34 protein-coding genes and 3 pseudogenes (1 of these 37 only partly in view) are annotated in these 43,241 nt (G+C 69.1%); 22 read left to right on the top strand and 15 right to left on the bottom strand.

The features are described from left to right. The 4 genes and pseudogenes from IG78_RS0124640 to IG78_RS0124625 all read left to right on the top strand — a co-directional run. Positions 1-642: pseudogene (locus tag IG78_RS0124640) on the top strand (universal stress protein); the annotation flags it as partial. Further along, a pseudogene (locus tag IG78_RS0124635) lies at positions 642-1,067 on the top strand (winged helix-turn-helix domain-containing protein); the annotation flags it as partial. The pseudogenes IG78_RS0124640 and IG78_RS0124635, both read left to right, overlap by 1 nt. A gap of 121 nt (positions 1,068-1,188) precedes the next feature. Next, the gene (locus IG78_RS0124630; RefSeq protein WP_078965428.1) at positions 1,189-1,599 is read left to right on the top strand and encodes an OB-fold nucleic acid binding domain-containing protein; all 411 of its coding nucleotides are present in this window, start codon (positions 1,189-1,191) and stop codon (positions 1,597-1,599) included. Positions 1,600-1,602: 3 nt separating this feature from the next. Then, positions 1,603-2,433 carry a DUF3159 domain-containing protein gene (locus IG78_RS0124625; RefSeq protein WP_030566824.1) on the top strand — a complete coding sequence of 277 codons (831 nt, stop codon included), beginning with the start codon at positions 1,603-1,605 and terminating at the stop codon, positions 2,431-2,433. Positions 2,434-2,521: 88 nt separating this feature from the next. Here IG78_RS0124625 and IG78_RS0124620 read toward each other — a convergent pair whose 3' ends face one another. The 4 genes from IG78_RS0124620 to IG78_RS0124605 form a co-directional block, all read right to left on the bottom strand. Then, a complete protein-coding gene (locus IG78_RS0124620) occupies positions 2,522-3,184 on the bottom strand; it encodes a potassium channel family protein (protein WP_030566822.1) in 663 nt (220 codons plus the stop codon). Continuing rightward, positions 3,184-3,852, bottom strand: a complete 669-nt coding sequence (locus IG78_RS0124615) for a potassium channel family protein (protein WP_030566820.1) — start codon at positions 3,850-3,852, stop codon at positions 3,184-3,186. The genes IG78_RS0124620 and IG78_RS0124615 overlap by 1 nt, the downstream gene beginning before the upstream one ends. Positions 3,853-4,000: 148 nt before the next feature. Beyond that, on the bottom strand, positions 4,001-4,240 hold the full coding sequence (locus IG78_RS0124610; protein ID WP_030566818.1) for a hypothetical protein: 240 nt from the start codon (positions 4,238-4,240) through the stop codon (positions 4,001-4,003). 68 nt (positions 4,241-4,308) lie between these two features. Next, positions 4,309-4,635: an ArsR/SmtB family transcription factor gene (locus IG78_RS0124605; RefSeq protein ID WP_030566816.1), complete on the bottom strand. Its 327-nt coding sequence runs from the start codon at positions 4,633-4,635 to the stop codon at positions 4,309-4,311. A 233-nt stretch (positions 4,636-4,868) separates the two neighbouring features. Between IG78_RS0124605 and IG78_RS0124600 the strand changes: the two genes are divergently transcribed. The 3 genes from IG78_RS0124600 (at position 4,869) to IG78_RS0124590 (ending at position 10,965) form a co-directional block, all read left to right on the top strand. Further along, complete coding sequence (locus IG78_RS0124600; protein ID WP_051852943.1) at positions 4,869-7,154, top strand: MMPL family transporter; 2,286 nt, start codon at positions 4,869-4,871, stop codon at positions 7,152-7,154. Between the two features lie 211 nt (positions 7,155-7,365). After that, positions 7,366-9,420: an APC family permease gene (locus tag IG78_RS0124595; protein ID WP_030566813.1), complete on the top strand. Its 2,055-nt coding sequence runs from the start codon at positions 7,366-7,368 to the stop codon at positions 9,418-9,420. A gap of 213 nt (positions 9,421-9,633) precedes the next feature. Beyond that, entirely contained in the window at positions 9,634-10,965 is a 1,332-nt protein-coding gene (locus IG78_RS0124590) for a class I SAM-dependent RNA methyltransferase (protein ID WP_030566811.1), read from the top strand. A 215-nt stretch (positions 10,966-11,180) separates the two neighbouring features. Here the strand turns inward: IG78_RS0124590 and IG78_RS51595 are convergent, their stop codons facing one another. The 4 genes from IG78_RS51595 to IG78_RS0124565 all read right to left on the bottom strand — a co-directional run bounded on the left by IG78_RS51595 (position 11,181) and on the right by IG78_RS0124565 (position 14,626). Further along, positions 11,181-12,230, bottom strand: a complete 1,050-nt coding sequence (locus tag IG78_RS51595; RefSeq protein WP_225882190.1) for a hypothetical protein — start codon at positions 12,228-12,230, stop codon at positions 11,181-11,183. A gap of 209 nt (positions 12,231-12,439) precedes the next feature. Further along, the gene (locus IG78_RS49410) at positions 12,440-13,759 is read right to left on the bottom strand and encodes a type ISP restriction/modification enzyme (protein ID WP_157855873.1); all 1,320 of its coding nucleotides are present in this window, start codon (positions 13,757-13,759) and stop codon (positions 12,440-12,442) included. A 187-nt stretch (positions 13,760-13,946) separates the two neighbouring features. Then, complete coding sequence (locus tag IG78_RS0124570; protein ID WP_030566800.1) at positions 13,947-14,345, bottom strand: PIN domain-containing protein; 399 nt, start codon at positions 14,343-14,345, stop codon at positions 13,947-13,949. Beyond that, positions 14,342-14,626: a hypothetical protein gene (locus tag IG78_RS0124565; protein WP_030566798.1), complete on the bottom strand. Its 285-nt coding sequence runs from the start codon at positions 14,624-14,626 to the stop codon at positions 14,342-14,344. The genes IG78_RS0124570 and IG78_RS0124565 overlap by 4 nt, the downstream gene beginning before the upstream one ends. A gap of 649 nt (positions 14,627-15,275) precedes the next feature. Here IG78_RS0124565 and IG78_RS0124560 point away from each other — a divergent pair. Continuing rightward, positions 15,276-15,470 (top strand): ribbon-helix-helix protein, CopG family, encoded by a 195-nt coding sequence (locus IG78_RS0124560; RefSeq protein ID WP_030566796.1) that lies wholly within the window; start codon positions 15,276-15,278, stop codon positions 15,468-15,470. Then, on the top strand, positions 15,467-15,859 hold the full coding sequence (locus IG78_RS0124555; protein ID WP_030566794.1) for a type II toxin-antitoxin system death-on-curing family toxin: 393 nt from the start codon (positions 15,467-15,469) through the stop codon (positions 15,857-15,859). Before IG78_RS0124560 ends, IG78_RS0124555 begins: the two co-directional genes overlap by 4 nt. A 1,090-nt stretch (positions 15,860-16,949) precedes the next feature. Here IG78_RS0124555 and IG78_RS52215 read toward each other — a convergent pair. The 4 genes from IG78_RS52215 to IG78_RS49405 all read right to left on the bottom strand — a co-directional run bounded on the left by IG78_RS52215 (position 16,950) and on the right by IG78_RS49405 (position 18,711). Next, positions 16,950-17,078 carry a hypothetical protein gene (locus IG78_RS52215; protein ID WP_263972730.1) on the bottom strand — a complete coding sequence of 43 codons (129 nt, stop codon included), beginning with the start codon at positions 17,076-17,078 and terminating at the stop codon, positions 16,950-16,952. Between the two features lie 130 nt (positions 17,079-17,208). Then, positions 17,209-17,484 carry a helix-turn-helix domain-containing protein gene (locus tag IG78_RS0124545; protein ID WP_030566792.1) on the bottom strand — a complete coding sequence of 92 codons (276 nt, stop codon included), beginning with the start codon at positions 17,482-17,484 and terminating at the stop codon, positions 17,209-17,211. Further along, positions 17,481-18,248 carry a hypothetical protein gene (locus IG78_RS0124540; protein WP_030566790.1) on the bottom strand — a complete coding sequence of 256 codons (768 nt, stop codon included), beginning with the start codon at positions 18,246-18,248 and terminating at the stop codon, positions 17,481-17,483. Before IG78_RS0124540 ends, IG78_RS0124545 begins: the two co-directional genes overlap by 4 nt. Before the next feature lie 304 nt (positions 18,249-18,552). Beyond that, the gene (locus IG78_RS49405) at positions 18,553-18,711 is read right to left on the bottom strand and encodes a hypothetical protein (protein WP_157854403.1); all 159 of its coding nucleotides are present in this window, start codon (positions 18,709-18,711) and stop codon (positions 18,553-18,555) included. A 245-nt stretch (positions 18,712-18,956) separates the two neighbouring features. On the opposite strand from IG78_RS49405, the gene IG78_RS0124530 reads away from it, so the two are divergent. Continuing rightward, a complete protein-coding gene (locus tag IG78_RS0124530; RefSeq protein WP_030566788.1) occupies positions 18,957-21,716 on the top strand; it encodes an AfsR/SARP family transcriptional regulator in 2,760 nt (919 codons plus the stop codon). Positions 21,717-21,746: 30 nt separating this feature from the next. On the opposite strand, the gene IG78_RS0124525 is transcribed toward IG78_RS0124530, so the two are convergent. Further along, positions 21,747-22,649 carry a serine/threonine protein kinase gene (locus tag IG78_RS0124525; RefSeq protein WP_157855872.1) on the bottom strand — a complete coding sequence of 301 codons (903 nt, stop codon included), beginning with the start codon at positions 22,647-22,649 and terminating at the stop codon, positions 21,747-21,749. Between the two features lie 330 nt (positions 22,650-22,979). Here IG78_RS0124525 and IG78_RS0124520 point away from each other — a divergent pair, with 330 nt between their 5' ends. From IG78_RS0124520 to IG78_RS46235, 7 genes and pseudogenes are all read left to right on the top strand, one after another. Then, positions 22,980-24,251: a PD-(D/E)XK nuclease family protein gene (locus tag IG78_RS0124520; protein ID WP_225882189.1), complete on the top strand. Its 1,272-nt coding sequence runs from the start codon at positions 22,980-22,982 to the stop codon at positions 24,249-24,251. Then, positions 24,248-25,393: a pPIWI_RE_Y domain-containing protein gene (locus IG78_RS0124515; protein WP_030566782.1), complete on the top strand. Its 1,146-nt coding sequence runs from the start codon at positions 24,248-24,250 to the stop codon at positions 25,391-25,393. The genes IG78_RS0124520 and IG78_RS0124515 overlap by 4 nt, the downstream gene beginning before the upstream one ends. Beyond that, positions 25,386-26,552, top strand: a complete 1,167-nt coding sequence (locus IG78_RS50635; protein WP_051852939.1) for a pPIWI_RE_Z domain-containing protein — start codon at positions 25,386-25,388, stop codon at positions 26,550-26,552. The genes IG78_RS0124515 and IG78_RS50635 overlap by 8 nt, the downstream gene beginning before the upstream one ends. A 112-nt stretch (positions 26,553-26,664) precedes the next feature. Next, positions 26,665-28,896, top strand: a complete 2,232-nt coding sequence (locus IG78_RS50630) for a hypothetical protein (RefSeq protein WP_051852938.1) — start codon at positions 26,665-26,667, stop codon at positions 28,894-28,896. Positions 28,897-28,927: 31 nt separating this feature from the next. After that, positions 28,928-31,696: a pPIWI_RE module domain-containing protein gene (locus tag IG78_RS0124505; protein ID WP_157855871.1), complete on the top strand. Its 2,769-nt coding sequence runs from the start codon at positions 28,928-28,930 to the stop codon at positions 31,694-31,696. Positions 31,697-32,142: 446 nt separating this feature from the next. Continuing rightward, a pseudogene (locus IG78_RS48325) lies at positions 32,143-32,265 on the top strand (CGNR zinc finger domain-containing protein); the annotation flags it as partial. A gap of 143 nt (positions 32,266-32,408) precedes the next feature. Continuing rightward, positions 32,409-32,912 carry an MBL fold metallo-hydrolase gene (locus IG78_RS46235; RefSeq protein WP_225882188.1) on the top strand — a complete coding sequence of 168 codons (504 nt, stop codon included), beginning with the start codon at positions 32,409-32,411 and terminating at the stop codon, positions 32,910-32,912. Positions 32,913-33,040: 128 nt separating this feature from the next. Here the strand turns inward: IG78_RS46235 and IG78_RS0124495 are convergent, their stop codons facing one another. Next, positions 33,041-33,517 (bottom strand): hypothetical protein, encoded by a 477-nt coding sequence (locus tag IG78_RS0124495; protein WP_225882187.1) that lies wholly within the window; start codon positions 33,515-33,517, stop codon positions 33,041-33,043. A gap of 1,224 nt (positions 33,518-34,741) precedes the next feature. Between IG78_RS0124495 and IG78_RS0124490 the strand changes: the two genes are divergently transcribed. The 5 genes from IG78_RS0124490 to IG78_RS0124470 all read left to right on the top strand — a co-directional run bounded on the left by IG78_RS0124490 (position 34,742) and on the right by IG78_RS0124470 (position 42,708). Continuing rightward, positions 34,742-38,872, top strand: coding sequence for a NocE (locus IG78_RS0124490; RefSeq protein ID WP_030566775.1), 4,131 nt, complete (start codon positions 34,742-34,744; stop codon positions 38,870-38,872). Positions 38,873-39,000: 128 nt separating this feature from the next. After that, positions 39,001-39,522, top strand: coding sequence for a hypothetical protein (locus IG78_RS0124485; RefSeq protein ID WP_030566773.1), 522 nt, complete (start codon positions 39,001-39,003; stop codon positions 39,520-39,522). 54 nt (positions 39,523-39,576) lie between these two features. Continuing rightward, the gene (locus IG78_RS50625) at positions 39,577-40,869 is read left to right on the top strand and encodes a sensor histidine kinase (RefSeq protein WP_051852936.1); all 1,293 of its coding nucleotides are present in this window, start codon (positions 39,577-39,579) and stop codon (positions 40,867-40,869) included. A 76-nt stretch (positions 40,870-40,945) separates the two neighbouring features. Beyond that, a complete protein-coding gene (locus IG78_RS0124475; RefSeq protein WP_030566769.1) occupies positions 40,946-41,632 on the top strand; it encodes a response regulator transcription factor in 687 nt (228 codons plus the stop codon). A gap of 179 nt (positions 41,633-41,811) precedes the next feature. Continuing rightward, complete coding sequence (locus IG78_RS0124470) at positions 41,812-42,708, top strand: TIGR03621 family F420-dependent LLM class oxidoreductase (RefSeq protein WP_030566767.1); 897 nt, start codon at positions 41,812-41,814, stop codon at positions 42,706-42,708. Between the two features lie 82 nt (positions 42,709-42,790). Here IG78_RS0124470 and IG78_RS0124465 read toward each other — a convergent pair whose 3' ends face one another. Continuing rightward, on the bottom strand, positions 42,791-43,241 hold the 3' end of the coding sequence (locus IG78_RS0124465) for an FAD-dependent monooxygenase (RefSeq protein ID WP_030566765.1). It continues 1,115 nt past the right edge of the window; the window shows 451 of its 1,566 coding nt (coding positions 1,116-1,566); its start codon lies off the right edge, out of view; the stop codon is at positions 42,791-42,793.

Here is a 43,241-nt window from a genome sequence, read left to right as displayed (position 1 = left end):
GACGAGTACTTGCAGCAGTACCGGGGCGAGCACGACATCCGCTCCACCTGGCAGGCCCGCGAACGCATCGTCGTCGGCCTCACCGGCGGACCCGAGGGCCGCACCCTCATCCGCAGGGCCGCCCGGATGGCCGCCAAGGGCTCCGGCAGCGAGATCCTCGCCGTGTACATCGCCCGCAGCGACGGCCTCACCGCGGCATCGCCGAAAGAGCTCGCCGTCCAGCGCACCCTCGTCGAGGACCTGGGCGGAACGTTTCACCACGTCATAGGCGACGACATTCCGGCCGCCCTCCTCGAATTCGCCCGCGGTGTCAACGCCACCCAGATCGTCCTCGGCTCCTCACGGCGCAAGTCCTGGCAGTACATCTTCGGCCCCGGCGTCGGCGCCACCGTCGCCCGCGAATCGGGCCCCGACCTGGACGTCCACATCGTCACGCACGGCGAGGTCGCCAAGGGGCGCGGGCTGCCCGTGGCCCGCGGCGCACGGCTCGGCCGGTCCCGGATCATCTGGGGCTGGCTGGTCGGTGTCGTCGGCCCCGCCCTGCTCACCCTGCTGCTCACGCACGTCGACGCGGACCTCGGTCTCGCCAACGACATGCTGCTCTTCCTGACCCTCACCGTGGCGGCGGCGCTGCTCGGCGGAAGGTCGAGGCCCTGGACGCCGGTGCCGACGACTACGTGACCAAGCCCTTCGGCATGGACGAACTCCTGGCCCGGCTGCGTGCGGCCGTCCGCCGTGCGGAGCCCACCGGGGCCGGTGAGGACGACGTGACGGTGGACACCGACGACTTCACGGTCGACCTGGCCGCGAAGAAGGTGAACCGCAACGGCCGTGACGTACGCCTGACCCCCACGGAGTGGCACCTCCTGGAGGTCCTGGTGCGTAACGCGGGCCGTCTCGTCAGCCAGAAGCAGCTCCTCCAGGAGGTCTGGGGCCCCTCGTACGGCACCGAGACGAACTACCTGCGCGTCTACATGGCCCAGCTCCGCCGCAAGCTGGAGGCGGACCCCGCGCACCCGCGGCACTTCATCACGGAGCCGGGGATGGGCTACCGCTTCGAGCGGTAGCCCAGCTTCGCGCGGTGGCCGGTCTGTCGGGCAGCCGGGCTTCGCGCGGCGGTGAGCGGGTACACCCACAGGTGAGCTCACCCATTGCGGGGGTGTCGGCGGCCACCGGTACGCTTCGGGTATGAGTGCTGTTCCTGGTTCTGCCCCTGGATCCGGCAAGCCGACGGGCCGCTTCCGGCGCATGCTCGACCGCCTGTCGACCTCCCAGCAGGACTTGGAGTCCCAGGAACTGCGCGAGGACGCCGAGACGACCGGATGCACCCGCATCGGCGACTGCCAGGACCGTCAGATAGTGACGGTTACTGGTACGTTGCGCACGGTCACCCTGCGGCCCCGGGCCGGTGTCCCCGCCCTGGAGGCGGAGCTGTTCGACGGCTCGGCCGCGCTCGACGTGGTGTGGCTGGGCCGGCGTTCCATCGTCGGGATCGAGCCGGGGCGCCGCTTGATCGCCTCCGGCCGGATCTCCATAGACCGCGGCCGCAGAGTGCTCTTCAACCCGAAGTACGAACTCAGACCGCTCGGACGGGAGTAACCGGTGACGTCAGTCGACAAGCCGACCGACCAGACCGTGGGCGACCGCCCCCAGGACGCGCACGACGCGCAGCAAGCCACGCAAGCCACGCAGGCCAAGCACGCCAGGCCCGCCCACGACGACGGGGGCGGCGACCCCGACACCAGGGCGCTGACCCAGGCCGCGCTGTTCGACGCCTTCGGCGGCATCCGCGGCACGGTCGAGACGATGGTCCCCGGCCTGCTTTTCGTGCTGATCTACACGATCAACAAGGATCTGCACATGTCGGCGATCGCGGCCCTGGCCGTGGCGCTGGTCCTCGTCGCGGTCCGCCTGGCGCGCCGTGACACCGTCAAGCACGCGTTCAGCGGCGTCTTCGGCGTCGCGTTCGGTGTGGCCTTCGCCATGTTCACGGGCAACGCCAAGGACTTCTACCTGCCCGGCATGATCTACGGCACGGGCCTCGGCGCGGCCTTCTTCCTCTCCGCGCTCGTGGGCTACCCGCTGCTCGGGCTGCTCCTCGGCCCGGTCTTCCGCGAGAACCTCTCCTGGCGCACCCGCAACCCCGGCCGCAAGAAGGCGTACACCAAGGCGTCCCTGGCCTGGGGCCTGGTCTTCCTCGCCAAGTACGCCATCCTCTTCCCGCTGTACTGGTGGGCGGACACCGAGCAGCTCGGCTGGGTCCTGATCGCCCTGAAGCTGCCCCCGATGGTCCTCGCGGTGTACTTCACCTGGATCTTCCTGGCGAAGGCGCCGCCGCCGATCGACGTGTTCGCGGAGATGGAGGCGGCGGAGGCCGCCGAGAAGGCGGAAGAAGAACGCAAGACGGGTAGATCCAGCCCGTCCGGCGTGTGAGGACGGGGCCCGCAGGGCCGACAACGCTCACACACGTGGGGGGCGCCCGGAACTTTCCGGGCGCCCCCCACCTGCGTAAAGCCCCCGGCTAGTTACGCGCGGATAGCAGGTCCTCGAGCTGCTCCTCGCGCGCCTGCGCGGCCACGAAGAGGAGTTCGTCACCCGCTTCGAGGGAGTCGTCCGCGGTCGGCGCGAGGACGCGCGTACCGCGGATGATGGTGACCAGAGAGGTGTCCTCGGGCCACTGGACGTCGCCGACGCGGGTGCCCGCGAGGGTGGACTCCGGCGGCAGCGTCAGCTCGACGAGGTTGGCGTCGCCGTGGCTGAAGCGCAGCAGCCGGACCAGGTCGCCGACGCTGACGGCCTCCTCGACGAGCGCGGACATCAGCCGCGGCGTGGACACCGCGACGTCGACGCCCCAGGACTCGTTGAAGAGCCACTCGTTCTTCGGGTTGTTGACGCGGGCGACGACCCGCGGGACGCCGTACTCGGTCTTCGCGAGCAGCGAGACGACGAGGTTGACCTTGTCGTCGCCGGTCGCGGCGATGACGACGTTGCAGCGCTGTAGCGCCGCCTCGTCGAGGGAGGTGATCTCACAGGCGTCGGCGAGCAGCCACTCGGCCTGCGGGACGCGCTCGACGGAGATGGCCGTCGGCGCCTTGTCGACGAGAAGGACCTCGTGGCCGTTCTCCAAAAGCTCACCGGCGATGGAGCGGCCCACCGCGCCGGCTCCGGCAATGGCGACCCTCATCAGTGACCGCCCTCCTCGGGGCCTTCGGCGAAGGCCGCCTCGACCTTCTCCACCTCGTCGGTGCGCATCATCACATGCACCAGATCGCCTTCCTGGAGCACCGTCTGCGAGGTCGGCAGGACCGCCTCGCCGAGCCGGGTGAGGAACGCGACGCGCACGCCGGTCTCCTCCTGCAGGCGGCTGATCTTCTGGCCGATCCAGGACTCCGAGGCGTGCACCTCGGCGAGCTGCACGCCGCCGGTGGGGTCGCGCCACAGCGGCTCGGACCCGGAGGGCAGCAGTCGGCGCAGCATCTGGTCGGCGGTCCAGCGGACCGTCGCGACCGTGGGGATGCCGAGGCGCTGGTAGACCTCGGCGCGGCGCGGGTCGTAGATACGGGCCGCGACGTTCTCGATGCCGAACATCTCGCGGGCCACGCGGGCGGCGATGATGTTCGAGTTGTCGCCGCTGGAGACGGCGGCGAAGGCACCGGCGTCCTCGATGCCGGCCTCGCGCAGGGTGTCCTGGTCGAAGCCGACGCCGGTCACACGGCGGCCGCCGAAACCGGAGCCCAGACGGCGGAATGCGGTGGGGTCCTGGTCGACGACGGCGACCGTGTGCCCCTGCTGTTCCAGGGTCTGCGCGAGAGCGGAACCGACTCTCCCGCAGCCCATGATGACGATGTGCACGTCGTTACCCCGCGCTCCTCATGGCTCTCGTGACCTGCGTAAATACCCTGCTGATGACTCTCGCTCCGGCTGTTCCCCGGTGGTGCGCGAGTCTGCTCTGGTCCACGTTAACGGCTTTCGCGCGGTGGCCTGCGCCCGGTCGGTCCCCTCACTCCACGGCGCGCAGCATGCTTTCCACGGACTTGACCCGTACGTTCAGCTCGACGAGCTGGCCGCGCACCGCGTCGGTCTCGGACCGGGAGGCCTCCAGGGCCTGGCGGTAGGCCTCCATCGCGGCCGCGTACTCACGGTCGCGCTCGCGGCTGCGCTGTGTCTGGAAGTACGCCACGGCGACGATGGCACCGGCCAGGATCACAAAGAAGGCGATCGGGATGATCGCGTCGCTCATGGGGGCGTCTCCTCGGGTGGGTGCTGTCCGGTCTGTCCGACCTGTCCGGTCTATTCGGCCTGTCCGGTCTATTCGGCCTGTCCGGCCTGTCCGGTCTCGCTCGCCCCGTCCTGCCGGGCAGCAGCCAGAATCGTATCGACGTTCAATTGCACGTCAAAAGGCGCGAGTTCGAAGTACTTGAGGGCCTTGCCGTCGTCGGAGAGCTCCAGCCGTCCGACCACCAGGCCCGCCTTCTCAAGGCGCTCCAGATGCATGTAGAGCAGCGGCCGGGAGACGCCGAGGCGGCGCGCCAGTTCGCTGACGTACAGAGTGCCGGACGCGAGTTCCTTGATGATCCGGAGCCGCTGGGCGTGCCCGACTGCGGCGAGGAAGGCAAGCAGCTCTTCGCTGTTCATGGCCCGCCTCTGTGCCGCTCCGATACCTGTCAGCCAAGGCTTACGCACGTCATGAAGCGCTGTCAAACCCTCCGTGCGGCCGTACCCCCCTCTGGAATATGACAGTTGACGCATCGAGCCTTCACCTGTCAGTCTCCGCTTACACCCGCCTGTAAGTCTTCACTTACACATGAAGTGCGGGGTTGTGCATGAAGAGGGGGATGGACATGCGAAGGCGGCGTTCGGTCATGGGCATGAGAGGGCGGCGTTCAGTCACGGTGCGCGTGGCCCGGTGGAGCGCGCTGCATCCATGGCGGGCGGTCATCGGCTGGTTCGTCTTCGTGGCCCTCTGCCTGGGCGGCGGGATCGCCGCGGGCATGAACAGCGCTACGTCGCAGGACTTCCGCGTGGGCGAGGCGGGCCGGGCCGAAGCCCTGGCCACCGAGGGCGGCGTCCAACAGCGGTCCACCGAGCACGTGCTGATCCGGGCCGCGTCCGGCCGCCTCGACAAGGCCGCCGCCGACGCCGCCGTGCGGGACGTCACCGCCCGGATGAAGACGCTGCCCGAGGTCGCGTCGGTGGCATCCCCGGTGCGCTCCGCCGACGGCCGCGTGCTGCGGGTCCAGGTGGAGCTGAACGGCTCCGAGCAGGAGGACCAGGAGAACGTCCCCCCGCTCCAGGCCCAGACCGCGAAGGCGGCGAAGGCGCACCCGGAGCTGGTGATCGAGGAGACCGGCGACGCCTCCGTGAGCAAGGGCGTCGCCGACCAGCGCGACGAGGACCTGCGGTTCTCCGAGGCGATCACGCTGCCCGTCACGCTGCTCACGCTGGCCCTGGTGTTCGGCTCCGTGGTCATGGTGGGCGTGCCGCTGCTGCTCGCCGTCACCTCGATCATGGCGACCATGGGCCTGGCGATGCTGGCCTCGCACCTGCTGCCCGACACCGGCGTGGGGATGAGCATGATCCTGCTCATCGGCATGGCCGTGGGCGTCGACTACACGCTCTTCTATCTCAAGCGCGAACGCGAGGAGCGGGCCCGCGCGGGCGGCCGACTCACCTCGGCAGCCCTGGTCGAGGCCGCCGCCGCGACCGCGGGACGCGCGATCGTCGTCTCCGGGTTCGCCGTGATCGTCTCCACCACCGCGCTCTTCCTCGCCGGTGACGTCATCTTCGACTCGCTCGCGACCGGCACCATCCTGGTCGTCGCCGTGGCCGTGATCAGCTCGGTCACGGTGCTGCCCGCGCTGCTCGTGGGGCTCGGCCGCCGCACGGAGCGCCGCGCCGCCAAGCGCCTGGCCCGGGGCAAGCCCGTTCGGTCGTACGGAGAGAAGAAGCCGGGGCGCCTGTGGAGCGCCCTGCTCGCGCCCGCCCGCAAGCGTCCGCTCGGCACCCTGTGCGTCGCGGTCCTCGCCCTCGTGGCGCTCGCCCTGCCCGCACTGGACATGAACCTGAAGAACCCGGCTCGCGACAGCTTCTCCCGCGACATCCCCGCGATGAAGGCCTACGACAGGCTGCTCGACGCCTTCCCCGAGCTGCGCGTCCGGCACCTGGTCGTGGTGCGGGCCAAGGCCTCGCAGGCGACCGAGGTGCGGCGGGCCCTGCGCGACCTGGACCGCAGGGCGGGGGCCGACCCGCTCTTCGCGGATCCCGCGGGCGGGCCGATCGTCCGGGCCTCCGCCGACCGCAGGACCACCACCCTTGAGCTGAACGCCGTGCACCCCACGTACTCGGAGGAGGCGGAGGCCTCACTCGACCACCTCCGCGGCGGCCACCTGCCCGCGACGGTCGGCAGGCTCTCCGGCGTCGAGACGGCCGTCACCGGCGAGGTCCCGCGCGGCACCGACTATGTGGCGCACCAGAACGAGAAGTTGCCGCTCGTCCTCGGCTTCCTGCTCCTGATGACGTTCGCCATGACGGTGTACGCGTTCCGCTCCGTCGTCCTCGCGCTGCTCGGCGTCGTGCTCAACCTGCTCTCCGCCGCGTCCGCGCTCGGGCTGCTCGTGCTCGTCTTCCAGGGGGAGTGGGCGGAGGGCCTGCTGTCCTTCGTCTCCCTGCACGGCGTCTCCTCGCGCGTGCCGCTGTTCCTCTTCGTGATCCTCTTCGGGCTCTCGATGGACTACCAGGTGTTCGTGGTCAGCCGGATCCGTGAGGCCGCGCTGACCGGCGTACCCACGCGGCAGGCCGTGCTCGACGGGATCGCGTCGTCCGCCAAGGTCGTCACAAGTGCGGCGCTCGTCATGGTCACCGTCTTCGCGAGCTTCGTGATGCTGCACATCCTGGAGATGAAGCAGATGGGATTCGTGCTCGCGGTGGCCGTTCTGGTCGACGCCTTTGTGATCCGCGTCATGATCCTGCCGGCGGCGCTTTTGCTGCTCGGCGACGCGGCCTGGTGGCCCTCCAAGGCGGTGCGCCGGGCCGGGGAGCGGCTGGTTCACGGGTACGAGTACGGGGGCACCGCCGGATCCGGAAGCGGCGCCGGTGCCTCCGGTGAGCCCGGCGCGCTGCTCGGCGGTGGAGCCCCGAGCGTCGACGGCCGGTGACTCGGGGAGGGTGCTGAGGGCGGGGCGGGAGGCGCCCTGAGGGCGAGACGGAAGGGGCCTGCGGGCGGGGCGCGAGGGGCCCTGGAGGCGGGGCGGGGCCGGAGTCAGGGCTCCGGTCCCGCCCCCTCGCGCCCCGGCCGGTATTTCCATATTCCCAACACTCGGGGTGCTGGGTGGGCGGCGCCCCCGGCGAACGCTTACGATCCTCTGCGTGTCCAAACTGACCGACGTGCCCAAACGGATCCTCATCGGGCGCGCACTGCGCAGCGACCGGCTCGGAGAAACACTCCTGCCGAAGCGCATCGCTCTCCCGGTGTTCGCGTCCGACCCGCTGTCCTCCGTCGCGTACGCGCCCGGCGAGGTGCTGCTCGTCCTGTCCGTCGCGGGCGTGTCGGCCTACCACTTCAGCCCCTGGATCGCCGTCGCGGTCGTCGTGCTGATGTTCACCGTCGTGGCGTCGTACCGCCAGAACGTGCACGCGTACCCGAGCGGCGGCGGCGACTACGAGGTCGCGAACACCAACCTCGGCCCCAAGGCGGGCCTGACCGTCGCGAGCGCCCTGCTCGTCGACTACGTCCTGACCGTCGCCGTGTCGATCTCCTCGGGCATCGAGAACCTCGGCTCGGCCGTCCCCTTCGTCGTCGAGCACAAGGTCCTGTGCGCGATCGCCGTCATCGTGCTGCTGACGCTGATGAACCTGCGCGGCGTCAAGGAGTCCGGCAAGCTCTTCGCGATCCCGACGTACGTCTTCGTGGCGGGCGTCTTCATCATGATGGCGTGGGGCTCCTTCCGGGGCTTCGTCCTGGACGACACCATGAAGGCCCCGACCGCAGACTTCGAGATCAACGCCGAGCACGAGGGCCTCGCGGGCTTCGCCATGGTCTTCCTGCTCCTGCGCGCGTTCTCCTCCGGCTGTGCCGCGCTCACCGGTGTGGAGGCCATCAGCAACGGCGTCCCCGCCTTCCGCAAGCCGAAGTCCAAGAACGCCGCATCGACGCTCGCCCTGATGGGCGCCCTCGCCGTCACCATGTTCTGCGGCATCATCGCCCTCGCCATGGCGACCAACGTCCACATGGCCGAGAAGCCCGCCAAGGACCTCCTCGAGAACGGCGTCCCTGTCGGCGGCGACTACGTGCAGAACCCGGTGATCTCCCAGGTCGCCGAGGCCGTCTTCGGCAACGGCAGCTTCCTGTTCATCGTCCTGGCCGCCGCCACCGCGCTCGTCCTCTTCCTCGCCGCGAACACCGCGTACAACGGCTTCCCGCTGCTCGGCTCGATCCTCGCGCAGGACCGTTACCTGCCGCGCCAGTTGCACACCCGCGGCGACCGCCTCGCGTTCTCCAACGGCATCGTGCTCCTCGCGGGCGCGGCGGCGCTGCTCGTCTGGATCTACGGCGCGGACTCCACCCGCCTCATCCAGCTCTACATCGTCGGCGTCTTCGTCTCCTTCACGCTCAGCCAGATCGGCATGGTCCGGCACTGGAACCGCCACTTGGCGGGGGAGCGCGACCAGGGCAAGCGGCGCCACATGCTCCGCTCCCGCGCGATCAACGCCTTCGGCGCCTTCTTCACCGGCCTGGTCCTGGTCGTCGTACTCGTCACCAAGTTCACGCACGGCGCGTGGGTGGCGCTGCTCGGCATGTGCATCTTCTACGCGACGATGAGCGCGATTCGCCGCCACTACGACCGGGTGGCCGAGGAGATCATCGCCCCCGAGGGCCCCTCCGACGACGACGTCCGTCCTTCCCGGGTCCACTCCATCGTCCTGGTCTCCAAGATCCACAAGCCCACGCTCCGGGCCCTGGCGTACGCCAAGCTGATGCGCACCGACACCCTGGAAGCCCTGAGCGTCAACGTCGACCCCGACGAGACCAAGGCGCTGCGCGACGAGTGGGAGCGGCGCAGCATAAGCGTGCCCCTGAAGGTCCTCGACTCGCCCTACCGCGAGGTCACACGGCCCGTCATCGAGTACGTGAAGTCGCTGCGCCGGGAGAGCCCGCGCGACGCGGTCAGCGTGATCATTCCCGAGTACGTGGTGGGCCACTGGTACGAGCACCTGCTCCACAACCAGAGCGCGCTGCGCCTCAAGGGCCGCCTCCTGTTCACCCCCGGCGTGATGGTCACCTCCGTCCCCTACCAGCTCGAGTCCTCGGAGGCGGCGAAGCGGCGCGCCCGCAGGCGCCAGGAGTGGAACGCGCCGGGTTCGGTGCGCAGGGGGCCCGTCGAGAAGCGGGCGAAGGAGAAGGAGAGCAGCAAGAAGGGGTAGCGGGAGCGTGGGGCAGCGGGCGGTGCCCGGTGCTGCCTGCGCTTCGGCCCGGCCGGTCGCGTGGATGAGGGCGGAGGCGCTCCGTCCCGGCCGGACGCGTGGACGAGGGCGGGGGTGACTCCACGTAGACTGGTGGGCTGTCGTCCCGGTGCCGCCCGGCCGTTCCGGCCGGAAGGCGCCTCTTCCCCTCTGACGTTGTGGAGTCACCCCGCCATGCAGGCTGAACCGAAGAACTCGCTGGTGGGCCAGGAGTACGAGGTCGAGGTGGGGCCGGTCGCGCACGGCGGCCACTGCGTCGCCCGCACGGCGGAGGGGCAGGTCCTCTTCGTACGGCACACACTGCCCGGCGAGCGGGTGGTGGCGCGGGTGACGGAGGGCGACGAGACGTCCCGTTTCCTGCGCGCCGACGCCGTGACGGTCCTCGACGCGTCGAAGGACCGCGTGCAGGCCCCCTGCCCGTACGCGGGACCGGGCCGCTGCGGCGGCTGCGACTGGCAGCACGCGAAGCCGGGGGCGCAGCGCCGCCTCAAGGGCGAGGTGATCGCCGAGCAGTTGCAGCGGCTTGCCGGGCTCACGCCCGAGGAGGCGGGCTGGGACGGCACGGTGATGCCCGCCGAAGGCGACAAGCTGCCCGCCGGCGAGGTTCCGTCCTGGCGGACCCGTGTCCAGTACGCGGTGGACCCGGAGACCGGCAGGGCGGGCCTGCGCCGCCACCGCTCGCACGAGGTGCAGCCGATCGACCACTGCATGATCGCGGCGGAGGGCGTCTCCGAACTGGGCATCGAGCAGCGCGACTGGTCGGGCATGGAGTCGGTGGACGCGATCGCGGCGACGGGTTCGCAGGACCGCCAGGTGATCCTGGCTCCCCGTCCCGGGGCGCGCCTTCCCCTGGTCGAGCTGGACAAGCCGGTCTCCGTCCTTCGCGTGGAGGAGAAGGACGGCGGGGTGCACCGCGTCCACGGCCGCCCCTTCGTCCGCGAACGCGCCGACGGCCGCACGTACCGCGTGGGCAACGGCGGCTTCTGGCAGGTCCACCCCAAGGCGGCGGACACCCTCGTGACGGCGGTCATGCAGGGCCTGCTGCCCCGCAAGGGCGAGACGGCCCTCGACCTCTACTGCGGCGTCGGCCTCTTCGCGGGCGCGATCGCGGACCGCGTGGGCGAGGAGGGTGCCGTACTCGGCATCGAGTCCGGCAAGCGGGCGGTGGAGGACGCGCGCCACAACCTCGCCGCGTTCGACCGCGTCCGCGTCGAACAGGGCAAGGTCGAGTCGGTGCTGCCGCGCACGGGTATCACCGAGGCCGACATCATCGTCCTCGACCCGCCCCGAGCGGGCGCCGGCAAACAGACGGTCCGCCACCTGTCGGGCCTGGGTGCCCGCCGCATCGCCTACGTGGCCTGCGATCCCGCTGCGCTGGCGCGGGACTTGGGGTACTTCCGGGAGGGGGGGTATCGGGTGCGGATGCTTCGGGCTTTTGATCTTTTTCCGATGACGCATCATGTGGAGTGCGTTGCCATCCTTGAACCTGCCGCAAAGGGTGCCTGACCCGCAGGTTCGGAGGGTGTGCGTTATGTGCACTGTGGGCGTTACAGGCGATGTCTTGACGCATATTCGACGCACGTGACGCCCGTTTGACGCACGTCCTGATGGAGCGTCAGGCTGTTGTTCTTGCAGGTGACGGTGCGTCGGGTATAGGTCGTCGGGGTTACGTCTTTCCCGCCTCTTGGTGAAAATCCATGGGTTGTGGCCCGATTTGGGGCTCAGTACGAGCGGGGGCCGTAGGGGCTCCAGTGGCCGAGGAAGGGCTTGAGATCGTCGCCGCTGGGCTTCGGTGGGCTGGGCAGCTTCGGTGCTGAGGCGGAGTCGGTGAGGCGCTGGAGGTGGGCGTCTGCGAACGCTAGCCACGCCTTGATCTCAGTCCTTTCTTGTCCGGGCGGCAGTGATGTGGCGTGGTCGCGTACTGCTGTGACGTACTCGGTCAGGCGCTTGGCCCGGTGCCAGGCGTCTGCCTGTTCTCCGAGGTGTTTGACGCGATAGGCGTGGGTGTATGCGGCGCGGGCTTCGTGCATGGCGGCTTCCCAGCGCTGTTGTTCCGCCTCTCGGGCTTGCTGGTCTGCACGGCGTTTGCGTGCTGCCTTGTGGCCTTGTGCTTCGGTGGCGGTGATGAGGGCCTGGATGATGCGCAGGGCTCGGCCTTGGACGGGTTTGGTCAGACCCATGGGCTGTGGCAGCTTTTGGAGGGCGGCCACGATGGGGTGGGGTTTGGTGAGTCTGGCCGGAACGGGGACCGGGGTGAGTTCGGCGAGGCGCCAGGCGGGGATGTCGACGAGCTTGATTTCGTAGCCGCGGTGGGTGCGGTATCCATAGAGCTCCTGTGTGTGGGGGATCTTGCCGGACTTGCGGGCGGCGCTGACCTGTGATGCCCAGTTCACGGCGTGCGGGCCGGATTCGATGGGCTTGATGAGGCAGCCATCGTTCGCGACCAGTTCATCGAGGAGTTGGTCCGCGTAGCTCGTATGGGCCTTCGGTACTGCCTTGGGCCGTGAGGGTGCCGGTTTTCGGCTGGATTGCTCAGGTGGTTCAGCGTTCTGCTCCACGGGGCATGTGCCGCGTTCGGTGAGATGCTGTCGCCCTTTGTCGGTGAGGTGGGCGCTCCAATGCCCGCGGCGTTTGGTGATTTTGACGAGCCCTCGGTTTTGCAGGGCCTGCACGCTGACTTTGTACGTGCTGTCCGGCCAGACTCCGTCGGGACATCCCTGGCCCACCCAGTCGAGCACGGCCTGCTGCCGCCCGTTGAGGGCCTGTTGCATGTGGTTCTCCTGTGGTTCCCGGGCGTGCTGCCCTGAGACAATGCCCGTCGCTTCCGAGGGAATCCGAGGCAGCCGTCGGGGACCCTCGTTCGGATGAGATGTGCTGGGTCGCTCGTCTACCAACGAAGCACCGGACGGCACGGTCAGGGGCGAATAGCTAGGTGAGCCAGCGTTCCCACAAACCATCCTCCTCGGCTGAGTACCATCAGTCAGGCTGGGCCGCGACGCCGCTGAGCGCGCGGGACGGGATGTGTAGGTGAGTGCGACGAGGGCGGCGTGGTATCTGCGGGGTCGTTCGGGAGAGACAAAGGCTCAACAGGACCTGGTAGTCGGCCATCGACTGTGTCCATGCCGGGCAGAAATGCATGACCTGGATCGGTGTGAGCGCGCTGGGCACGCTCAGGTACTGGGAGGATATGGCGGCGGGTGAGTTCAGCGACGTCGATCATTGGGGCGGTGGCAATGTGGTCGAGGAGTTCTGCCTGCTGAGGCTCCAGGGCTGTGAGATGCCGGAGCACGGCGAGGACTTCGACGAGTTCCCGGCTCCAGTCGGGTTCCCAGCGCTCGGGGCGTTCATGGTCGAGTTCACTGGTTACTTTGCTGGCGGCATGGTCGCTGCGGTAGGCGAGCCAACTGTCGAGCACGTTGCGCCCGCCCGTGGAGTAATTGCGCATGCGTGGAGCGACACCGGTGAAGATGCCGCCTTCGATGACAAGTCGCTGGACTTCGCTATCAAAGCTGATGGCCGAAGGGAGCTTATCGGGCGCAACTTCTCGGGCGTACGTGATCTCGGGGTATAGGCTCCGCCACCAGTTCGATGTGCCGGCCGGGCGACTGTCGGCGGGGTTGGTGCAGCGTGCTCCAAATGTTGAGGCCCACAGTATGTGGTGTCCCAGGCTGACTGCCTCGTGCCAGAGTCTACGATCGGCGGTCAGGGGGATGCGTACGCCGAGGGAGTTGAGGTCGTCCGCGTAACGCTCGGTGAAGGCTGGGTGGGCAGTGACAGCGGCGATGTAGGTGAGCAAGTCCTTGGGGAGGACTTGCTGCAGGCCGTATGAGTTGGCGAGGTGGGGTAGAAGTCCTGGGGTGATGTTGGGGGTTCGGTCGGCGTGCAGGAGCGGTAGGACGCGGCCGCCGTTTCCCTTGAAGTAGTCGTTGTCCGGAACGAGGGCGGTGAAGAGCAGAGCTGGACCGGTCTGTAATCGTTGGGTGTGCTGCTCGACTACGCAGATTTGGCCGTCGATGTCGGCCTGCGAAAGCTCGGGTCGGGAGCGGTCGATGACGCTGCCCGGCTTGCACCAGGGCATGAGCTCGGTTAGGGCAGAGAAGTCATCCCAGCCGCTCCGCGAGGCGGGCGTGAAAGGTACGGGCTCAACAGGTCGAGAAGTGAGCCACCCGGGACCGTTGATGTGCAGACTATGCAGTTGCTCCTCTTTGCTCTGTCGGGTGCCATGAACGGCAACGTAATGGATCGGGGCCAAGTTTTCTTTTCGCTCGCCTTGCCGGCGGACCAAGATGGCGATGGCCAACTCCTGCTGGACTCTCCCCGTCGAGAGTGCCTATGGATCGAGGCGCTGGGTGTGCGTGTCGATCCTGGCTCAGAGACGCGCCTCATGGCGGCGTCGCGCGAGCACGCTTCGTGGCCCGGTGGCCAACTCCATCCCGATACCAGTGGCGTTGTACTGCGGATAGGAGTTGGCTCGGGCTCGGGCTGCGTCAGACCTTCTCGGTCGTGATCCGGGCGTGGGCGGCGGTGAGCATGACGATGTCGTCGACATCTGAGGTCAGGATCGTGACGTGCCCGGGCTGAGCTAGGGCGGTGGCGCAGAGCATGGCGTCGATGGCGTATTTGTGGCCGTGCTTTCCGGTTGTGCGCAGTAGCGTCGCCGCCGACTGGGCGATGGCTTGAGTGACGGGCTCGACCCGGAGCCGGGACAGCGTCCATTTCAACGCGGCGTCGCTGATCTTCGGGTGGATAACTTCGACGAGCACTGCGGCGGAGGTGAGGACGGGCAGGTCGGTGTCACGGGCTGCGGTGAGCCACTCCTGGACCTCGCGGTCGCGCTGGACGGCCTTGGCCAGGCCCTCGCTGTCCAGGATGAGGGCACCGCTCACGCGGCCGCACCGGCCCCGGAGGAGGGTGTGCCGGTGAGCCTGGCCCGCTTGGCTGCAACGGCCTCCGGATCGGCAGGGCCGTTGACACTCTCGAAGTCGGCGATCAGCTCGTCCAGGCTGTCGCGCTCGATCTGGCGTTGGGCGGCTTTCTCTAGGTACGCGGATACGCCGCGCTTGCCTACTCGCTCGCGAATGGCCTGCAGGGTGCCGGCGGTGAGGGAGACGGAGATGCCGCTGCTGGGACCATCGCCGGGGAAGAAGTCGCTGTCATCGTCAGCCATGATACGAGTGTGGCATTTCTAATGCCATATGGCGACCTCCCGGGCAGCAACGTGCGACAAGAGATCGCCCGTAGCGCACGCAATGCACGTTGACCGCGAGGTCGGCTTGCTCCTGATGCGCCGCTGACCTGCGGTTTCCTTTCACATGTATTCGTTTCACATCTTTTCGATGACCCACCATGTGGAGTGCGTGGCGATTCTGGAGCCTGCGGAGACGGGGCGCTGAGCTGCTGTTTTGCATTCCAGGTGGTCAGCTCGACCTGTGTTCGCTCGCGGAATGCGTCGACTGAGGTTCGCTTGTGCAGAGCGCTCTGAGCTGCAAGTTCAAGGGCTGGCGTGGGTCTCGCGGCGGCGTGGCGATGCACAATGCAGAATTTTTGACGCTCGGATGACGCTCGAATATCGGAAGCCTCAACCTCGGACCTCTCCGGCCCTGGGCCGCAGACCGGGGCCGTCGGCGCGGGGCAAGGGCTCCGGTTCGGGGGCCGACTGCACCTCGCCAGCGGCGGCGCGTGCTGCTACCTCGTCGCACGCACCTCGGAACCGAGGCCGCGGCCCGACCGGGCCACGAAGGACGGCACCGTGGTCCGAGGTCTTGAGTGGCTGGTATCACTTCGCCACCCAGATACCAGTCCGGTATCGTTCCTGTATGGCGATGACACTCCGACTCCCCGAAGACCTTGACGCGAAGCTCACCGAGCGGGCTCGCCGGGAGGGTCGCAGCAAGCAGGAACTTGCCATCGAGGCCATCCGTGACGCCCAGCACCGGGCCGAGCTGAAGGTCGATGACGTCCTGGCCGAGCTGATGGACAGCGATGCGGAGATCCTGGACTACCTGAAGTGACCCAAGTGCGCTACATCCATATCGACGAGATCCTGGCCATCGCTCGCACGGTCAACGATACCGAGCACAGCGTGCGTGACATGGGACTTTTGGTGTCAGCGATCGAACGGCCCCGGACGAACGTGTTCGGGGCCGAGCTGTATCCCACGCTGCACGAGAAGGCGGCGGCACTGCTGCACTCCGTCGCTCGCAATCACGCGCTGATCGACGGCAACAAGCGCACCGCCTGGCTTGCCATGCGTGTCTTCCTGCGGTTCAACGGCGTCAGCGCCAGTACCGCCCCGCCACCCGTCTCCGTGGCTGGCCCGTTCGTCGAGGAAGTCGCGCAGGACAACATCGATGTACCGGCTATTGCCAAGCGCCTGTCGGCCTGGTTTCCCGTTTCCTGACGTTCGACGTCGTGGGTACGGGACGGAATGAGGTTCTGGGAGCGGTGCTGGCTTCTGGCAGTCCGCCGGGGGACTGACCCGTCCGTTCAGCGGGTGGATTCGTATGCTTTCGCGAGATGGGGCAGCGGGTCCGCTCGGCGCGAAGATGGCGTCCCACGCGCCTTCCCGTTTGGGCGGCAGGCAAGGTCCACATTGGCTACGGCGGTCTCTTCCCAACCAACACCGGCCCCTGCTTTCCCAGCGGTCACGGAACGCGCTGTCCGTGCCCCTCGCTCGCCCCCCGTGCGCACTGAGCCGGTCCTCTCGCCTCCAACAAGCTGTGTCTGCGGTATCCACCGTCCACGTCCACAGCTTGGAGGGGGGACAGGGTGCCGGAGGAATGGATACGGGCTCTCGTGGCGGACTTTGGATCCGAGTGCAGGGAGCGTCTGCGGGTCAGCGACACGGAGGCGTCCATCAGCCTGCCGGTGGCGAAGCTGGTGGAAACATTCGGGGCGCGCTGGAAGCTGAGTCCTCGCCTTCATCCTGAGTATCCCTTGCCCGAGGCCCGGGTGCGTCCGGACTACGCGGTGGAGACATCGGGGCGCATCACCGGCTTCCTGGAACTGAAGGCGCCAGGCACGACGTCACGCCCGACGGCTTCACGAAGCGGGACCGGGAGCAGTAGGAGCTGATGTGCGGACCGCGGTGACCCGGTACCAGTCCGGTTCCTGCGGTCACAACTTGGGCGCGCAGGTGCGCCCGGACGAGGGCTCGTGCGGCGGTGACGCGGTCGGGGTTTTCATCGGTGGCCTCGGCAGCGTCGAAGGCCGGGATGCCGCCCAGCCCGTGCTCCGCGTCGTCGAAGTTGTCCAACCTGGTCTTCGGTGCGGGAGGCGCCGTGTAGGCGTCGCTTCCCCAGTCCTGCCGGTCGGAGGAGATGGAGTGGGTGCCAGTCCTTCGTGCCCACGACGACGAGGACCTTTCGGGGTCATCCCCTCGAAGGCGGTCGTGGCGAGCGGTGCCTAGGGCTAGCCGCCGGGCCGTTCAGATCCGCGCCCCGGCCGGGCGCGGCGATCATGACGCGGGCGCCGAAGCGTGCGTCGACGGCTCACCGGCAGGTTCGGGGTTGACGGGCGTGCTCGCCGTAGCCCGGGTCGGTGATCGCTGGCGGGTTCACGAACTGGCCGACGCGCGCGGGCTGTCGGCCGCCGAACCGCTCGGCGAAGAAGGAGGGCATCCCTTCGCCCTCCGATTGCCGAGCAGCCGTGGAGAACCGTGCGGCGCACGTCGGCGGCGAACGGCCCGTCGTAGGAGGCAGGGCCGTGCGGCTCCGTGGCCGATGCCACGGAGCCGCACGGTGGTTACCGTCAGAGGCCGACGCTCGGATCGTCCGTGTTCTCATCCGGGTCCACGCTGTACAGCGGGCGGTCCTCGATCCCCAGGGCGCGCATCAGCTCGTTGGTCGGAATCCTGTACCTACGTCCGATGCGGAGGACGGGGCAGGGGAACTCGTGCTCGCGGATCAGCCGGTACGCGGTCGTCGAGCCGATTCCGAGTGCTCGGGCCGCCGTGCGCAGGTCCACTGCGACGGGCAGGTCGAACAACTCCGTGAAACTGAGGCGGCCCTCTGCCGGGTCCTTCACCCTCGCCTCCCCGCAGGGCGGACCGGCCGGGTGTCCGTGCGGCGCCCGGGCCGTCGCCTCTTCTCGGGGCTGTGACCCGCCGAACGGTCATGCGACCCGTCGTCGGTGTCGATGAAGATTCCCTGTCGGCGCAGATGCTCCGGGCGCACCCGAAAACGCAGCGGTGCGCACAGCCCGTCCGGGCCGTCCGGACGGTCGACCCGTACGTCCAGGCTCTCCGCCGCCGGAGCGTCCGCCTCCTCGCCGGACGCAGTGAGAGCGTGCTCCTCGGTGATGCGTTCGATCTGGGTGGAGGGAAGCTCCCGCAGCCCTTCCCGAGCGAGATGCCACGCCCTGGCGCGCGCCGCGTGCAGCAGGGAGGAGTCGGTGAGACAGCTCGCGCCGTTCCGATCCGCCAGCTTCTCCAGGAGAGCCAGGACCGTCTCGGCCTCCACGTCCGACCGGTCGGCCCGCAGGCGCGTGCAGACCCGGTGGACCGTCCCGGTCAACCGGGGCAGGGCCAGCCAGATCGCCAGGAGTTTCCCCGTGCTGTCTGGAGTCAGGTCGCTCTGCGCCGTGCGGATGACCTCCTTCCAGACCGCGGTGGCGAACTGCGGGTCGGAGCCGGGGCCGTACAAGGCCTCGTGCGTCTCGGCGGCGGTCAGCCGGACCGGATCAGCCTCGTCGGCGTCCGTGGGGACGAGCACGAAGACCGCGTCACTGGTCCGGGGATCGTCGAAGTGCCGCCTCACCGAGGCGAACGCACTGCTGTGCGGTGGATACATCAGGAAATGTCCTCTCTTCGGACTGTGGAAACCTGAGTCCGGAGGTGCTGGAGATACCGGGATGCTGGACGAGGTGGGTCCTGTGGTGGGGACGTACGGCCTCATATCCGCGTCAAGCGGAGACGAGTCCCACCAGCCTCACTTTGATGCGTGAGCATGCGGTAGTGGTCTCCTCGACCAGGTATCGCCGCCTTTGACCACGAGCGTGTAACAAGCGCGGCAGCCAGGCCGCGAGCTCGCCGGTGACGAAGTTCGCGAGGCTGGTGGGTGCCCGTACAGAACGGGCACCCACGAACTGTTGCGCTCAGGCGGTCTCGGAGGACGAGGTGTCCGGCGCCTCGGTGGGCGGGGTCGCCGGGGTGGTGTCCTCGGTCCGGACGGCCGCCCGCCGGCGGCGGCTCGGCGGCCAGTCGGGGGACTGGCGCAGACGGGCTGCCCGGCGGTTGCGCTGACGGCTGTTCATCGGGTTCGCGGTTCCTCTCTGATGAGTCGATGGATGACTAAGCCGCCGTTTCGTGCTTCTGCGAGCGGCTGGTGCCATCGTGCCCGGGGGTGAAGCGGGGCCGCAGAGCGAAAACTGAGGGATAACTGAGTCCCCGGGGGGCGTGAAGAAGCAAGTGCGTGTGAAGCGGCACAGCGCGGCGCACAGATGAAGGAGCGCCGGCGAGGGGCCGAATCACTGACTGCGGCGCGGTGAGGGGGAGGGCGATGGAGGGGTACGTGCTGGGCCCGGTGCGAGCCGAAGGGGACGGCGGCAGGAGGGTGGTCGAAGGGTCGAAGGTGGCGGCCCTGTTCGCGCTCCTGGTGACTTCGCCAGACTGCCGATGTAAGAGGAAGGACATAGCCGAAGTCCTCTGGGACGGCGTCGAGGACGTCGGCGATCTGGTTAACCGCGTCGTCGCCGACCTGCGGAAGCGGCTGGGCCAGGAGTCCGTGCCCCATAGCGGCAAGTCGGGTTACTGCACGCTCCGCGTGCCGGTGGGAGACGTCGACCTGCTCCGTTTTCGCGAAAAGGTGAAGCAGGCTGAGGGACTGACCTGCAAAGCGCAGTTCGAGCTGCTCGGCGCGGCCTTGGAGGAGTGGGACGGCGAGGACGAACCGCTGCACGGACTGTCCGAGACCGGCTTCCACTTGCGTCGGGAGGAGCTACGAGCCGAGTTGATGGCCGCCGTGTACGCGCGGCTGGACGCAGCCTACAAGTCCTGGGAGGTCAAATGGCTGCGCGAGGAGACGGAGAAATGGTTCGAGCGTGCGCCGGAATTGCCCCAGATCTTCCGGTTCTATCTGCTCGCCCACGCAGACCTGCCGGAGTCCCAACTTGAGCCGCTCATCAAGAAGTGGGAGAAGCGCAACGGAAAAGCGGATGACGCTGTACAGAGCGCCATTGACCAGGTCCGGGGAGAGAGCGGCCGGCCGGGCGGGGTGCTCCTGCCCCCCGTTCCCGACCAGTTGCCCGGCGGCAGGCGCAAGCCGATCGGGCAGGACGAGCTGATCGGTGACCTCTTCGAGGCCGTGTGCGAGGAACAGGATGCCGGCAATCTTGCGCTGGTCCTGATCAGCGGCATGGCGGGTGTCGGGAAGACCACGGTGGCCGAGAACCTCGCCGGTCGGTTGCGGGAGCGGTTTCCCGACGGGGTGCTGTGCGGCGAACTGAACGGATTCGCCGACGGAGACGTGCGGCCCGCCGAACCGGACGAGGTCCTGGACGGCTTTCTGGCCGCGCTGCCGCCCTACACCACGGTGACCGGAACGGAGAGCAAGAGCAACGCGCTGCGGTCGGCGCTGGCCCACCGGTCGGTGCTCATCGTCCTCGACGACGCGCTCAGCGCCCAGCAGGTGCTGCCGCTGCTTCCCGGAGACGGTACCTGCGCCGTGATCGTCACCAGTCGTAACGACCTTTTGCGGCTGCAGTCCGAGAGAAGGGTGCTGTTCCGCAAGATGGAGCCGCTGCACGAGGCGGACGCGCTGGAGGTGCTCCAGGAGAAAGTGTCGGCCGAGGACCGGGCCAAGCACGCCGTGCCCTTCAGCAAGCTGGTCCACCTCTGCGGTCGGTTGCCGTTGGCCCTTGTGGTGGTGGCCCGGCTCTTGGAGGTCGGTGCGCGTCCGCTGCACACCCTCCCTGCCCTGGTGCGGGAGATGGAGAAGGAGCTGGAGCGGGCGAAGCTGGACACCCTGGACCTGCCCGAGCACGAACTGTCGGTCCGCGCCGCGCTCAACTGCTCCGTGCGCGTGCTGAATGAGGAAGCCCGGCTGCTGCTGTGGCAGCTCGCTGTCCACCCCGGGCCCAGCGCTTCCTGGGAGGCGGTGATGGATCTGGGACGGGCAGTGGACGAAGGGACGCGCACCGACCGGGCCCTGGTGAACCTCGTGGCGGCGAATCTGGTGGAACATCACGGCGACCGCTACGGGCTGCACGACCTTGTGCGGGCCTTCGCCCTTCGGCACGTGCGGCCGGTGTCGGACGGAGAGAACGCGGAGATCGAGCGGGCGACCGTACGGCAGGTGCTGGAACACCAGATGCACAACGTCCGAGCCTGCGACCGGGTGCTCGACCGCGAACGCACCCTGCCCACCGGCGAGCCCGGAGCGGTCAGGGTCACCGACCCCGCGGACCTCGCGGAGGCGATGGCGTTCCTGGACGAGGAGTACGCCACCGTCCAGCGAGGCATTCACTTGGCGATCAATCGGCGTATCGACCGGTACGTGTGGCTGCTTCCGATGGCCCTGGTCGTCTACCAGTGGCGCCGTCGCCTGCTCGATGATGCGCGGCAGAACCTCCGGTACGCCGCCGAGGCGGCGGAAACCGTCGCCGACCCGGTCGATTGCGCCATGGTCTACCGGTCGCTGGCAGGGACCCACTGGCGGCTCGGTGAGTACGACTTGGCTGTGGGCAACCTGCGCAGGGCCGTCCGGCTCAGCGAGGAGGACCGCAGCACAGAAGGCCGGCTGAGTCTGGCCCGTACGCTGCACCGGCTCGGACTCACCCTGCGCAAGCAGGACGACCTGACGGGCGCGGAGGAAATGCTTCGCCGCGCACTGGAGTTGTGCGAGGAGATGTCCGACCGGGTCGGGGAGGCGGCTGTTCTGAACGTCCTCGGCGCGATCGACCTCGACCGGGGCGAGCACGAGCAGGCGCTCCGTCGGTGCGCCGACGCCCTGGGCGTGGTCGAGCGCACGACGGAGCGCAGCGGCCTGGCCGATGTGCTGTTCACCCTGGCCAAGGTGCACCTGGCCCGTTCCGAGCGGGACGAGGCCATCACCCTGTACCGGCAGGCCTCCGACATCTACCGCGAACAGGAGAACTGGCCCAACGAGGGCAAGGTACGGATGCTCTTCGCTGATGTCCTGGTGTCCGCCGGCGACACCGACGCGGCGGTGCGGGAACTGGAGAGAGTCATCGTGCTGCGTGAACTGATGGACGGTGAGGGGGTGCGGGAGGTCCGGGCGCGGCTGGAAGGGCTGAGGTGACCCGCCCGATCGGTGGCCGTCGGCTCACCGTCATAGCCGGGGCGGATGCGTCCGGTAGTACTCGGTCGGGTCCGGGCGCAGGGGCTTCGATGGCCGTTGCGAGCCGAGCTGGGGTAGGTAGCAGCGGAGCCGGTCGAACACTTCACGGACATCCGCGGGGCGCTCCGCCGCCTTCCACCGGACCATCCACAGCGCCATGGAGGCGAACTCCGGGGGTAGTTTGGCGAGCCGGTCGGCCGGCAGCACCGGGGCGCCCTCTTCCGCCCGCTCGTCCTGTCCGCCGTAGGGCAGGCGCATCACGGTCATCTCCAGCAGGATGCAGCCGAGTGCGAAGATGTCGGCTTGCCGCGTCAGACCTGACGGGCACGCGTCGGACTGCTCGGGGGAGGCCCAGCCGCGCGTGCCGCGTGCGTATTCCGTCTCCTGATCCGCCACGACCGCGTGGCCCATGTCAATGAGCCGGAGACGGCCGTCCGGCTGCACGATGACGTTCTCGGGCTTGAGATCGCAGTGCACCAGATTCCGGTCGTGGACTTCTGCCAGGATTTCGCACAGTTGGCCGATGGCGGCCGCCACGGTCCCAGGATCCTTAACGGGCAGGGCCGCCGACAGGACCTTCTGCAGTTGGTGCCCTTCGACAAATTCCATGACCAGGCACCGGCGTCGCCGGTATGTCCCCGTGGCGATGACTTCGGGAATCGCCTGGATTCCCGTCAGCATCATCATGCGTGATCCCTCTTTGAGGAGTTCATCGCCGGCCCAGTGGAAATCGCTCTCGGGACCGAGGTCCCGGGCCTTCTGAAGCTTCAACGCCACCTTCTGCCCGCTGTTGCGGTCACGCCCGAGGAAAAGGTCGCCTTGGCCGCCGTCGCCGACCATGTCCAGCACTTCGTAGCGCCTCTCCACATCGCCGACCTCCTCGATCTCCCTCACGGCCATCCACCTTTCCTCCGTACGGAAATGGAGCATGAAATGTCACAGCCATGGCTGCCCCCCGACGGGGTGACCCGCACGTCCGACGTCATCACGGTATCCGCCGGAATGTTCAAGGGGGGAGAGTTCCGATGCCCCGCCGCTGACGCTCTCAAGACCCGCGGTTACCACACCACCGACCCTGTACCGCGGCGCCGTGAGCGGTTGGAGCACTTCGCTCTGGGCCCCTTCATGGCTGCCTGCGACATCCGTTCGGGGCCTGCCGGCCACCCGCCCCGGACACGTACCGGGCCCTTGCACGACGGTCTGCGGACCTGGTCGGAGCACGGCGTGAAGTTGTACGAGGCGGCCTTCCCCCTCGACCCGGAACGCCCCCTGCACGAGGTGCCCGAGCCGTGGACGTACCGCTACCGGCCGTCCGGTCCCGACCCGCGCGACGCCCAGGAGTACCGCCTCACCGTGTGGGGCCGCTGCCTGGCCTCCCCCGACGCTGCCTACCGCGAGATTCGTCTGCCCGTGCACCGCCTGCGGGACCTGCCGCCCGACGGGTTCACCGCGGCCGTCGCCTTGGTGCTGGCCGAGGGCGCCCCCGGACCACCGCCGGAGCACGTACGGATCGTGGAGTTCGCGCTCTTCGACGGCCGTACGCGGGAACTCTTCGCTGGAAGCCGGGAAGAGGCGCGCGCCCGGTACCGCGAACACGGCCCCGCTGCCCTGGCCGGCGTACTGGACGGACGGGAATACCGCCCGGGGTCCGCCTGTGGCGGATGCCCCTACCTGTCGGTGTGCCCGGCCATGCGCACAGCGCCCGGACTGCTGGGCATCGAGGCGCACGACCGGCCCCGCCGCACCTGGTCGGTCACCAACGGGCGGGCCTACCGAGCCTGCCCGGCGCGTGACCACATGCGCCGGCTGCACCTGCCCACGGCGGATTCCGTCGAACGCGAGGTGACGGCCGAGCGCGGCCGGGCGCTGCACGCCTACCTCGCCGAACGGCACGCCCACGGATCGCCTCGGCCCTGCACGGTCGAGGTCCCCGAGGAGTGGGTACCGGAGGGATTCGACCTGTCCGCACACGAACGCGCACTCGGCGCCCTGCTGTTGCGGCGGCACGCCGCGGTCTGTCCGCTGCGGTACGTCGGGGACGGTACGGATGTGCGGACCGAGCCCCGGGTGGTGCGGCACGACACAGCCGCCGACGTGGTGGTCCTGGCCGCGCCCGACCTGCTCTACCGGGATGCCGGGTCGTGGGTGTGGCGCGAGACCAAGACCTCCGTCACCGATCGGCGGTCCGACCGCCCCCTGCTCGAGCGTTATCCGCAGTTGGCCCTGGCCGTCGTGCTGATCGCCCGCGGTGACCTGGGCGGTGAACCGTTCCGCGCCCGGGTCGAGCTGGAGGTGCTGCGCCCCGGCGGCGCCGACCTGGAGATCATCGATCCCTTCGCCCCGGCCAATCGGGTCACCGCCGAGAAGGTACTGCGGGCGATGGTGGCCGACTGGCACGGTGACGACCAGTACGCGGCCCGGCCCGGACGCTCCTGCGAGCGGTGCGAAGTGGCCCGCTGGTGCACGGCGTCGTCCGTCAGCGAGGTCGCGGCATGAGGGCGGGGTCGGTCGGCCGGGCCGATCGGCCGGACGCCGGCGAGGCGCCCGAGGGCGTGGGCAGCGACCTCTTCGGCGAACTCGCCCGCATGGTGGCGGCTCTCTCCGAGGTCCAAGGGCTCCGCTCCTTCACCCTGCCCTATCCCGGCCTAGCCCAGCGGGCGCTGGATCACACGGTGATGCGCTGCCTCGATGCGGGGGAGGTGCCGCCGAGGAGTCTTCCGGAACTGTGGGAGTGGTGCCGGACCAGGCCGTCCGACGACCCACTCTTCGCGGTCCCCTCCTCCCTGGTCTCGCCGGGCACCACGCTGGTGCACCGGGTCGGCCGGATGCCGACCCGGTCGTGTCTCGAGGTGGCCTCGCACGGACCGGACGGAGGCGTGGCGGGACACGCCCGCGCGCTCCTCGGGGACCTGCACGCGCGGAGTGGAACGGAAGAGCGCTACCGGCAGTGCAGGGCGTTCCTGGCGCGCCACCCGGTCGTCCACCAGCAGGACCGCTTCGCACCGGGTTGGAACAGGGCGGTCTGGAGCCGGGTCAAGAACCTCTACGGTCCGTTGCCCGAGTTCCTGCTCGTCGACGGAGACTTCCTGTACTGCCCCTCGTGCAGGCTCCCCGCGCTGCCCCAGGACAGTGCCGTGCCCGTACCCGGACCGTCCGGCACCGGCGCGGAAGTCTGGTGCGAGGGGGAGGACTGCCCGCGCGACGCCCCTCCGCGGCTCATCCGTGAGCCGGACCAGGCTTGGATCCTGCGGCGCTCGCTGCGGTGGTACCTCGTATTGCCGCACCGCACCGACGAAGCCGCGCGGGAGGCACTGGAGCGCGCCGGAGTCGCGTACGAGACCCTGCCCAGTCTTCTGCCCGCCTACCGGCTCAGGGACGCCGGCCCCCGCATCGTGGACATTCAGGTGTACGACCGCCTGCAGCCGGCGCTCCTCGCAGCCCATCTCACCGACAACACACCCCTCGCGGACCGCACCCTCGTCGTGGTCCCCGACGCGCTCGCCGGACGGGACGGCTACCGGCAGGCCTTCACCGACGCCCTTCCCGCGCTCCTGCGGGACCGGCTGGTGCTCACCACCCCCATGGACCTCGTGCCCGACCTGGGACAGGCCCGGCGAGAGGAGAAGGACGATGCGTAGCATCACCCCGCCCTTGACCGACGTGTTCAACGCGCTCAAAGCATTTCTGGGGTCCTCCGTGCCCCAGCCAGCGCTGGAAGCCCTCTGCCAGGTCGAACTCGGCCTGTACCTCCAGCAGAAGATGATGCCGGGCAGCCCCGCGGGCAGCGCCTGGGTACTGTTCAGCGGGTACGGGTTCGCCGAGGCGCACCGGGCACCGCTGCCATCCGACGCGGCGAAGACCCTGCGTATCGCCAGGTACTCACTGTGGACGCTGCGCCGGAGCCGTACCTGGCTCGATGCGCTGGACACCTACCAGAGGTTCGACCCCAGGGTGCGCGCCTACGACGTACCGGACGCCGATGCACCCGCTGCCCGCCGCGACCTCTCCGTCGCCGGCGACCGCTTCTCCGTCTACGAACAACTGCTGCGTGCCGCACCGCCGCTGGCGGGCAAGCGGCTGCCGGTCGCGGGTCAGGGCCCACACGCCTTCCCCGTCAGTCGCACCATGGCCGTCGTCGACCTGCCGCCCGTCCCCCGCATCCCCCTTGTCACCCACGACATGGACCTGGAACCGGCCGGCGGCGGCGAGCCCCTCGTCTTCACCAGGGAGGGGCTGGAGCGCACGGCGGCGGAAATGGACGCACAGCACACCCGCTTCGGCGAGGGACGGGCGCCACGGTGGCTGGAGCGGTTACGGTCGTTCGACCTGTCCACCAAGGAGAACGGAACCTTCCACAAGACGAGGAAGGACGAGGACTTCACCTTCACGGTCGACGGCATCCAGCACCTGCTGGGCATCGTCGGCGCCGGCAAGAGCACACTGCGCGACATCATCGCCGTCCATCTCGCCAAGCTGGGCAAGCGCACCACCATCATCGTCACCGATGTCGCGGAGGTGCTGAAGCTCGTCCGGCTCTACGACCTCTACACCAACGGCGCGGCCGCACCCGTGCTCGGCTCCTCCGGCCGTGAGCGGCACGCCCAGCGGCTGCACCGCCGGCTGGCGGGCCGGGGCGAGCACCGACTGCTCGCCCACGACGACCCCGCCTTCGCCTACCTCGGCACGTCCTGCCTGCTCAACGTCAGACGGCAGGGGCGCCACATCGACGACCGAGCCACTCGCCTACGGCGAGGCACCCTGCTCCCGGCTCCGGCCCCCGTCGGCCCTGCGCCGTGACCCGAGCGACAGACGGTACTCCGAGTGGCAGAAGAGGGCGACGAGCTGCCCGTACTGGTCCGTCTGCCCCCGTCACCACGGAGCCCGCACGCTGGTTGACGCCTCGATCTGGGTGGCCACGCCGGCCGGGCTGATCGACGCCTCGCCGCCCCGCCCTCAGAACGGCGAGCGCATCCGCTTCCTCGAACTCGCCTGCCGCCGCAGTGACCTCGTGATCATCGACGAGGCCGACCGTGTCCAGATGCATCTCGACCAGACCTTCGCACCCGCCGTGGTCCTAGCCAGCGACGAGGACAAGGGCCTCATCGACCAGCTGAGCCGGCACAAGATCCGGGAACTCGCGGCAGGCGGACGCACCCAGCTCTCCGAACGGGACGTCGAGACCTTCGCCGCCGCCCTCAACACCGCAGGCGCGGCCACCGACCGGCTGTACGCGATGCTCGTCGCCGGGTACGAGCTGCGCAAGTGGGTGCGGACGGGCTACTTCAGCGCCTGGACGCTCCAGCTTGGGCTCCTCGACGAACGCTACGAACTCCCCGACGACAGCGGCCGGGACCACCCTCATCACGCCCCCCGCGAGGCTCTCGGGAAACTGCTCGACGCGTTCCGGGACAACCCCTTCGGTGACCGTCACCGTAGGACGGAGGAGGACTTCAGCCGGCTGACCGCCCTCCTCAACGAGCTGCTCCACACCGGCAACCCGGAGAACACCCGGCGCCGCCTCACCGAGGTCATGGACGAGGTCTTCGCCATCGACCCGAAGTACATGGCTGCCCGGCAGCGGAAGTACCAAGAGGCATACGACGAGTGGCGGCGCGAGGAGGAGGAACAGGAGAAGAAGCGCGGACGACGCAGGAAGCCCAAGCCTCCGCCCCAGACTCCCGAGGAATGGCGGAAGCAACTCGCGGAGCGCTTCGAGTTCACACTGTTGCTCAGCGCCCTGGAACCACGGCTCGCCATGATCAATGCCATGTGGCCCCGCGTCGCGGCCGCCCTCAGCCTGGGCTTCAACACGATGTACCGCCGACCGCTCGACTACGGCCCGATGGTGCCCGAGGCCCCGATGGGCAATGTGCTCGGCTTCCAGTTCCGGGTCCCTGGTGAGGACAAGGGCGGAGTCCGCAGTGGCGAACTGACCTTCTTCCGGTGCAGCGGCGTCGGACGTGAGCTGCTGCGCGCCATCCCCGATCTCACCTCCGTCGACGGCAGGCCCGGTGCCCACTTGCTGCTCATGTCGGGCAGTAGCTGGGCGGGCGCGTCCAGCCGCTACCACGTCTGCGTCCCGGTCGGTGTGGTCATCGAACCGCCGGCCGAGGTGACCGAACGCATCGCCAGCGAGAGCTCCATGCGCTTCGAGTTCATCGACGACGGCGACGAGAAACTGCGCATGTCGGGAACCCATCCGGACGACCGCCCGGAGAAGTTGCGCCGCATCGCGCGCCATCTAGGTGAGGGCGGAGACGAGTACGAGGTCACTGAAGGTGGTCCGCTCCAGCAGGAGTTGCTCTCTCTTCCTCCAGGGCGCGACCAGATCCTTCTGCTGGTCGGCAGCTATGCCGAGGCACGTGTGGTGGCCGACACACTGCACAACCTCAACGTCCGCTGGCGCAACAAGGTGCTGTGCCTGGTGTCGGACGACGAGGAGATCACCGCGGAGGACGAGGCGTCGTCCGCCTACCACGCCCGATCACTGCGTCGGGGCGACGTCGAGCACCTGAAGGACCTCGAGGCGGACATCCTGGTGGCGCCCCTGCTCGCGCTGGAACGCGGCCACAACATCCTCAACGAGGACGACGAGGCGGCCATCGGCACGGTCTACTTCCTGGCACGGCCCCATCCGCACCCAGAGGACCTCCACCTGGCCGTCAATGCCGTCAACGACTGGGTCGTCCGCGCCGTCACCGGCGGTGACTTCGCCACCCTGGTACAGGGAAAACCCACCGTCGAGGAAGGAGCGGAGGAGTTCCGCCGCCTCGCCCGTTCGTACTGGTACCAGGTACTCGCCCGTTCGATGGCGTGGAGCCGTCTCGACGACGATGTACGGGAACAGGTCACCTGGGACATGCTGGTCCTGTTGTGGCAGGTGATCGGGCGACTGGTACGCGGTGGCGTACCGGCCCGGGTGGTCTTCGTCGACGCCGCCTTCGCCCCCAACCGCGGCGCCGTACCGGCGCGGCCCGACACCCCCGAATCCAGTCTGCTGCACAGCGTCCTCGCCGTCCTGGACCCGTATTTCGAGGGCGGCACGACGACCGCGGAGGAGCAGTTCATCGTCCGCGCCCTGTACGCGCCACTGCGCAGCATGCTCACCCGCCTGCTCGCCGCCGTACCCGCCCACCCGTAAGTGCCGAACCCCTGTCCCAGGAGGTAATTCCGTGTACCACCACATTCGCGTCGCGGCCTACGAACCCGACCCGCTCCACGGACCCTGGCGGGAGGAGATGAAAGTGCTGCGGCTCGGCGAGGACCTGCACGCCGAGCTCACCGGGATGCATGCCGAGGCGGACAAGAACTCCGTCCACCCCCACCGGCTCCCCGTGCGCAGGCTCAACTCCCTGCTCCAGGCGATGGCGCCAGGCGTCATCGCGACCGGCCGCAACGCCGGGGCGGATGGCCGTCTGCCGTGGCTCTACGCGCGGGAAGCCGTCCCGCCGGACGTGCTGGCCCCGGTGGTAGGAGCGTGGGCGGCGGGCATGCACCGGGAGGACGACGACTCGGAGGCCGCCGATCTCGAGGAGAGGCTCCGCTCCGGTGACCCGGCCGAGACGGTACGTCTGCCCCACTGGGAGACAGAACCGGTCGACCTCGCCGAGAGCGTGCTCTCGGCGGGCGGAACCGCCGAACCCGCCGCGCGGCTCTACAGCCTGCTGCCCGAGTGGATCGCCTTCCGGCTGGTCGCCCGGACGTTCCGCACGGGCGGCACCACACTCCACTTCCGCGTCGAGAGCTCGGGTGACGGCGCGCGACTTGTCTCCTGGCCGCCTCAGCGATACGAGCGCCGACGGCAGACCTGGTACTACTCGGCCTGCCTCACCATCACCGTCCACACCGTGCCGTTCGCCCCGCGGTTCCGCGTCCATGTGTCCACCCAGGTACGCCGGTGGGCCACCCGACTGGACGTACGCCCCCACCAGCTCGGCGGTACGACCGTCCTGCTCGACGCTCCACTGCCGTGGCCGGAAGGGCCGGACCGGGCCCACCGGCTGATGGTGAACACGCTGGGCTACGACCGGCGGTCGAAGGAACTGGCCTGGCGTCGGCACAGCCCCGCACCGCTCGTGCCCGAGCTGGACATCGTGCGCAACTATCCCCGGCCCGAAGCGCTCTTCTCCGACCCCGAACGCTGGATCAACGGTTCCGGGGACGTGGCCGCCGGCATCGTCTACCACCCGTCGATCGGCCCGCACGAGGTTGGACCCGGGCTGATGCCACGGGAGCGGGCGGATCTGGACGCCTGGGTCGAGGAAGGGCTGCGCCCCCTGCTGACCCGGGTCCCCGACCTCACGCGCGTCTCCCGGAGCAACACTCCCTCCCTGCTGCCCCGTTCCGGCGCCGGACGTGTCCCGGGCGTCCGCGACGCCCAGCTGGCTCTGCAACGGCGGGCGGCGCTGACACGCGCACTGAACGGCCGCCCTCTGGAGATCGACGTCTTCTGGCAGTCCCCGGAAACCCGTGCGGCGCTGCTCGCCGAGCTGCCCAAACTCATTGGTCTTCCTGCCGGGCAGCAAATGCCGTCGGCCGACGGGGAGACCTGGCAGTGGCAGTGCGAGGGGGTCGACATCCGCGTCCGGGCCCGGCCCGCGGGACCCTTGGCCGACGCCCTGCCGACCACCCGAGCCCGCGGGCGCCTCAGGGCCGTCCGGCTGGCCGAGGCCATCGAAGGGCGCTGCGGGCTCGTGGCGGACCGGGCGGACCCGCTCCTCGGCGGGGCCGGAGTCGTGATCACGGAGATCGCCGGCAAGGAGCGCTTCGCCGCCGTCCCGGACTCCGACCCCAAGCACGCGCTGCGCATCGCCTGGGCACGGCAGGGACGGCTGACCCAGTTCGTGAACTCGCCCGACGACACCGACAGCGCTCTGGAACACCGGGCCAGGTGGACCTGGCTGGACGCCTTCCGGCATCTGGGCGCGATCAGCCCGCCCGCCCATCGGGTGGGAGCCGGGATTCCGGGCGACCTTCAGTACGCGGCGCTCTGGCTCGTACGCCACACCAGGAAGGGGCCCACGCGATGCCCCGTCCACCGGCTGGTGGCGGTGCGGGTGCGCCCCGGGGACGGACCGGGCGTCATCGAGGGGTGGGACGCAGAACGAGCCGAATGGGTGCCGTATCCGAAGCTGTTGCTGCTGCTCTCCCAGGCACGGGAACCGGCGGCGAGCGGCGGGAAGGAGACCGGCACGGGGAAGCTCGTCGATGACTCGGCAGCCCCGGGAGGATCCCGGCCCGCTGCCCGCCCGGGCGTGGAGCAGGACAGGCAGCGGGAGACCGAGCGGCAGATCCGGGCACTGCTCTTCCAGCTCCGCGACCGCCCGACGCTGCTGCTGGCGGACGCCGGCAATCTGCGCCAGTGCTGGCCTGGCCTGCGCAACGGTGCACTGGACCGCGACACGCTCGGCTTCGGGGCCGAACCCGCTCAGCGGCACACGCTCTACGGCCGCGACCTGCGGGTGCTGCTCGTACGGGACGCCAACGCCCGGGGTGAAGTGGCGGAGTGGTACGCCCACGACACCGAGGACGGGGTCGGCTTCGCCGAGGGTGTGTGGGGGACGGCGGATACGGAGGGCCGTGTCTTCGCGAGTACGGCCTCGAAGCCGCACACGGTGGCGAAACTGCCGAAGGGGCTCATGAAGCTGGTGCCCACGGCACAGGGCCGGACAGCGCCCGGGAAGACCGCGTGGAACCCCGGGCAACTGGAGATCACCGTGCTCGGCTGTCTGTCGGAGAAGGCGCTGACGGACTCGGGGCGTGCGGGTGACCCGCCCGACCGGCCGGCGGAGTGGGCGACGCTCACGCACCAGCTGCGTTACCACGACGACTACCCACCGCTCGCCCGGCCTCTCCCGCTGCACTGGGCGCGTCTCGCCGGTGAGTACGTGCTTCCGGTGGCCGGAACGAAATCAGAGGGGAGTACGTCATCCGCTTCCTGAGCGAGGTGTCGCCTGAATCGGGCGTCCCAAACGATCAACGCTGATAAGGATCAATGCTTCCCTCGTGTGAGCGCCGAAGCCTGAACCTGACCACGGGGACGGCGTCTGGTGCACTCCTTGCTGGGATCACTGGGCGTCCGCCGTGACGCTCGTTTGACGCTCTTCGCACCTGGTGGCCCCAAGACGGAGACGAGGGACGGACCTGACCTGCGGCTTTCTCTGAGTTCACCCGGGTGACATGCTTCCGATGACTCACCATGTGGAGTGCGTCGCCATTCTTGAACCGGTCGCAAAGGGCGCCTGACCTACGGTCCCGTGAGTGCGCATGATGTGCGGTGTGAGCGTTACGGGCGATATCTTGACGCTGAGTTGCCACCGTGAGCCGGATCAAGTCCGCACGGTGTAGTACGCGCACCGGAGCGGCTGACGGCCTGCCCTCCGCCCCCTCCACCCCCTGCAACCGCTACCTGCTCCGCACAGGGCGCCGTCACTGGTGCTCGGTCCGCTGTGGCGACCGAGCCCGCGCCGTCCGCGCCTACGCCCGTCGCACCCTGACCCCCGCCAACTGAGTTCGACTCACCTCGCCCCGTCGCCGGTTCACCGGACCCGCGCCGGGGCGCGGTTTCGTCCGCCCTCAAGGCCCCGGCGTGGACGGCACATCTCGCTCGCCATCCGGTCATTCCTCACGACTGACGAAGGATCAGCACCTCTCATGACGGCCACATTCACACTTCTGACCACCGGCCACGACAGCCTCGACGCACGCAATACGGACCGCGACAGCCGCGAGAAGCCGTGGCACGTCGCCTCGACCGTCTGCCTCCTCCGCGACGGCGATACGATCGTCGTCGTCGACCCCGGCATGGTCGAGGACCGCACACTCATCCTCGACCCGCTCGCCGCCGCCGGAATCAGCCCCGGGCAGGTGACCGACGTGGTCTTCGGCCACCACCACCCCGACGACGCCCTCAACGCCGCCCTCTTCTCCCAACGCGCGCGCCCACGACGTCTGGACCGCTCACCACAACTGCCTGCTGGAACCGGACCCTGCACCGGACGACCACCCAAGGCCCGGCGGTCCCGATGTGGGCTGCCGGGTCTAGCTGTTCGCCGATCCATACGATGCCGCTGCCGTCGCGCTCCTGGCGGCCGGGTCAGTCCCGGGATCGTCAAACCCGGCTTGAACTGCACGTTCTCTCATGTCGACGCAATGTGACATGTTTCCGATGTCTCATCACGTGGAGCGACGCTCCCTGAGCCGGTGGCTAACGGGCTCCTGGGCTGCGGTGGTGTGCGACGGGTGCGGCCCTGTGCGCCGGGAGGCGCACAGAGCCGTCGGTAGGCCTATCCGCAGGGGAAGACGTAGTCCGACTTGTAGTTGATGTACGGCGTGCTGCTGGAGGTCTTGGCCATCTTGGCCGTCACCGGGGCGCAGGCGAAGCTCGAGACGCGGACCGGGCCCGCGTACTCGGTGAAGTTGCCGGAGTCGGTGTCGCAGCTTCCGCCCCCGGTCTTGCACACCTTCAGGTACATGTACTGCTTGCCGCCCGCGTTGTTGTCGAGGATCGCGCAGCCCTTGCCGCCGTTCCCGTAGGCGAACAGCGTGCCCAGGCGCTCGTTGGGCTCGGTTCCGACAGGGAGAGGGATCGCCTTGAGCAACGAGTAACCCGACCCGCAGACGTTTGCGGCGGCGGCGACAGCCTTGGGGTCGGCCTGCGCGGTGGCCAGCGTCGTCCGGTCGGCGCTCTTTGCCACGTACGCCGCAGGAGCGTCCTTCTGTACGTGCGCTGCGGGAGAGTCCGTGGCGACAGCTTGGGGCACTGCGGCTACGGCCGAGACCAAGCTCGCGGCGACGACTATCACACTTCTGAAACGGAACGACCTAGACATGCTGAACCATCACTTTCTGCTAGAAAGTTCCCAATAGTTGGCAAAGGACGGTGCTTGCCGCCAGATAGCGACAGTGCGACAGCTCTATTTGGCCGCCACGCCTTGTCCCGCGCCGGCGACGGCCCGGTGCGTGCCGAGTCGCTGCGACGGGCTGCGGGCTCCTGCGTCTCCCGCCGGTGCCAGCGCTCGATGACTATAGGCAACGTCTGGATCTTTCGCCGCTGCTAATTCGGAACGTGGTCGGAGGTTGGCTTGAAGGTGCCCTGCATCGGAATGGCTGTGACGTGAGGGTTGGCGGTCCTGTGTCTGCGTGAAAGTCGTGTGTGCGTCGCGAAGCGGAATGGTGAATGCCTGCTTCCGCTTCTCTGGACGTGACTTGATTACGTACTAGAGGCTGTGCCTTGTTTGCTCTGCCAGGGCAGTCTCGGCCGCGCCTCCCGGCGAACCCCCGCCATCGTCCCGATCTCGCCGTGTCGGCCAGGGTGCGGACACCCCTCCTGTAGGCAAGTTTCAGCCACTCCGGCCGTATGCGGAATGTGTAGTTCCTGGCTTCCGGTTCACGGGACCTTCACAGGCAGCGTCAGCTCCATCTGGCCCGGATCAGTCCTCCGGATGTGTCATGTCCACCTAGCCTTTTCGCGCCAGCACACGATGGCGCCGTCCTTTCGTTCCTTGCGTCGCGGACTGGTGGCGGGCATTTTGATCTCCGCATCCACCGACTCCGGAAGTGAGAGACGTACGCACGCTGTTAGCGAACACAAACGGGGTCATCGCCCGAGGAAGCCGTGCTGAGTTCATCGAGGAAGCCGTGCTGAGTTCATAGCGGACTCGTCGCTCGTCCGTGTCACCGCGCACAGCGCCGCCGCCGCGCGCTCGACCCCCGAGCCCGGGCCACCGCACTGGTTCGAGCGGTATCCAGTTCTTCGTCACCAGCGGCGATCAGGACGAACCAGTCGTCCGGAGCGCGCAGAACACCCGTACCCGACCTTCGTACCGCAGACCAGCGGCGCCCCGGCTGTCTCACTTCCTCCTCTTCCCCGGTGGATTCCCGCACAGGGGGCAGGCCGGTGCGCCGCCATGCCCGCGCACGTGTGCGGGCATGAATTACCCGCAAAGGAAGATGAGTTGAGACGCGACATACTGAGGTATGCGCGCATGCCGGTCACGACAGTGCTCGCACTGTCCCTGTCCGCCGGCGTCGCCACCACCCAGGCATACGCGGCAGCGCCCCCGCCGGGGGCCACGGCAGGCTGGTCACAGCCCGCCGCCCGTGACTCCGGAGCGAAGCCCGGGGTTCAGCCCAGTGCCGTTCCCGCCAAGCAGCGCAGCCAGGTGCTCGGCGCGGACTACAAGAAGTCGAGCGACCGGACCTTCACCACGTCCGGCGACAGCACCGGTTTCCACGTCATGGTCGCCGACGCGAAGGACGGCTACGCGTGGCGGACGGCCGCGTCGCTTTCCGAACCCGGCTTCGACACCGACACGTGGATCGGCAACGCGTGCGTGACGGAGTCGGGCAAGTACGCGGCCGTCGCCTACGCCCCGCGTACGTTCACGAACAAGCCGGACCTGATGGCGCGTGGCGCGTTCACGGCCGTGCTGAACCTGGACAGCGGCTCGATCACGAAGCTGCCGTTCCAGGCCACGCTCGGTTACTTCTCCCCGGGCTGCGGCCACGGCGACGAGGCCGTGTTCACCGCGCTGACGGACGACAAGACGAAGAAGAACCAGACCCGTCTGGTGACCGTCGACGCCAAGGCCGGCAAGGTCGGCGCCAAGCAGACGGTCGTCGGCCAGGTAACCTCCGCCGTCCCGACCCGCAACGGCATCGTCGCCTCCGCCGGTAAGCAGCTCGTGACCGTGAAGGGCAGCAAGGTCCGCGCGGTCGCGGAGACGAAGTCACGGCCGTTCCAGTTGAAGGCCGACGCCGACGGAGGCGTCGTCTTCATCCAACCCGACCCGACGTCCGGCAAGGGCCGTAGCGCCGCCGACCCCACGGCCACGGTCTCCCGCGTCAGCGCGGGACAGATCGACAAGCACGACGCCAAGACGAAGCCCGCCGGTCTCGCCCGGGGCAAGCTGACCGACTTCGATCTCACCTCCACCCCCGGTGGCGAGGTCTACGTCACTGGCGAGGCCGAGACCACGTCACGCGCAGCCGACGTACTGCACAACGTCGGCGGTGTGAACAAGGACGCCCGTGTCTCCAGCAAGGGTGAGGCGTTCGTGTCGTCGCGGTGGGCGGACGGCAAGGACTCGCGGATCCGCCCGGACGAGGCCCTGGAAGCCCGCACGGTCCGTACCACGGTCACCGTGGCCGACACCCGCAAGACGGCCGTCCTGGACGCGCCTCCGGCCGGGGACCGCGTCGGAGGGCAGAAGGAGCTGAGGCAGGGCACGCAGACCAGCCCCGTCCTCCTCGCACAGGGCGTCAGGACGGGCTCGAAGTCGGGCTCGAAGTCGGACTCGAAGTCGGACTCGAATTCGGACTCGAAGCAGGGCCCGAAGGCGGGCCCGCAGGGAGCGCCCGCGAACGACACGGTCGAGGCCGACCGGTACTGCTCCGTGCCGCGCAACGACCCGAAGAAGCAGGCGTTCCAGCCCACCCCGCGCCAGGTCGAGTGGGCCGTGGACCAGACCGTCGTCGGCAAGCTCAACAAGAGCGCGACGCGCCCGGCGAACTGGAAGAACACCGGCATGGCGGCGTACGCCCCGCAGTCGCTGTTCCCGCTGACCCCGCTCGCGGGTGGCTCCGGTGAGGACTGGCACGTGCCCGCGCAGGTGATGCTCGGCATCACCGCGCAGGAGTCCAACATGTGGCAGGCCACCCGGCTCGCGGTGCCGGGCGTGACGGCGAACTCGCTGATCGGTAACTTCTACGGCGTCGAGTACGCCTCCGACGGCCAGCAGACCGACCCGTGGGCGGTGAACTTCGCCAAGGCCGACTGCGGTTACGGTGTCACGCAGGTCACCGACGGCATGCGCATGCACGGCAAGGAGAAGAAGGACGAGAAGCCCTTGACCACGGTCCAGCAGGAGGCCGTGGCCCTGGACTACGCCGCGAACATCGCGGCCGGTGTCAACATCCTCATCGGGAAGTGGAACGACACCCGCAAGGACGGCCTCGTCATCAACGACGGCCACCCGAAGTACATCGAGAACTGGTTCTACGCCCTGTGGGCGTACAACGCCGGTTACTACCCGAAGTCCAAGCCGGTGAACGGCAAGTGGGGCGTGGGCTGGACGAACAACCCGGCCAACCCGCTGTGGAAGGAGAACCGGACACCCTTCCTCGAAGCGGCGAACGGCAAGGACGACTACAGCCACGCCGCACACCCCCAGGACTGGCCGTACGAGGAGAAGGTGATCGGTTGGGCCGCCCGTCCGATCGCCGCCATGTTCAAGCCCGGTGACATGCAGGCCGGATACCGTGCGGCCTGGTGGAACAGCAACGACGCCCGCACGTCGGCGAAGCCGCCGCTGCACACCTTCTGCGGTCCGCAGAACGACTGTGTGCCCTCGAAGATCGGCGACGGCGCGTCCAACGACGACGGCAAGGGACCGTGCGCGCTGCCCGGCGACCCCCACGACAAGGATCCGCTCTACCTGAAGTGCTGGTGGAACCAGCCGGTGCAGTGGAAGAACTGCACCACGGAAGCCAGGTGCGGCAACCCCGTCCACCGCTTCGACGACACCTATCCGGAGCAGCCCGACGAGAATTCGTACCCGCCGAACTGCAACATCGGTCTGCCGGCCGGGGCGATGATCGTCGACAACCTCCCCAACGGTACGGTCCCGGCCGGAAACTCCGAACGGACCTGTGCCACCGCTTCCGACGGATCCTTCAAATTCACCTTCGCCGGTGAGGGCGGAAAGTACCCGTCCAAGGTCGACCTGCATCAGATCGGCGCGGGCAACGGCAACCACTTCTGGATGGGCCACACCCGCTGGCTCGCCACCGCCGACGGCAAGCGGCTGCACGCCAGCGGCAAGTGGACGCTCAGCAGCTCGAAGCGGGGCTGGATGCGCGTCTTCGCCCACATGCCGGACCACGGCGCGCACACCCGGCAGGCCGCGTACAAGATCGGTGGCACCGATTCCACCAGCCCGGTCCGTGTGCATCCGCAGCGCATCCGTAAGAACAAGTGGGTCGACCTCGGCGTCTTCAACTTCACCGGCACCCCGTCGGTGACCCTCGACACCGACACCGAGGACGGCTCCGGTGACGAGGACATCGCCTGGGACTCGGTGGCCTTCCAGCCGCTGTCGGGCAAGCCGAAGGACTTCGTGGTCGCCATGGGCGACTCCTACTCCTCCGGTGAGGGCGCTTCCGAGGGCAACCGGGACTACTACCCGGAGACCAACTACCGCGACGACCAGAACAAGGACGCCCGCAACGCCTGCCACCGCTCCACCCAGGCATGGTCCCGGCAGGCCACCATCCCGGGCCGTTCCAAGTCGGTCGGCGTCCTGGCCGACAGCCGCGGCTCGGCGATGGACTACCACCTGATCGCCTGCTCCGGCGCCCGCACCTACAACGTGGTGCACGCCGGTGAGAGGCAGTCCAACGGCGGCGAGGCACCCCAGATCGACCAGGGGTACCTGGACCAGAACACCTCCCTGGTCACCATCTCGATCGGTGGCAACGACGCCCGCTTCTCCAAGATCATCCAGAAGTGCCTGATGGCCTTCAACGGCGGCAACTGCAAGGACAAGACGTTCGAGGAGGGCGACGTCGACAGCTCCGTCGGCGGCCGTGACCGCAAGTTCATCGGCCAGCCCCTGGAGAAGGCCGCTGTCGGCCTCATCAAGGAGATCGTCCGACCGGACATCGTCAAGACCCTGAAGGAGATCCACGGCAAGGCCCCGAACGCGAAGATCGCGCTCATGGGCTACCCGCCGCTCATCGAGAAGCGCGGCGAGTGCCTGAGCGTCTCGATCCCCATGGCCCAGATCGGCCTGTCGGCCAGCTCCGCGGACTGGCTGAACGGCGTCGCCAACGTCCTCACGGCGGAGATGCAGGGCGCGGCCGACGACGCCGTCAAGCTGGGCATGAAGGCCTGGTTCTCCAACCCGACCACCAACTTCGCGGGCAAGGCCGTCTGCGGTGACCCGGAGACCGTCCACGGCATCGTCAAGACGCTGGTGGACTCCGACGAACCGAAGACGGACTACCCGATCCTGGAGAAGTTCGGCCTGTCGGCCCAGTCGTTCCACCCGAAGATCGGGGGTGCCCGCCTCTACGCGGACTCCCTGGAGCGCACCATGAACGGCATGGGCCTGTAACCCAGGACCTGTCGTACCGCGCAGGCGGGGCCCCGCAGTTGGCGGGGCCCCGCCCGCGCCCACTTCCGACGACGAAGATGAGTACGGGTACTCATGAACCCGCAGCACCGGGCAGGGAGCATCGGATCATGCGCATGTGGAAACGAACAGCCGCCGTAGCCGTCGCGTTACTCACTCTGGCAGGCTGTGGGGAGAGTGCGGACGACCTGTTCTCCAACCTCAACGGCGACGTCTCCTCCGGTTCGCACGACACCACCGCACCCGGCCCGGACGCACGATCCGACGCACCACCGAACTACGCCGACAACAACCGCACCCGTCACGCGGGCAGGATGAGCCCACAGGACGAGAAGCGGGCCGGGCGCAAGGCCGCCGAGGTCGAGCGGGCCCTGAACGAGCTGCGCCGACGCGGCAGGATCAGCCCCGCGGAGGTACGGCCCGTACTCGCGAAGCTCGCCGCCCCCGGCCACCTCTCGGTGGAGGACCTGCTGATCGGCACCGGGGCCGACAAGATCCCCGGCAGCTCCTACGGCATCTGGGTCGGCCGGACCGCCTGCGTCACCGGAGCCGTCAGTGAGGACCGTGTGTGGGCCGACGCCAACGGCCACTATCCCGAGACCGGTTGCCTGTCCCCGGCCTCCACGCACTGACGAGTGCGGATCTGCCCCTGGGGCTCCTGACCGGCGGCTCGTACCCTGGAGGGCATGCCCTCCTTGACCGCGGTGTTGGCCCCGTCGTTCCGGATCGACCGCACCATGGGGTTGGTCGGTGCCTTTCTCCTTGTCGAGTTGGCCGTCGTGGTGTTCGGCAGCACGGCGGGCGGTGTGGCCGCCGCGCTCGCCGGGTGTGCGTCGGCCGGGGTCGGATGGCTCGGGCTCGGGTTCCGGGAGCGATGGCCGGTGTCGGTCGCCGTCCTCGCGCTCGCGGTGACCCTGGTCTACTACCAGACCAGTGGCATCAACGGGCCCACCCCGGCCCTGGTGTTCATGGTCGCCCTCTACGCCGTCGCCAGGTCGGGGCAGTTGACGGCTGTCGTCGCGCTCGCCGTCCTCATCATGCTCGTCATCGCGTACGGCGAGTTCAGCGTCTCCGAACAGAAGCGCAACGTCGACAACATGTCCATCGCGCTCCTCAGCGGCTGGTTCCTGAGCGTCATCGCCTTCAGCCACGCCATGCGCGCCCGGCAGGCGTACCAGGCCGAGGCCGAACAGCGCGCCCTTGCCGCGGAACGCGAGCGCGACGTACGGGCCCGGCAGTCCGCCACCGAGGAACGGCTGCGCATCGCCCGCGAGTTGCACGACGTCCTCGGGCACAACATCTCGCTGATCAATGTGCAGACCACCGCCGCCCTGCACCGCAGCACCCGGCGGCCAGGACAGACCACCGAACTGCTCGCCGCCCTGGAGTTCGTGCGCGACACCAGCAAGGAGGCCCTGCGTGAGCTGCGCGGCACCCTCGGCGTGCTGCGCCAGGTCGACGAGGCCGCCCCCACCGCGCCCACCGCCGGACTCGACCGGCTCCCGGAGCTCGCGGAACGGGCCTCCGCCACCGGGCTCGACGTACGGGTCCTCTCGCACGGCGACCGGCCCGTGCTGCCCCCGAAGATCTCCCTGGCCGCCTACCGCATCGTCCAGGAGTCCCTCACCAACATCACCCGGCACGCGCAGGCGTCGAGCGCCACCATCGAGGTCGGTTACAGCGCGGGCGAGCTGCGCGTGCGGATCGAGGACGACGGCCAGGGATCCGGTGACGGCAGCACCCGTGGCAGCGGCATCACGGGCATGACGGAACGCGCCAGGGCCCTGGGCGGCGAACTCACCGCCCGCGACACCGGCAAGGGCTTCCGCGTCGAAGCCACATTGCCGTTCACCGCCACCGCCACCGCCACCGCCACCGCCACCGCCACCGTTACCGACGCCGACGAAGACGCGGCCGCCGCCACCGCCACCGAGTCGGTGGGCAGCGAAGCGGGCAGGGTGGACGCAGGGGAGTGTTGAACTCGTGTCAGGCAGCGCCGGGTTCAGGGCGCCGACGCGCAACTCACCGTCCAGGAACGCGGTTTAAGGTGGCGCTATGACAACCCCGACCCCGCCGCCCATCAGAGTGCTGCTCGCCGACGACCAGAAGCTCGTCCGGGCGGGATTCCGCTCCATCATCGACGACGAGGACGACATCGAGGTGGTCGGTGAGGCGGCCAACGGGACCGAGGCCGTCGAGCTGGCCCGTCAACTGCTGCCTGACGTGGTCCTGATGGACATCCGCATGCCGGAGGAGGACGGCCTCGCGGCCACCGGGCGGATCGTCTCCGACGAGCGGCTGTCCCAGGTGCGCGTCGTCATCCTCACCACGTTCGACGTGGACGATTACGTGTACGGGGCGTTGCGCGCCGGTGCCTCGGGCTTCCTGGTCAAGGACACCGAGCCGATGGAGCTGCTGCACGGCATCCGGGTGTGCGCGCGCGGCGACGCCCTGATCGCACCGGCGGTGACCCGCAGGCTGATCGCGGAGTTCGCGGGCAGGGTGGTCCAGCCGGAGGTGAGCCCGCGCCTGAACGCGCTCACCGAACGCGAGTTCGAGGTCACCCGCCTGGTGGGGGCGGGGCTGACCAACGACGAGATCGCCGAGCGCCTGGTGCTCAGCCCCTATACCGCCAAGACCCACGTCAGCCGCATCATGAGCAAACTCGACGTCCGTGACCGCACGCAACTGGTGATCCTGGCGTACGAGAGCGGGATGATCAAGCCCGGCTGGATGGAGTAGCCCGCCCTTCCACGGGCCTCCCCTCCGTGGGGCCGCGGGTGACGGGCCGAGCGTGGCTGTGTGGCCCGTGTGGGCGTGCGGGCCGTGTTGACGGATCCCGCACGCGTTTCCGCGGTCGCCACCGTGCCGGTGGTGCAATGGCGGCACCGCGTCAACCGCCGCCTGCCCGAGGAGAGTTCATGCCGCGCCCGTTCCGCTTCGGGGTCGACCTGCTCACCCCCTCGTCCGCGAAGGAGTGGCGCGCCAAGTGCCGCCGGGCCGAGGATCTCGGGTACGACGTGATCCTCGTACCCGACCACCTCGGGATGATCGCCCCCTTCCCCGCCCTCGCCGCGGCCGCCGAGGCCACCGAGAGGCCGCGGCTCGGCACCTATGTGCTCAACGCGGGCTTCTGGAACCCGGCGCTCCTGGCCCGCGACGTGGCAACGACGGACGCCCTGGCTTCGGGCCGCCTGGAACTCGGGCTCGGCACCGGCTACGTACAGGCGGAGCACGAGGCGGCAGGACTGCCCTACGGGTCGCCGCGCGAGCGCGTGGACCAACTGCGGCACACGGTGGCCGAGCTGGAGCGGCTGCTCGGGTCCCCGGAGCACCTGCCGCGGCCCGCGCAGCCCCGGGTGCCGCTGTTGATCGGCGGCAACGGCGACCGGATGCTGCGTCTCACCGCCGAGTACGCCGACATCGCGTCGTTCACCTGTAGGCGCCCCGTGCCGGGGTCCACCACCGGACAGCTCATGCCGCTCACGCCCGCCGAACTCGACGAACGGATCGTCAGATACGAGAAGTTCGCCGCCGAGCGTGCCGCACGCGCCGAGCCCGCCGAGCTGAACGTGCTCATCCAGCTCGTCGCCGTCACCGAGGACCGTGAACGCGCCCTTCAGCCCCTGGTGGACCGGCTGCCCGAGTTGCCCATGGAGCAGGCCCTGGACATGCCCATCGCCCTCGTCGGCACGGTGGAGCAGATCACCGCCCAGGTGCGGGCGCAGCGCGAGCGGTACGGGTTCTCGTACCTGACCGTCCTCGAACCGTTCATGGAGGAGTTCGCGCCGGTGATGGAGGCGCTGCGCGGGGAGTAGCGGCGGGCGGAAGCGGGCACGGCACGGGACGGCACCCTCGCCGCGGCGAGGGTGCCGTCCTTGGTGCGGGGCGGGTCCCGGCTCAGTCCCGGGGCAGCAGGACCCGCGCCAGCTCCGCGCGCAGTCGCGCGAGGTCGTCCGTGTGGCCGTGCGCCGCGATGTGCCCGTCGGGCCTGACGAGGTAGAAGCCCGTCGCGGCGCACCCGGTGAGGGGCACGGCGTCGGACGGGTGCAGCAGGACGCGGCGCACCCCGGGCCAGGGGCGCAGGGCCTGAGTGACCAGCTCGGGGAAGTCGCTGTACGGGCGTGCCGAGAGGACCGCCACGCTCCAGTTGGCAGGACCGGGGGCGCCGCCCGTCATGCCGTGGCGCACGGCGAGCTCGCGCGGGAAGACCATGCCCGTGCGCAGCCGCCCGGGGACGCGGCGAAGGAGCCGGCAGCGCGCGCGGCCGGAGGGCTCCTGGGTGGCCCGGACGGGCGTGTAGCGGACCCGGCGGCCCGCCATCACGGGGAAGACCTGGCCGGGCACGACC

This window comes from Streptomyces aureocirculatus (genome assembly GCF_000720475.1).
Taxonomy (GTDB): Bacteria; Actinomycetota; Actinomycetes; order Streptomycetales; family Streptomycetaceae; genus Streptomyces; species Streptomyces aureocirculatus.
This window is presented reverse-complemented; position numbering and strand designations above follow the sequence as displayed.

Excerpts from the sequence above, each read along its gene's own strand:
- IG78_RS0124630 (WP_078965428.1), top strand. The coding sequence starts at position 1,189 with ATGAGTGCTGTTCCTGGTTCTGCCCCTGGATCCGGCAAGCCGACGGGC.
- IG78_RS0124620 (WP_030566822.1), bottom strand. The coding sequence starts at position 3,184 with ATGAGGGTCGCCATTGCCGGAGCCGGCGCGGTGGGCCGCTCCATCGCC.
- IG78_RS0124610 (WP_030566818.1), bottom strand. The coding sequence starts at position 4,240 with ATGAGCGACGCGATCATCCCGATCGCCTTCTTTGTGATCCTGGCCGGT.
- IG78_RS0124605 (WP_030566816.1), bottom strand. The coding sequence starts at position 4,635 with ATGAACAGCGAAGAGCTGCTTGCCTTCCTCGCCGCAGTCGGGCACGCC.
- IG78_RS0124600 (WP_051852943.1), top strand. The coding sequence starts at position 4,869 with ATGAGAGGGCGGCGTTCAGTCACGGTGCGCGTGGCCCGGTGGAGCGCG.
- IG78_RS0124590 (WP_030566811.1), top strand. The coding sequence starts at position 9,634 with ATGCAGGCTGAACCGAAGAACTCGCTGGTGGGCCAGGAGTACGAGGTC.
- IG78_RS51595 (WP_225882190.1), bottom strand. The coding sequence starts at position 12,230 with ATGCAACAGGCCCTCAACGGGCGGCAGCAGGCCGTGCTCGACTGGGTG.
- IG78_RS0124565 (WP_030566798.1), bottom strand. The coding sequence starts at position 14,626 with ATGGCTGACGATGACAGCGACTTCTTCCCCGGCGATGGTCCCAGCAGC.
- IG78_RS0124560 (WP_030566796.1), top strand. The coding sequence starts at position 15,276 with ATGGCGATGACACTCCGACTCCCCGAAGACCTTGACGCGAAGCTCACC.
- IG78_RS52215 (WP_263972730.1), bottom strand. The coding sequence starts at position 17,078 with ATGCCCTCCTTCTTCGCCGAGCGGTTCGGCGGCCGACAGCCCGCGCGC.
- IG78_RS0124540 (WP_030566790.1), bottom strand. The coding sequence starts at position 18,248 with ATGTATCCACCGCACAGCAGTGCGTTCGCCTCGGTGAGGCGGCACTTC.
- IG78_RS49405 (WP_157854403.1), bottom strand. The coding sequence starts at position 18,711 with ATGAACAGCCGTCAGCGCAACCGCCGGGCAGCCCGTCTGCGCCAGTCC.
- IG78_RS0124530 (WP_030566788.1), top strand. The coding sequence starts at position 18,957 with ATGGAGGGGTACGTGCTGGGCCCGGTGCGAGCCGAAGGGGACGGCGGC.
- IG78_RS0124515 (WP_030566782.1), top strand. The coding sequence starts at position 24,248 with ATGAGGGCGGGGTCGGTCGGCCGGGCCGATCGGCCGGACGCCGGCGAG.
- IG78_RS50635 (WP_051852939.1), top strand. The coding sequence starts at position 25,386 with ATGCGTAGCATCACCCCGCCCTTGACCGACGTGTTCAACGCGCTCAAA.
- IG78_RS46235 (WP_225882188.1), top strand. The coding sequence starts at position 32,409 with ATGACGGCCACATTCACACTTCTGACCACCGGCCACGACAGCCTCGAC.
- IG78_RS0124490 (WP_030566775.1), top strand. The coding sequence starts at position 34,742 with ATGCCGGTCACGACAGTGCTCGCACTGTCCCTGTCCGCCGGCGTCGCC.
- IG78_RS0124485 (WP_030566773.1), top strand. The coding sequence starts at position 39,001 with ATGCGCATGTGGAAACGAACAGCCGCCGTAGCCGTCGCGTTACTCACT.
- IG78_RS50625 (WP_051852936.1), top strand. The coding sequence starts at position 39,577 with ATGCCCTCCTTGACCGCGGTGTTGGCCCCGTCGTTCCGGATCGACCGC.
- IG78_RS0124475 (WP_030566769.1), top strand. The coding sequence starts at position 40,946 with ATGACAACCCCGACCCCGCCGCCCATCAGAGTGCTGCTCGCCGACGAC.
- IG78_RS0124470 (WP_030566767.1), top strand. The coding sequence starts at position 41,812 with ATGCCGCGCCCGTTCCGCTTCGGGGTCGACCTGCTCACCCCCTCGTCC.